45 protein-coding genes and 1 pseudogene (2 of these 46 only partly in view) are annotated in these 57,671 nt (G+C 43.0%); 25 read left to right on the top strand and 21 right to left on the bottom strand.

Features of this window, described 5'->3' with window-relative positions:
* The 4 genes and pseudogenes from phoR to M9194_RS12460 all read left to right on the top strand — a co-directional run.
* Positions 1 to 867 carry the 3' portion of a phosphate regulon sensor histidine kinase PhoR gene (gene phoR / locus M9194_RS12480; RefSeq protein ID WP_250612976.1) on the top strand. Its footprint begins 435 nt before the window's first position, so only the last 867 of its 1,302 coding nucleotides appear in the window; its start codon lies off the left edge, out of view; the stop codon is at positions 865 to 867.
* On the top strand, positions 867 to 1,838 hold the full coding sequence (locus tag M9194_RS12475; protein ID WP_250612975.1) for a PstS family phosphate ABC transporter substrate-binding protein: 972 nt from the start codon (positions 867 to 869) through the stop codon (positions 1,836 to 1,838). Before phoR ends, M9194_RS12475 begins: the two co-directional genes overlap by 1 nt.
* A 282-nt stretch (positions 1,839 to 2,120) precedes the next feature.
* A pseudogene (locus tag M9194_RS21710) lies at positions 2,121 to 5,192 on the top strand (methyl-accepting chemotaxis protein); the annotation flags it as partial.
* Positions 5,193 to 5,348: 156 nt separating this feature from the next.
* The gene (locus M9194_RS12460) at positions 5,349 to 5,885 is read left to right on the top strand and encodes a DUF2165 family protein (RefSeq protein ID WP_250612974.1); all 537 of its coding nucleotides are present in this window, start codon (positions 5,349 to 5,351) and stop codon (positions 5,883 to 5,885) included.
* Positions 5,886 to 5,977: 92 nt separating this feature from the next.
* Here M9194_RS12460 and ppx read toward each other — a convergent pair whose 3' ends face one another.
* Both ppx and ppk1 read right to left on the bottom strand, forming a co-directional pair.
* Positions 5,978 to 7,477, bottom strand: a complete 1,500-nt coding sequence (ppx, locus tag M9194_RS12455; protein ID WP_250612973.1) for an exopolyphosphatase — start codon at positions 7,475 to 7,477, stop codon at positions 5,978 to 5,980.
* Positions 7,461 to 9,563 carry a polyphosphate kinase 1 gene (ppk1, locus tag M9194_RS12450; RefSeq protein WP_250612972.1) on the bottom strand — a complete coding sequence of 701 codons (2,103 nt, stop codon included), beginning with the start codon at positions 9,561 to 9,563 and terminating at the stop codon, positions 7,461 to 7,463. Before ppk1 ends, ppx begins: the two co-directional genes overlap by 17 nt.
* Positions 9,564 to 9,770: 207 nt before the next feature.
* On the opposite strand from ppk1, the gene M9194_RS12445 reads away from it, so the two are divergent.
* Genes M9194_RS12445 through phoU form a run of 4 tightly spaced genes read left to right on the top strand, consistent with a single transcriptional unit; the run spans position 9,771 to position 15,179 of the window.
* Positions 9,771 to 11,966: an ABC transporter permease subunit gene (locus M9194_RS12445; protein ID WP_250612971.1), complete on the top strand. Its 2,196-nt coding sequence runs from the start codon at positions 9,771 to 9,773 to the stop codon at positions 11,964 to 11,966.
* Between the two features lie 25 nt (positions 11,967 to 11,991).
* The gene (pstA, locus tag M9194_RS12440; protein WP_250612970.1) at positions 11,992 to 13,638 is read left to right on the top strand and encodes a phosphate ABC transporter permease PstA; all 1,647 of its coding nucleotides are present in this window, start codon (positions 11,992 to 11,994) and stop codon (positions 13,636 to 13,638) included.
* A 2-nt stretch (positions 13,639 to 13,640) separates the two neighbouring features.
* Positions 13,641 to 14,459: a phosphate ABC transporter ATP-binding protein PstB gene (gene pstB, locus M9194_RS12435; protein ID WP_250612969.1), complete on the top strand. Its 819-nt coding sequence runs from the start codon at positions 13,641 to 13,643 to the stop codon at positions 14,457 to 14,459.
* Between the two features lie 21 nt (positions 14,460 to 14,480).
* Positions 14,481 to 15,179 (top strand): phosphate signaling complex protein PhoU, encoded by a 699-nt coding sequence (gene phoU, locus M9194_RS12430; protein WP_250612968.1) that lies wholly within the window; start codon positions 14,481 to 14,483, stop codon positions 15,177 to 15,179.
* A 39-nt stretch (positions 15,180 to 15,218) separates the two neighbouring features.
* Here the strand turns inward: phoU and M9194_RS12425 are convergent, their stop codons facing one another.
* Both M9194_RS12425 and M9194_RS12420 read right to left on the bottom strand, forming a co-directional pair.
* Entirely contained in the window at positions 15,219 to 16,133 is a 915-nt protein-coding gene (locus M9194_RS12425; RefSeq protein WP_250612967.1) for a VirK/YbjX family protein, read from the bottom strand.
* 193 nt (positions 16,134 to 16,326) lie between these two features.
* Complete coding sequence (locus M9194_RS12420; RefSeq protein WP_250612966.1) at positions 16,327 to 17,079, bottom strand: copper homeostasis protein CutC; 753 nt, start codon at positions 17,077 to 17,079, stop codon at positions 16,327 to 16,329.
* A gap of 396 nt (positions 17,080 to 17,475) precedes the next feature.
* On the opposite strand from M9194_RS12420, the gene M9194_RS12415 reads away from it, so the two are divergent.
* Positions 17,476 to 17,952, top strand: coding sequence for a GNAT family N-acetyltransferase (locus tag M9194_RS12415; RefSeq protein WP_250612965.1), 477 nt, complete (start codon positions 17,476 to 17,478; stop codon positions 17,950 to 17,952).
* A 259-nt stretch (positions 17,953 to 18,211) separates the two neighbouring features.
* Here M9194_RS12415 and M9194_RS12410 read toward each other — a convergent pair whose 3' ends face one another.
* The 6 genes from M9194_RS12410 to M9194_RS12385 form a co-directional block, all read right to left on the bottom strand.
* Complete coding sequence (locus tag M9194_RS12410; protein WP_250612964.1) at positions 18,212 to 19,201, bottom strand: FAD-binding oxidoreductase; 990 nt, start codon at positions 19,199 to 19,201, stop codon at positions 18,212 to 18,214.
* 8 nt (positions 19,202 to 19,209) lie between these two features.
* Positions 19,210 to 20,073 (bottom strand): sugar phosphate isomerase/epimerase family protein, encoded by an 864-nt coding sequence (locus M9194_RS12405; RefSeq protein WP_250612963.1) that lies wholly within the window; start codon positions 20,071 to 20,073, stop codon positions 19,210 to 19,212.
* A gap of 122 nt (positions 20,074 to 20,195) precedes the next feature.
* Positions 20,196 to 21,203: a LeuA family protein gene (locus tag M9194_RS12400; protein ID WP_250612962.1), complete on the bottom strand. Its 1,008-nt coding sequence runs from the start codon at positions 21,201 to 21,203 to the stop codon at positions 20,196 to 20,198.
* Between the two features lie 316 nt (positions 21,204 to 21,519).
* Positions 21,520 to 22,221 carry an AzlC family ABC transporter permease gene (locus tag M9194_RS12395; RefSeq protein ID WP_250612961.1) on the bottom strand — a complete coding sequence of 234 codons (702 nt, stop codon included), beginning with the start codon at positions 22,219 to 22,221 and terminating at the stop codon, positions 21,520 to 21,522.
* Positions 22,222 to 22,816: 595 nt separating this feature from the next.
* Positions 22,817 to 23,137, bottom strand: coding sequence for a YebG family protein (locus M9194_RS12390; RefSeq protein ID WP_250612960.1), 321 nt, complete (start codon positions 23,135 to 23,137; stop codon positions 22,817 to 22,819).
* Positions 23,138 to 23,225: 88 nt separating this feature from the next.
* Complete coding sequence (locus M9194_RS12385; RefSeq protein WP_250612959.1) at positions 23,226 to 24,110, bottom strand: LysR family transcriptional regulator; 885 nt, start codon at positions 24,108 to 24,110, stop codon at positions 23,226 to 23,228.
* 158 nt (positions 24,111 to 24,268) lie between these two features.
* Here M9194_RS12385 and recC point away from each other — a divergent pair, with 158 nt between their 5' ends.
* The 3 genes from recC (at position 24,269) to recD (ending at position 33,737) form a co-directional block, all read left to right on the top strand.
* Positions 24,269 to 27,736: an exodeoxyribonuclease V subunit gamma gene (recC, locus tag M9194_RS12380; protein ID WP_250612988.1), complete on the top strand. Its 3,468-nt coding sequence runs from the start codon at positions 24,269 to 24,271 to the stop codon at positions 27,734 to 27,736.
* A 266-nt stretch (positions 27,737 to 28,002) separates the two neighbouring features.
* Positions 28,003 to 31,650, top strand: coding sequence for an exodeoxyribonuclease V subunit beta (gene recB, locus M9194_RS12375; RefSeq protein ID WP_431769406.1), 3,648 nt, complete (start codon positions 28,003 to 28,005; stop codon positions 31,648 to 31,650).
* Positions 31,650 to 33,737, top strand: coding sequence for an exodeoxyribonuclease V subunit alpha (recD, locus tag M9194_RS12370; RefSeq protein ID WP_250612957.1), 2,088 nt, complete (start codon positions 31,650 to 31,652; stop codon positions 33,735 to 33,737). The genes recB and recD overlap by 1 nt, the downstream gene beginning before the upstream one ends.
* 25 nt (positions 33,738 to 33,762) lie before the next feature.
* On the opposite strand, the gene M9194_RS12365 is transcribed toward recD, so the two are convergent.
* Positions 33,763 to 33,939, bottom strand: coding sequence for a hypothetical protein (locus tag M9194_RS12365; RefSeq protein WP_250612956.1), 177 nt, complete (start codon positions 33,937 to 33,939; stop codon positions 33,763 to 33,765).
* A 353-nt stretch (positions 33,940 to 34,292) separates the two neighbouring features.
* Here M9194_RS12365 and M9194_RS12360 point away from each other — a divergent pair, with 353 nt between their 5' ends.
* The 5 genes from M9194_RS12360 to M9194_RS12340 all read left to right on the top strand — a co-directional run bounded on the left by M9194_RS12360 (position 34,293) and on the right by M9194_RS12340 (position 39,849).
* Positions 34,293 to 34,703 (top strand): DUF2850 domain-containing protein, encoded by a 411-nt coding sequence (locus M9194_RS12360; RefSeq protein ID WP_250612955.1) that lies wholly within the window; start codon positions 34,293 to 34,295, stop codon positions 34,701 to 34,703.
* A gap of 160 nt (positions 34,704 to 34,863) precedes the next feature.
* Positions 34,864 to 35,976, top strand: coding sequence for a murein transglycosylase A (gene mltA / locus M9194_RS12355; protein ID WP_250612987.1), 1,113 nt, complete (start codon positions 34,864 to 34,866; stop codon positions 35,974 to 35,976).
* 111 nt (positions 35,977 to 36,087) lie between these two features.
* Positions 36,088 to 36,897 (top strand): tRNA cyclic N6-threonylcarbamoyladenosine(37) synthase TcdA, encoded by an 810-nt coding sequence (tcdA, locus tag M9194_RS12350; RefSeq protein ID WP_250612954.1) that lies wholly within the window; start codon positions 36,088 to 36,090, stop codon positions 36,895 to 36,897.
* Positions 36,898 to 36,920: 23 nt separating this feature from the next.
* Positions 36,921 to 37,355, top strand: coding sequence for a SufE family protein (locus M9194_RS12345; RefSeq protein ID WP_250612953.1), 435 nt, complete (start codon positions 36,921 to 36,923; stop codon positions 37,353 to 37,355).
* Between the two features lie 664 nt (positions 37,356 to 38,019).
* Positions 38,020 to 39,849, top strand: a complete 1,830-nt coding sequence (locus tag M9194_RS12340; protein ID WP_250612952.1) for an FUSC family protein — start codon at positions 38,020 to 38,022, stop codon at positions 39,847 to 39,849.
* 141 nt (positions 39,850 to 39,990) lie between these two features.
* On the opposite strand, the gene M9194_RS12335 is transcribed toward M9194_RS12340, so the two are convergent.
* Positions 39,991 to 41,211 carry an MFS transporter gene (locus M9194_RS12335; RefSeq protein ID WP_250612951.1) on the bottom strand — a complete coding sequence of 407 codons (1,221 nt, stop codon included), beginning with the start codon at positions 41,209 to 41,211 and terminating at the stop codon, positions 39,991 to 39,993.
* Positions 41,212 to 41,335: 124 nt separating this feature from the next.
* On the opposite strand from M9194_RS12335, the gene M9194_RS12330 reads away from it, so the two are divergent.
* The 3 genes from M9194_RS12330 to M9194_RS12320 all read left to right on the top strand — a co-directional run bounded on the left by M9194_RS12330 (position 41,336) and on the right by M9194_RS12320 (position 43,283).
* Positions 41,336 to 42,229, top strand: a complete 894-nt coding sequence (locus tag M9194_RS12330) for a LysR family transcriptional regulator (RefSeq protein ID WP_250612950.1) — start codon at positions 41,336 to 41,338, stop codon at positions 42,227 to 42,229.
* Positions 42,230 to 42,301: 72 nt separating this feature from the next.
* The gene (locus M9194_RS12325; protein ID WP_250612949.1) at positions 42,302 to 42,640 is read left to right on the top strand and encodes a GFA family protein; all 339 of its coding nucleotides are present in this window, start codon (positions 42,302 to 42,304) and stop codon (positions 42,638 to 42,640) included.
* Positions 42,641 to 42,833: 193 nt separating this feature from the next.
* Positions 42,834 to 43,283, top strand: a complete 450-nt coding sequence (locus M9194_RS12320; protein WP_250612948.1) for a GNAT family N-acetyltransferase — start codon at positions 42,834 to 42,836, stop codon at positions 43,281 to 43,283.
* Between the two features lie 128 nt (positions 43,284 to 43,411).
* On the opposite strand, the gene M9194_RS12315 is transcribed toward M9194_RS12320, so the two are convergent.
* On the bottom strand, positions 43,412 to 43,957 hold the full coding sequence (locus M9194_RS12315) for a hypothetical protein (protein WP_250612947.1): 546 nt from the start codon (positions 43,955 to 43,957) through the stop codon (positions 43,412 to 43,414).
* Positions 43,958 to 44,226: 269 nt separating this feature from the next.
* Here M9194_RS12315 and M9194_RS12310 point away from each other — a divergent pair, with 269 nt between their 5' ends.
* The gene (locus tag M9194_RS12310) at positions 44,227 to 45,744 is read left to right on the top strand and encodes a CoA transferase (RefSeq protein WP_250612946.1); all 1,518 of its coding nucleotides are present in this window, start codon (positions 44,227 to 44,229) and stop codon (positions 45,742 to 45,744) included.
* A gap of 55 nt (positions 45,745 to 45,799) precedes the next feature.
* Here the strand turns inward: M9194_RS12310 and csdA are convergent, their stop codons facing one another.
* The 8 genes from csdA to M9194_RS12270 all read right to left on the bottom strand — a co-directional run bounded on the left by csdA (position 45,800) and on the right by M9194_RS12270 (position 53,638).
* Positions 45,800 to 47,014 (bottom strand): cysteine desulfurase CsdA, encoded by a 1,215-nt coding sequence (csdA, locus tag M9194_RS12305; protein ID WP_250612945.1) that lies wholly within the window; start codon positions 47,012 to 47,014, stop codon positions 45,800 to 45,802.
* Complete coding sequence (locus M9194_RS12300; RefSeq protein WP_250612944.1) at positions 47,011 to 47,610, bottom strand: DJ-1 family glyoxalase III; 600 nt, start codon at positions 47,608 to 47,610, stop codon at positions 47,011 to 47,013. Before M9194_RS12300 ends, csdA begins: the two co-directional genes overlap by 4 nt.
* Entirely contained in the window at positions 47,603 to 48,496 is an 894-nt protein-coding gene (gene panE, locus M9194_RS12295; protein WP_250612943.1) for a 2-dehydropantoate 2-reductase, read from the bottom strand. The genes M9194_RS12300 and panE overlap by 8 nt, the downstream gene beginning before the upstream one ends.
* Positions 48,497 to 48,613: 117 nt before the next feature.
* Complete coding sequence (locus M9194_RS12290; RefSeq protein WP_250612942.1) at positions 48,614 to 49,414, bottom strand: nucleoside-specific channel-forming Tsx family protein; 801 nt, start codon at positions 49,412 to 49,414, stop codon at positions 48,614 to 48,616.
* Positions 49,415 to 49,720: 306 nt separating this feature from the next.
* Positions 49,721 to 51,115, bottom strand: a complete 1,395-nt coding sequence (locus M9194_RS12285) for an AmpG family muropeptide MFS transporter (protein ID WP_250612941.1) — start codon at positions 51,113 to 51,115, stop codon at positions 49,721 to 49,723.
* Positions 51,116 to 51,296: 181 nt separating this feature from the next.
* Positions 51,297 to 51,845: a peptidylprolyl isomerase gene (locus tag M9194_RS12280; RefSeq protein ID WP_250612940.1), complete on the bottom strand. Its 549-nt coding sequence runs from the start codon at positions 51,843 to 51,845 to the stop codon at positions 51,297 to 51,299.
* Positions 51,842 to 52,414 (bottom strand): YajG family lipoprotein, encoded by a 573-nt coding sequence (locus M9194_RS12275; protein WP_250612939.1) that lies wholly within the window; start codon positions 52,412 to 52,414, stop codon positions 51,842 to 51,844. The genes M9194_RS12280 and M9194_RS12275 overlap by 4 nt, the downstream gene beginning before the upstream one ends.
* A gap of 93 nt (positions 52,415 to 52,507) precedes the next feature.
* Positions 52,508 to 53,638 (bottom strand): methyltransferase, encoded by a 1,131-nt coding sequence (locus tag M9194_RS12270; protein WP_250612938.1) that lies wholly within the window; start codon positions 53,636 to 53,638, stop codon positions 52,508 to 52,510.
* Positions 53,639 to 53,781: 143 nt separating this feature from the next.
* On the opposite strand from M9194_RS12270, the gene M9194_RS12265 reads away from it, so the two are divergent.
* From M9194_RS12265 to M9194_RS12250, 4 genes are all read left to right on the top strand, one after another.
* A complete protein-coding gene (locus M9194_RS12265; protein ID WP_250612937.1) occupies positions 53,782 to 54,093 on the top strand; it encodes a BolA family protein in 312 nt (103 codons plus the stop codon).
* A gap of 417 nt (positions 54,094 to 54,510) precedes the next feature.
* On the top strand, positions 54,511 to 55,851 hold the full coding sequence (locus M9194_RS12260; RefSeq protein ID WP_250612936.1) for a Na(+)-translocating NADH-quinone reductase subunit A: 1,341 nt from the start codon (positions 54,511 to 54,513) through the stop codon (positions 55,849 to 55,851).
* Between the two features lie 5 nt (positions 55,852 to 55,856).
* The gene (locus M9194_RS12255) at positions 55,857 to 57,104 is read left to right on the top strand and encodes an NADH:ubiquinone reductase (Na(+)-transporting) subunit B (protein ID WP_250612935.1); all 1,248 of its coding nucleotides are present in this window, start codon (positions 55,857 to 55,859) and stop codon (positions 57,102 to 57,104) included.
* A protein-coding gene (locus M9194_RS12250; RefSeq protein ID WP_250612934.1) for a Na(+)-translocating NADH-quinone reductase subunit C crosses the window boundary here: on the top strand, positions 57,091 to 57,671 show its 5' portion. Its footprint extends 193 nt past the window's final position; 581 of the gene's 774 nt are visible here — the first part of the coding sequence; its start codon is at positions 57,091 to 57,093; its stop codon lies beyond the right edge, outside the window. Before M9194_RS12255 ends, M9194_RS12250 begins: the two co-directional genes overlap by 14 nt.

The following is a 57,671-nucleotide window of genomic DNA, read 5'->3' as shown; positions in this document are numbered from 1 at the left end:
CTGATTCGCACGCCTGATTTTATTAAATACCTCAACAAAAATGACTTTTCTGAGCCATTGGAAATGCGTTCGCCATTGAATGTGGAAAGAGTGCTGGAAATGCGTATCGTGCCGTATACCGAAGGTGAGCACTTGATGGTGGTGCGTGATGTGACTCAGCTTAATCAGCTCGAAGGTATGCGACGCAACTTCTTTGCCAATGTATCTCATGAGTTGCGTACCCCGATGACGGTGCTGAGAGGGTATCTTGAGATGACCGAGGACCCGGATATGTTGGTCGGGCCGATGTGGGAAAAAGCCCATGGCGTCATGACGGCTCAATTAAATCGCATGAGTAGCCTAGTTGACCAGCTACTCACCTTGTCCAAAATAGAAGCGTCACCAATACATGAACTTGAAGATGTGGTCAATGTCCCCGCCATGTTAGAAGTGCTTGAAAAAGAAGCCACAAGCTTGAGTGGCGAAATGGAGCACAAGCTGTTTTTTGATATTGATAAGTCTTTGTCCGTACTGGGCGATCAGGATCAGTTGCGCAGCGCTATTTCAAATTTGGTTTATAATGCGGTGAAGTACACCCCAGCCGGTGCGGAAATTAATGTCAAATGGTGCCGCACAGCCCAGGGTGCCTTATTGGAAGTTGCAGATGGTGGCGAAGGTATAGAGCCACAACACTTACCTAGATTGACAGAGCGTTTCTACCGTGTGGATAAAGCACGCTCTAGGGACACCGGTGGCAGTGGTCTTGGACTGGCGATCGTGAAACATGCACTGAACCATCACGACTCGCATTTAGAGATCTACAGTGAGCTGGGTATTGGCAGTAAATTTTCTTTTGTGTTACCAAATCGATTGATAGCGGACCGTTAATGAGACAACTTTGGTTAGTGATTGCAAGTATTATCGTTGTATCGCTTGGTATAAGCTGGCGTGCCAGTGCTGAGTCTCTCGCTAACTATCAAAAACAGCCTGATATCTATGGCAATATTTCATCGGTAGGGTCGGATACGCTCTCTGGAATGATGACGCTTTGGGTTGAAGAGTTTAATCACCTTTACCCTGGAGTGACGATTCAAGTTCAAGCGTCAGGCTCTGCCACGGCTCCGCCTGCTCTGACTGAAGGTACCGCGCAAATTGGCCCAATGAGTCGCCCAATGAGACAAAGGGAAATTGATGCCTTTGTTGCTCACTATGGTTATAAACCTACCCAGCTTAAAGTAGCGATTGATGCGATTGGTATATACATCAATCGTGATAACCCCATCCAAGGCCTCACCATTTCACAACTCGATAGTATTTATTCGGCGACATTAAGGTGTGGCGCGAAGAAACCCATCACCACTTGGTCGCAATTAGGATTAAGTTACCAATGGGCGAAAAGAAGCATTCAGTTATTTGGCCGAAACTCCGCGTCAGGCACCTATGGTTACTTTAAGGATCATGCCTTATGTGGCGGCGATTATAAAAGCAGGGTGAATGCGTTACCTGGTTCGTCATCGGTGATTCAATCGGTAGCGTCTGCGATCAATACTATTGGCTACTCTGGTGTGGGGTATCGTTCAGCGGGAGTGAGAATGTTACCCATCGCCCGCTCAGGCCAGAATTTTATTAGTCCAACTCAGCAACATATCTTATCAGGGGAGTATCCTCTTTCTCGTTATCTGTTTGTTTACGTCAATAAAGCACCAGACAAGCCCTTGCCTAAATTGGTGCGCCAGTTTTTGCTTTTTATCTACTCGAAACAAGGTCAGAGTTTGGTAGATAAAGATGGCTATGTGCCGGTATCAGAGCATATTGCTCAGGCTCAGCTCGCTAAAGTGGGCATCATACCCAAGCCTTAAATTCACTCCAATTTCTGTCTACTTTCGCGAAGTAAAACCTTCCGTCCTATACTCTACTAGGGCGCGTTAACCTCAAAACGCCAGCACGCCCAAGAACTAGAAAACTATTTTATTAGCCAACGCTTGGATACGTGGAGGAAGGACATGGGACTCAGTCTATTCGGTTTGTTAGGGGGCCGTAGCAAAAGTTTGCATGGCGAATCGGCATCACCGGTATTGTCGGAACACAAAATATCGTTCTCCGAACCTAGCCAAGAGTCGATGGAACATAAAGCGATTCTCGCGGCGGTGAATAAGGTCCAAGCGGTTATCGAGTTCAACATGGATGGCACCATCATTACGGCAAACGATAATTTTTGTCATGCCATGGGGTACTCGCTAGAAGAAATTAAAGGTAAACATCACAGCATGTTTGCTGAGCCTGATTATGCAAGAAGCCCTGAGTATCAACAGTTTTGGCAGCGTTTAAATGCAGGTGAGTTTTTTACCGGAGAGTTTCGTCGGGTGGGAAAAGGGGGGAAAGATGTATGGATTCATGCTTCCTATAACCCCATTCTAGATAGAAGCGGTAAACCCTATAAAGTGGTCAAGTTTGCTTCTGATATCACGCAGCAAAAGCTGCAAAATGCAGACTACCAAGGGCAGATTGAAGCAGTGGGCAAGTCTCAAGCGGTCATTGAGTTCAATATGGACGGCACCATTATTACTGCCAACGATAACTTTTGTCATGCCATGGGCTATCAGCTAAGTGAAATACAGGGCCAGCACCACCGCATGTTTGCGGAGCCAAGTCTGGCATCGAGCCCAGAATACGCGCAATTTTGGCAAAGGCTAAATCAAGGGGAATTCTTTTCTGGTGAGTTCAAGCGAGTGGGTAAGCACGGAAAAGAAATTTGGATTCAAGCGTCTTACAACCCTATTTTTGATTTAAACGGCAAACCATTTAAAGTGGTGAAATACGCCTCTGATATCACTAAGAAAAAGCTCGCAGATGCCAACTATCGTGGCCAGATAAAAGCGGTGGGTAAGTCTCAAGCTGTGATTGAGTTCAATATGGACGGCACTATTATTACCGCCAATGAAAACTTTTGTAACGCCATGGGGTACTCACTTGAAGAGATCCAGGGTAAACATCATAAAATGTTTGCTGAGTCGAGCTTAGCGTCTAGCCCAGAGTACAAACAGTTTTGGCAAAAGCTCAATGAGGGAGAGTTCATTTCTGGCGAGTTCAAGCGAGTGGGTAAGCATGGTAAGGAAGTATGGATCCAAGCGACCTATAACCCGATCCTCGATATGAGTGGTAAACCTTTCAAAGTGGTGAAGTACGCGTCAGACATCACCGCACAAAAAATTAAACAAGCCGATTACCAAGGGCAGATAGAAGCGGTAGGTAAAGCGCAAGCGGTGATTGAGTTCAATATGGATGGCACCATCATTACCGCCAACGACAATTTTTGTCATGCCATGGGATATGCTTTAGATGAAATTCAAGGCCAACACCACCGTATGTTTGCCAGCCCAGAATTAGCTTCAAGTGTCGAATATCAACTGTTTTGGCAAAAGCTCAATAGAGGGGAGTTTATCTCGGGAGAATTTCAGCGAGTGGGTAAACATGGCAAGGACGTTTGGATTCAAGCCACGTACAACCCGATTATGGATTTGAATGGTAAACCGTTCAAAGTGGTGAAATACGCATCCGACATCACTGCGCAGAAAATGAAAAATGCGGACTACCAAGGGCAAATTGAAGCGGTAGGCAAAGCGCAAGCTGTGATTGAGTTTAATATGGACGGCACCATCATCACCGCCAACGATAACTTTTGTCAAACCATGGGATATGGGTTGGATGAGATCCAAGGCCAACACCACCGCATGTTTGCTGAATCGAGTTTGGCCTCTAGCCCTGAATATCAACAGTTCTGGCAAAAACTCGGCCGAGGAGAGTTCATTGCTGGTGAGTTTAAGCGCGTGGGTAAGGGCGGGAAAGAAATCTGGATACAGGCCACGTATAACCCGATTTTTGACATAAATGGTAAGCCGTTCAAGGTTGTGAAATTTGCCACGGACATTACCGAGCAGAAAATCAAAAATGCTGATTTTCAGGGCCAAATAGAGGCAGTGGGGAAAGCTCAGGCGGTGATAGAGTTTGAGATGAATGGCACGATTATTACCGCTAATGATAACTTCTGTCGCACCATGGGGTATGAACTGAGTGAGATTCAGGGCCAACACCATAAAATGTTTGCCGAAAAGAGCTTAGCGAATAGCCCTGAGTATGAGCAGTTTTGGCAACAATTAAATCGTGGTGAGTTTATCGCTGGAGAATTTAAACGTGTCGGCAAAGGTGGAAAAGAGATCTGGATTCAGGCGACCTATAACCCGATTCTCGACGTAAACGGTCACCCATTCAAAGTGGTTAAGTTTGCGACCGAAGTGACAGGACGTGTCAGAGCGGTAGAAGAAGTCAAACAGTCACTTCTGAAACTGGAGAAGGGGAATCTGAATTCTGAGATCCGTGTTGATTTGGATGAGCAATTTCTTTCACTTAAAGATGCCATCAATAACATGGTTGGCGAGTTAAGAAATGTGGTCAGTTCGGTTAGCCGAGCGTCTACAGACGTTAAAATGGCATCCGACGAAATTGTTCGTGGTAATAATGAACTCAGTGAGCGTACCGAGACTCAGGCTTCTTCTTTGGAAGAAACCGCAGCCAGTATGGAAGAAATGACGGCAACGGTGAGGCAAAACGCCGACAATGCTCGAGAAGCCAACACAATGGCCAATGAGGCTCAATCTAAAGCCGTTAGAGGTGGGGAAGTCGTTGAGCAAGCCATTAATAGTATGCAGCAAATCAACGAGTCGAGTAAGAAGATCAACGATATTATCGGTGTCATAGACGAGATTGCTTTCCAAACTAATTTGCTGGCATTAAACGCCGCGGTAGAAGCCGCCAGAGCGGGCGAGCAGGGACGGGGCTTTTCCGTGGTTGCGGCGGAAGTGCGAAATCTAGCCCAGCGCTCGGCATCAGCGGCAAAAGAAATTAAGGCGCTAATCAAAGACAGCGTGGAAAAAATAGAAAACGGCAGCCAATTGGTTAATCAATCAGGGGAAACGTTAGAAGAAATTGTCGGCTCGGTTCGCCAGGTGAAGCAAATGATTGGGGAAATCACCGAGTCTTCTTCGCAGCAAACATTGGGCATTGAGCAGGTCACTCAAGCGGTCTCTCAAATGGATGAAATGACGCAACAAAATGCGCTACTGGTTGAAAAAGTATCGACTATGAGTCAACGAATGGCTCAGCAAGCACAAGGGATGACCGAGACACTACAATATTTCTCGATGGATCAAGATTAAGTTACACAGTAGCTCAACAATAATCAGGTGCCAGTCGGCACCTGTTTTTTTGAGAAAAATATGCCTACTTCCTTTTATATAAGCCTAGTTGACTATCGGCATTTTCTAGTAATATGCGCCAGGCGTAAATTTACTTACTTAGACTAGGAATATTTGATGTTAAACATGACGATGGCGACGCGGCTTTCAAAAGGTATGCTTGCGAGTGCGGTGGGTATTATGTGCTTATTGGTATCGATAGATAACATGATCGACTTTAATTCCAACTATCAGTTTGTCCAACATGTGTTGTCTATGGATACGATGAAGCCGTTTTTCCATGGAGGTCCATTACTTGAGCGAGCGATCACCAACCCGACCTATCATCTCATTGGCTATTGGATGATTATTATTGGTGAAGGTTTATCAGGGCTATTGGCGCTTGCTGGTGGCCTATGTATGCTGCTGGGCATATCCAATGGAGAGCGGTTCTTAAAAGGTAAGGTACTGTATATTTTAGGTGGCACTATCGCGTTAATGGTGTGGTATTTTGGTTTTGCGGTCATTGGCGGTGAATGGTTCTCTATGTGGGCAAATAAGTGGAATGGGCAGTCTAAAGCCTACACGTTCGCGATATTTATTTTGATTAGTATGGCCTATGTTCATCTTGCAGAATCTAGCTCACCGAGCGACCATAATGGTTTGCGTAACTGATAGTAATGAGCTCTAAAGTAAAGTCAGGCTCTATTGAAAATAGAGCCTAGGTAGAGCTTCTCTGCAAGTCACTTGGTTTTATAAAGGCAAGCTCAAAAGCGTAAGGACCAGCCAGCACTGCTCCAGTATTCTTGCTCTGTGCTCAGGTCGGCAAACAGCAGTTTGTTTTCTTCAGGCCAATTTGGATTGGTGCTGCTCAGCGTCCAATGCTCTTCGTCGCACTCAAGCTTGAATTCGACCGGTACTTCATCATTTCTAGGTCCGTTGGCGATGATAGCTAGCCGTAATACTTTGATGAGTCCTAAGATGTGTTTTTGTTTGAAAAGGCTAAATTCTTCCAGTTCTTGCAGTTTAAGAGCTTTACGTTGAAATCTAGCTAATGTGGCTAAGACACGTTGCTGCTCTTGGTTAAAGCCCGGCATGTTGGTATGGCGCAAAATATAGGCGGAATGTTTATGAAAGCCTTGTAAGCTGATGCTTAGGCCGACTTCATGCAGCAGGGCGCTCCACTCAAGTAAGTCAAACAGTTCGCTGTCTTGCTTTAAACCTAGATTACGCGAAACTTGTTGAAGAAAAGCAACGGCTTGATGCTTTACTTTTTCAGCATGTTCGAGGTCGACAAAGTGTTTTGCAGCAAGGTTTTCTGTCGTACGCATACGGATGTCAGAACGCTTAAAGCGATCTTCCATTTCATAGAGCAGTCCTTCTCGTAACGCGCCTTCTGAGTAGTGGAGCTGAGAAATTTTAAGATCTTTTAATATCGCAAACAAAATGGCGACGCCTGCAGCAAAAACAGGTTTTCTCTCAAGCACTAAGCCTTCAAGCTTGATTTGTTCGATGTTATTCCATTCACACAAACGTTCGATGAGTTTTTCTACTCGTTTGAGCGTAATGATCCCGTCTTCGTAACCAATTTCGATAAGTACTTCTCGTACAGCTTTAATGGTCCCTGACGAGCCAAATGTCATATCCCAGCCTGTTTTTTTGTACTTGGATGCGATGGACTCTAGCTTTTGCTCTGCGGACAATATGGCTTTGGCGAAGTTCTTTTTCGATAACTTGCCATTCTTAAAGTAGTGCTCGGTATAGCTGACACAACCCATGCGTTTACTAGTTAGTAAAGTGGGTTCAAAGCCACTGCCGATGATCATCTCGGTGCTACCGCCGCCAATATCAATGACCAGTTTTGAACCAGAGTCGGCTTGAGTGTGCGCGACGCCCTGATAGATGAGGCGAGCTTCTTCCTGGCCGGGAATGATCTCAATTGGGAAAGGAATCACTTCACGGGCTCGTTGCAAAAATAGATGGGCATTATTGGCTTGGCGTAAGGTGTGTGTTCCCGCAATTCGCACGTTCATTTCATCAAAACCGCTGAGCCGCTCTGCGAACATTTCTAGGCATTCTAGTCCTCGAGCCATAGAGGCGTGGTCAAGGTTATATAGACTATCTAGACCGGATGCGAGCCGCACTCTTTGCTTGTGCTTGCTGACTAACTGCAAATCTTGGTTGACGACTTTCGCCACTACCATGTGAAAACTGTTGGAGCCAAGGTCAATGGCAGCGATGTCACGAATATCAGTTCGTTGGTTCATTTTCCTGCTTTATCTTTATGTTTTTTCTAGTTTGTCGCTCTATACGTTTAAGATAGTCATAAATGGCAATCTGTGAGCGCACTTTTTTCTTGTTTCCGCGCGGTACGTAACTATTGCTCATCGTTTTGTCTATCCAGCGGGCTTTTACCGTATCGGTAAAGTGGATGTCAAGGATATCCATGATACGCTTTTTAAGACGTGGGGAGCGAACTGGCGTCGCGACTTCGATACGATGGTCGATGTTTCGTGTCATCCAGTCAGCAGAAGAGATATACACCAATGGATCGCCATCGTTATGGGTCACGATGACTCTGGGGTGCTCTAAGAAGCGGTCTACGATACTGATGATGGTGATATTGTCACTGATGCCTTCTAGTCCTGGCACTAAAGAGCACATGCCGCGAATAATCATCTTTATTTGTACTCCAGCTCCGCTGGCTTTATAGAGCCGATTCACTAAGCCTTTATCAACTAGGTTATTCACTTTCAAGGTGATGGAAGCTCGCTTACCTAATTTGGCATTAATGATTTCTCTGTCGATTAGCTGATATAAACGCTTTCTAGAGTTGCGCGGCGAGACAATCAAGTGATTGAACTTAACCGGTAAATAAGGGTTTTCAATATAGACAAAGACATCTCGCACTTCATTGGTGATCACTGGATCTGCGGTGAGTAGTGAAAAGTCAGTGTACACTCGAGCGGTTTTCTCGTGAAAGTTGCCTGTGCCTATATGTGCGTAGCGAACGATGTCTCCTTCTTCTCTGCGGGAGATGAGCAAAAGCTTAGAGTGAATTTTTAAACTCGGCACACCAAAAATGACCTGCACGCCAGCGTCGGTAAGCAGTTTGGACCACTCTATATTCGCTTCTTCATCAAATCGAGCTTGCAGCTCAACCACAACGGTTACCCCTTTGCCATTATGGACGGCATCGATCAATGAACGCATCAAGCGAGAGTTTTTTGCCACTCGGTAAATATTAATTTTAATGCTCAATACTTTTGGATCGAACGAAGCTTGTCGAACCAGCTCATTGATGTGGTCAAAGGTATGGTAAGGGTAATAGAGTAAAATATCTTGCGCGCGAATTGCGTCAAACTTGTTGCCATATTCTTCAAAATCAGCGCAATGAATTGGAGATAGGTAAGGGTTTTCTAGGTATTTACGCCCGACATTTGGAAAGTCGATAAAGTTTCTGAAGTTGTGGTATCGTCCGCCTGGGATCAGGCTATCGTAGTGAGAAATATCCAGCTTTTCACACAGGAAGGTTAACATCTCTTCCGGCATGTCTCGCTCATAAACGAATCTAACGGGCATTGCGGTCAGGCGCTGGTTTAGGCCCTCAGACATTTGCTCAAGTAGGCTGTGCTCCACTTCATAACCTAAGTCATATTCCGCATCGCGCGTTAACTTGATGGCGTACCCATTGAGTTCGTCGTAATCAAAAAAGCCACGAAATATATCGTCGAGACAAGCGCGAATAATGTTATCTAATAGGATGATGGTTTTTCTACGATCTCCTTTTGACTCAGGCACTAATACGAATCTAGGAAGGCTATTGGAAGGGATTTGCAGCAGGGCGTATTGGGATTGCTGATCTTTTTTCAGTTCAACCGCAATATAGGCGTGTTCATCCTTTAATGAGTAAAGCATGTCAAACTTTTCAGTGACCAATAGTGGGGTTACATTTGGTAACACTTTCCTGTTGAAGTAGCTTTTTACCCATTCAAGTTGAGCGTCGGAAAGTTGGTATTCATTGACCAGAAATATTTTACGCCGCGCCATTTCGGTCAATAAGTCACTGTATACCTCATCAAAATATTGATTTAGCTTTGTGGCTCGATTTTGCATTTTGGTGAGTAAGTGTTTGGCATTATCACTGCCGCCCGTTTCTCGGTTGATGAGTATACGGCGTTTAACGTCGGAGAATCGAACCTTATAGAATTCATCTAAGTTATTGGAAAATATCCCTAAAAAACGAATTCTTTCTATTAGAGGGACACTAGTATCAGCCGCCTCTTGGAGCACTCTTTCGTTAAACGAAAGCCAGCTCAACTCTTTCTCAACGTATAGCTTTTCGGTGTTCATTCTATCAATACCAACTCAAATCGGGCGATTATAAAACTCAAATATTATGTTTTAATGTATCAGATTTTGCCTTTCGATCCGTATCCATTCTTTTGTCATATCTGAGCAATATACTTTCATTGTTTTCAGTAATTTATTACAGGTTGTAATATAATTGTCACTTAAGACTCCTAGTATGACGCTGCGAAAATTTAGATAGAGGAATGAATGGCGAGATCAGGTATTTCACTCCGGGAGAAAGATAGGAAAAGATTACTCAAGGACCAAGTAGCAAAAGCCATGGTGACATGTGGCGGCTTAGCGGTACTTGCCGCTCTGATCCTGATTTTTGTCTATTTGGTGAAAATGGTCATTCCATTATTTTCTAGCACGACCATCACTCCTACAGTATCAAGCCAGATATCAAGCCAACACCCACCGCTCGCCATAGGTATAAACAATTCAGGACAAGACGTATATCTTTTGTCACCTACGGGCTCGTTAAGCTTTTTTAATGTTGATGAACACCAAGCGGGCGTTGTGTCTTCTTTTAACGTCTCGAAGCCAATTCGTGATCTAGTTAAGGGAACACCGCGCAGTGGTTGGCTGGCATTGGTCGACGAAGATGATCAGGTCACATTGATAAAGCCTTCATTTACTCATGTGTACAAACAGAAACTACCTGAGCTCCAGCCTGAAGTGAACTATTTCTACGCCTCCAAAAAGGTGAATTTCTCCAAACCAAACACTCGACTTGAGAAACTCGCGTTTTCTGTCGATAAAGGCATCTTAACCTTAGTGGGGTACTATCTCGACGGCTCTATCGAGGTGCGCTGGTACACATCAGACCAAGAAGTCGGTCATTTCAACTTTGCTAGTCATTACGACCATGTAAGCCAAATATTAGTAACGCCTGACTCACAAACCGTATATATCCGCCAAGGCTCGATGCTTACGGTTGCGAAAAGAAAGGGCGATCAATTTGTTATTAGAGAAAACGTCGATTTGTCTCAAGGTGTGCAAGGAGTATCGGTCAGAAATGTGCAGCTACTTGCGGGTGCTTATTCGCTTATAGTGACAGACCAAAATGGCCAAATTTCTCAGTGGTTTGATGTACTAAAGAACAAGCAGAGGTCACTGACGTTCATCCGCAGTTTCAAGTCATCTGACAAGCTAAGCTTTATCCTGCCAGATGCCTATCGCAAAGGCTTCTATGGTTTTTATCAAGGTGGAGAGATAAAAAGCTATTACACCACTACTAAAAAAGTGCTGCCATTTAAAGGAATTGTCTCCGAGCCCCCTGAGCTTGCGGCGATGTCGAAGAATGAAGAGTATCTCGTCACTTTCAACCATCATCGAATCGCAATAGCAAAAGTCGATTCCTATGCACCAGAAATATCATTTTCGTCGTTGTGGGATAAGGTGTGGTATGAAAGCTACCCCAAGCCTGAGTACGTTTGGCAGACGACTTCTGCAAGCCATGACTACGAAGCTAAATTCAGCTTAATGCCTTTGACATTCGGCACACTTAAAGCAGCGTTATTTGCCATGTTGTTCTCCTTACCGATTGCGGTATGTGGAGCCATATATACCGCTTACTTCATGTCTGCGCCTATGCGTCGTATCGTCAAGCCTTCTATTGAGCTAATGGAAGCTTTGCCAACGGTTATCATCGGTTTCTTAGCGGGGTTATGGTTTGCGCCAATTGTGGAAAGTCATTTGGTAGCGATTGTTGTGACCATGTTGCTGTTACCACCGTTTATCGTTTTGGTGGGTTTTGGCTGGAGGTGGTTACCGAATGCGATTACGCACCGTTTCCCAAATGGTTGGCATCCATTGATTTTGATGCCTCTCATCGCCTTGTTCACTTATCTGCTTCTTGATCATAGCGGAATGATAGAGTCATGGCTGTTTCATGGCGACATTAGGGTGTATCTGGCGAATCATGGCATTGATTTTGACCAGCGCAATGCCTTGGTGGTGGGCTTTGCGATGGGATTTGCCGTTATTCCCACTATATTTACCATCGCTGAAGATGCAGTATTTTCCGTTCCCAAACACCTGTCAGATGGTTCACTAGCGTTAGGCGCAACGCCGTGGCAAACCTTGGTTCATGTCGTATTGCAAACTGCAAGCCCGGGGATCTTTTCTGCCATTATGATGGGGCTAGGACGTGCGGTTGGTGAAACGATGATCGTCATCATGGCAACAGGGAACACACCGATTATGGATTGGAATATTTTAGAGGGAATGAGAACCTTATCGGCAACTATTGCTATCGAAATGCCTGAGTCGGAAGTCGGCAGCCCACACTATCGATTATTGTTTTTAGCTGCACTGATACTGCTTATGTTTACCTTTGCTGTAAACTCACTTGCCGAGTGGGTGAGGCAACGCTTGAGGGAAAAATATCGTGCAATGTAATGTGAGTCGGAGGTAGTCAAGTCGCATGTCAAAGTGGTTCAATCTAGGTGCGCCTTGGATTTGGTTAACAGGTGGCGCTGTCAGCATCAGTTTATTGTCTGTGCTGGGCCTATTGCTGCTTATTGGCTGGAAAGGCTTGTCATACTTTTGGCCTGCTCCTTTATACCAGTGGACAACGAATGACGGGCACACTTTAGTGGGGCAGCTATACAATACCGATTATGTCCCTATTGGCCATTTGAAAGAAATGGATATTTCTTTTCCGCCAGAGATCCAAGCTCAAGGCGTTGTGAAGCGTTTGAGTGTCAAAATAGCCAATAGAGAATTGTATTCGGCCGATTTTGTTCACCTGCTAGCAATTAATATTGCGTCGCGCACGACACCTAAAGATCTCGCTGTGGTAGAGCGAACAGAAAACGGTGATTTCTACGGAAAGCCGGTTGGCATTGTCAATCAAGATGGTAGCGTGTCGAAAAACTTGTCGGTTCAATTGGCCCCTGATATTACCTATGTGCAAACGGTTCGAGATGAAATACATTCAATCATTAACCGCAATATTAAACAGTACGCTTCGAAACTGGAGAACCTGCAGTTAGATAAGAAGCGTAAAGAGTTAGAAGGTAAAATAAACAATCAATATTTAGCGCAATACCACCAAAAACGCACAGTGCTTTTGGACAAGCTCAATGCAGCCGATAAAAAAGTGGATCAATTGCGAGCTGAGGTGAATCAGCGCTATTTACTGATGCAGGAAATGACTGGCAAACAAGTCAAAATTCCACTTGGCCATGTGTTAGATATTTGGTATCCCAATCGCATGACACTACTGGAAAAGGTCTCTCACTGGTGTCAAAAGGTCTGGGTATTTTTATCTGAAAACCCGCGAGAAGCCAATTCGGAAGGGGGCGTTTTTCCTGCTATTTTTGGCACCGTTCTACTCGTGATTATCATGTCTATTATCGTGATGCCATTGGGTGTGGTGGCCGCTATCTACTTGCACGAGTACGCAAAAAATAATTGGCTGACACGTATTGTACGTATTGCCGTCATCAACCTGGCGGGCGTGCCATCTATTGTGTATGGCGTATTTGGCTTAGGCTTTTTTGTCTACACCATAGGAACCTCGATTGATAAGCTGTTTTATTCTGAAAAACTTCCCGTTCCAACCTTTGGTACACCCGGTCTCTTGTGGTCTGCACTTACCTTGGCGGTGCTGACGTTGCCCGTGGTCATTGTTGCTACTGAAGAGGGGTTAAGCCGCATTCCTAAGTCGGTACGTCACGGTTCATTGGCTTTGGGAGCCACTCAGTTTGAAACCCTTTACCGAATCATTTTGCCTATGGTGACCCCAGCGATGCTGACAGGCTTAATCCTTGCTGTGGCGAGAGCGGCGGGGGAGGTGGCTCCGCTTATGCTGGTTGGTGCGGTCAAATTGACATCAAGCTTACCGATTGATGGACAATTCCCCTATCTTCATTTGGATAGGAAGTTTATGTATTTAGGTTTTCACATCTATGATATTGGTTTTCAGAGTACTAATATCGAGTCGGCTCGGCCGTTGGTATACGCGACGTCATTTTTACTAGTGACTGTGATTGTCGGTCTAAACTTAACAGCAATAAGCATTCGTAATAATTTACGAGAAAAATATCGAGTATTGGGGCAAGACTAACCATGTTTTCAGTAAATCAAGCACTTGGCTATCAAGCTCCGTTAGATGTCAATAATCTTCGTGACGAAGACACCGCGATTGAGATTCAAGATCTCAACCTTCATTATCGTCAAGCGCAAGCTTTAATAGATATTTCAATGCGTATTCCTAAAGGACAAGTGACGGCGTTTATTGGCCCTTCAGGTTGTGGAAAGTCAACATTACTTAGGTGCATCAACCGGATGAATGATCTTGTTGACGGCTGCCGCGTCGATGGCAAAGTATTCTTACAGGGTAGGAATGTGTATGATCCTGCCGTTGATGTATCCACGCTTCGTCGTCGCGTTGGTATGGTGTTTCAAAGGCCAAACCCTTTCCCCAAATCGATTTATGAAAATGTCGTCTATGGGCTCAGGCTACAAGGAATAAAAAATAGCCGCACCTTAGATGATGCGGTGGAGCGCTCACTCATGGCGGCAGCGTTGTGGGATGAAGTGAAACATCGTTTGCACGAAAATGCCTTCGGGCTATCAGGCGGGCAGCAGCAACGCTTAGTGATTGCGCGAGCAATCGCAATCGAGCCAGAAGTCTTGTTGCTTGATGAACCAACGTCGGCTCTGGACCCAATCTCGACGTTAACGATTGAAGAGTTAATCAACGATCTGAAAACCAAGTATACGGTTGTGATCGTGACTCACAATATGCAGCAAGCCGCCAGAGTCAGTGATCACACGGCTTTCATTCATTTGGGGAGATTGATAGAGTATTCGGATACCGATTCTATTTTTACATCACCAAAGAAAAAGCAAACCGAAGATTATATAACTGGTCGCTACGGGTAAACATTTCATGCAGGAGAATCAATGAATTTTGGTCGTCATATTTCAGGGCAGTTTAATGTCGAGTTAGAAGCAATTCGTACCCATGTATTAACCATGGGAGGGCTTGTCGAGCAGCAGCTGGCATTTGCCATGCAAGCCTTGCACAAAGAAGATATTGAACTGGCTAGAAAAGTGGTAAAAGACGACCACAAAGTGAACGCTATGGAAGTGTTTATAGATGAAGCATGCACGCGGATTATCGCGAAACGTCAGCCAACAGCGAAGGATTTGCGTTTAGTGATGGCCATTATTAAGACGATTACCGACTTAGAAAGGATTGGTGATGTTGCCAGTAAAATTGCCCACGTCGCGATTGAAAGCCAAAGTGTTCAAGAGCGAAAGTTTCAGGTCTCATTAGAACCATTGTGTCGTCAAGCGATATCCATGCTTCATCAAGTGCTTGATGCGTTTGCGCGTATGGATGTGGATGCTGCGACGCAAGTATATAAATTTGATGACAAAATAGATGCAGAATATGAGGCCGTAGTACGCCAGTTGATTACCTACATGATGGAAAATCCGGCCAATATTCCTAGTGTGCTGCAAGTGATGTGGTCGGCAAAAGCGATAGAAAGGATTGGCGATCGCTGCCAAAACATTTGCGAGTACATTATCTATTTCGTTAAAGGTAAAGATATTCGCCATCTCGGCGATCAAAGTATCGATGACGTTTTAAAGTAAAGAGTGCGAGAAGGCACTCTTTACTGGGTTGTATAAACGCTATTGCGTCAGTTCATTTAAACGCTGCTGGATAGATTGCTCGGTAGTGGCAATCCAATCATAACGCTTAGTATACAAACGGCGTTTGGTTTTCTTCAATGTACTCGGGTCTTTCCTAGGCGGATGAACAGGTAGCTTATAAAAGTGTTTAGAAATCGGTTCGCCACCATACTCACCCCAAAGGTCTGAGTAATTATAAGTAATGCTTGAGCGTTTAGAGCCAACATATCGTATCGCTTGGTAAATATGGCCTTTGTTCGTGATACCTAAAACGGTTTCCACTTGCCAGAAACGCGCCAGAATAAGCAAGCATTCTAGCATCAAAGCTTTTGGACGTAGTCCGTGCAGCCCTCGAGTTAGATGCTTAATGATCTCGCCACGATCTTCTATGTGATCGCCAGGCCCTTGCAACGCACCGATGCTCATTTCTCGAGTTGGTGTGGTCGATATATTAAAGGCTAGTGTAAACAGCTCTCTTTCTTGTTGATCAACCAATTTTAGCGCTAACGAGCCTTCACGCTCTGGGCCTGAGCAAAGCAATATTTTATACTCATCAAGCACTTCTAGCAGTGTCCAGCCTTTTGGTGAATAGAATTGAGTGAATGCCTGACCATACAATTGTTGTAGTAGCTGGAAATGCTCGCTGATCTTTTTCGCTCTCAAATCGGGGCGCCATTTAAGGCAAACAAAAGGTTTTAGAGGCTTTTCAAAGATACGAGGGTGATGCTCTGCCACAATACGCATTTCTGGTTGCTCAAATAGGCTTTGCATCTGCTTAAGCACATTTGGCTTTAGCATTGCCCACAAACAGAATCTCGCGTTGTAACGAAACTTTTTCATGCCTCGAACACCTGGATACACACTGGCAGCGACTCGAGGTAGTGTTTTTACATAATTAACGTAATTAAAGAACATGGCTCAACTTACCAAGCAAATAAAGTAAATAGTCACCAAACCTTGCTAAATTTGGTGTTGAGTCAATCCGTGAATCCCATTTAGCTCATCCTGAAGCGGACTAATGCTAGCACGTTAAACCGTATAGTCAAATATCAGTAGCTATTAGAAACTGCGAAATATACAAATTTTCAATCATTAATAAATATGATGATTAATCATAAATTAATTGCTGGAGTTGTTGTTTAGCTCTTGAGATTTCTCTAGAATTAGTAACAGGGATAAGGTTGTCATCCAAGTCTTTATTGCCCATTTTGGCTTTGTTTTGCGCGGTATTCATCCGACTATGTCTCTGTGATTTTCCTGACATATGAAACTCAGCAATGCCTGTTGATTGATAAATTTTTTTAATGTTATCTGCATTTACACCCGCGCCAGCCATAATGGTTAGACTTTTGTCAGTATATTCCTGCATTTGTCTTAACACGTCTATCCCTTGCTCTGCCGAGACGGACAATCCGGAAGTTAACACCCGTTCACAGCCCAAATCTGAGAGGAATTTAAGCGCTGCTAGGTGGTCAGTACACAGATCGATAGCGCGATGAAATGTACAGCCAAGTGAAAGGCTATGTGCTTTTTCGATCAATTGCTTCGTTGACTTCGTATCTATTTGGCCGTCTTGATTGAGAGCACCAAACACAACACCCTGAAGATTGGCCTGCGCCGCGGCTTCAATGTCACGCAGCATTAGTTCAATTTCAGCGTTAGAGTAAAGAAAGTCTCCCTGCCTGGGCCGAATTATGGCGTAAATGGGAATATCGGCTCTTGTTGCAGCGATTTCCATAAAACCAACACTAGGAGTAAGTCCACCTAGAGCTAATGATGAACACAACTCAATTCTCGTCGCACCACCTAAAACCGCGTTATCAATCGATTCGAAATTATCAACACAGACTTCCAATTGCATGTTCGTTTATTCCCCTTGCTCGACAAAAATAAAAAGACTTATACCCAAGTTACTTCAAGATGCAGGATTCAGAGCGATGTGAGTGGCCCAATTTAAGGAAAAGGTCTGCCGGAATGGCCATCCATGTCAAAGGCCTTTGACGCGAAAGTGGGTCACTCACACCGCTCCCAAAGGGCGAGTAGATAAGGCTTCACTGCGTTGTTAGGGATGCTCGCCATAGAATGACTATGCCTCACATCCCTGCCTAGCATTGAAGTCTTATCTATCTCGCTGAAACTCGCATCTCGAAGTAATTTGGGTATACATCCCAAAGTATATCGATGAACAAGGGGATATATTAGGGTAAGGTTATGTATGATAATTACCTCATTTTGCAGGCATTATGCGAAGGTATATATGTTAGAGATAACTTTAAGGGGAGCTAATCTTGATGACATCCCTACTTTACTAGAGTTCGAGCAGCGCGTCATAGAAGCTGAACGTCCATTTGATCTAAACCTTAAAGAGGCTAATATTTCCTATTACGATCTTAATACATTACTTTCTTCTGAGAACGTTGCCCTAATGGTTGCAGAAGTAGGTAGCCAGCTTGTTGGCTGTGGCTACGCTGAGATCCGGGAATCTAAGCAGTGCCATGTGCATGATAAACACTCATATCTGGGTTTTATGTATGTAGATAGTGACTTCAGAGGGTATGGCATAAATAAGTCTCTTATAGACTCTCTTATAAAATGGAGTAAAGAGAAACATGTTTATCAATTTCATTTAGATGTTTACGCCGATAACCAGAATGCGATACGAGCCTACGAAAAAGCAGGGTTTAAAAGAGACTATATTAATATGAGTCTATCGTTAGATATGGTCTCGGAATGAAGGTTTTTTGTCGCTGTATCCTTAGAAATAGCCCACGTAAAATCGTTAGGCTATTTTTAATGTCGATAAATTGGCTGCTCTTTTTATCGGGAGGCGTAGCCGATTACTTTTTACAAAGAGTTAAAGATTTACATTCCTAAATATATCGATAAACAAAGGGGAATGTTAGGGTAGATCTGTAGGGAGAGTATTATCTAATTCTAGAGATAGAACTCAATAAAGTCACCATATTACCCTTAGTACTTGATGCGTATGTGAATCAACTTGGAGCATAAAATATATCGGCTTTAAAGTTGTCAGGGTTTAGGTTACAAGACTCTGAAAGCAAGGTGTGTGCACTTTCGATCATATTTTGAGAGCCGCATGCGTAGACATCGTGGCTGTGTAGTGTCGTATTATCTTTCTTTATCCAATCTTGTACATAGCCAGTACGACCTGCCCAATTCTCTTCCGCCAAGGGGCTAGATAACGTTGGATAAAACTGGAAATTCGTATAGAGCGAAGTGAAATGTTTGATTGAGTCATTGAAATACAAGTCCGATTGCGTTCTGCCTCCCCAATACAGTTGAATAGGATGATTTCTATTGAGTATTCCTGACTCAAGCATAGCCTTAATCGGGGCAAAGCCTGTACCAGTTGCTATGAAAATTATCGGTTTGTTATTGAGCGTATCTAAGGCGAAGTCGCCAAAGGGGCCTCTTATCCATAGCACGTCATTCTTTTTAAGCTGGCTGCATATTTTGTCTGAAAATACTCCGTCAATTCTTTTCTTTATGTGTAATTCAATATAGCCATCTTGTTTGGGAATGTTGGCGATAGAATAAGAGCGGAGCATCCCATTGCCACATTCAATGGCAATATATTGGCCTGGAGTGGGGGATAGTTTAGATAATTTAGATACCTTTAATTTCAATATCACCACATCGCCACAGATGGTTTTGTCATCAACTACGACGCCTTCTCTGGGCACCTTAGTGATGGTATCTTGTGCTAACTCAATGTCGTCTTGAGCAATCGAGCAGCAAGGCAGAAAATAACCCTCTTCAATTTCTTCTTCGGTCAGGTGGCCGCAGAAGTCATTTTTATACGTCACCTTACCTGTCTTTAATCTAACTCGGCATACTCGACATGCTCCAACCATACAACCATAGGGCAGCTCAATACCTGAGGCTTTTGCAGCCTCAAGTATGGTTAGCGCATCATTGGTCGGGAAGTCATGGTCTGGGCCAATGGATACTTTATATTTCAAAATACCCCCTAAGCATTGGCCAATTCTTTGATATAGCGCTCACCGGCCTGTAGGAAGGCTTCTGGGCTATAACCGCCACCAGACTCTTCCAAGATAAAGTTACCCTGAAAACCTTCTTTAGACATAAACTTTAATACTTCGTCGTAGTTAAAGTTTCCTTTCATCAAAGGTAGATGAACATGCTCACCATTTAGTACATCATTGAAGTGCGCATTGTAGACATTTGGTATCAGCCTCTTGAGATGGGAAAGGTACTCCTCTTTGCTTTTTCGGGAATAGAAAGAGTGAAAGTGAACCAGGTCGAGTGTTAGTCCTATGCCTATTTCATTACACAGTTCATCATGTTGTTCATCGGAGAGGACAATGTAGTCGTCTCGATCTGCCCCCGTGTTTTCAAGTAGGATTTTCATATCATAGTGTTTACTATAATCGACCAGTTCAATGAGTGATTTCTTTAGCTGGGAAAAATCGAAATGACTAATGCCATCCTCACTATGCTCGACGTAACCTGGGTGAATGGTAAAGTACTTTGCTCCAATATCGTGGGCTTTTACGATGTATTTCTTGATGTAATCAACCGCGACGATTCGAACGATTTCATCCGAGTTGGATATATCTGTTTCCATCCCTAAATAAGGGGCGTGAACAGAATAGTAGAGACCTTTTTCTTCCTTTTCCTGATTCAACGCTTTACTTTGTTTGGACCAATGTTCGTCGCTGGAGTCGACCTTTCTGCGAAGATCTTTTTCAAACTCTATCTCAACCACCTCAAAGGCATTGGATAGGTTGCTCACGAGCTGGGATATATCTTCAGGATTGTCATAAATATTGGTTGAAAATCCAATTTTTTTTGGTAGCTGTGAAATATACATATTAACCTCAGTTTAATTTGGCTTTCAGTGATTACCCGTTATGCAGTTTCGCCAAGTTCTAAGCCTTCGGCGTGAATTACTTGGAATTATCTTTAACGGGCTAAGTGTTTAAATAAATATTTTTACCTAGGAATTTTATTACTGGACAATCGATTAAAAATAAATTGCCTTTTAAGACCTAATTTTTCAGGGTTTATAAATTCGTATGTTTCTGGTGATTTGATAATGGCACTTTGGTGAATACCTGCACATGTTGTAAATGCGTGCTCACCGATGAGAGGCTTTTTATCGTGTGGGTGTTTTCCTAATAAGTCATAATAAAACTGACACAGATTGATGATTTCTTTTAGGTCGGCACTGACTTCAAAGTTCTTTTTGTGATATTCAGAATTTTCTAGAACGGCTAAAACTTCTTCCAGAGCAGCATTACCACATCTCTCTCCAGCTCCACCAATCGTTACTTGGACTTCTTTCGCTCCACACTCAATAGCGATAATAGAGTTGGCTACTGCAAGCCCCATGTCATTATGGAAATGGCAACCAAAATCGACTTCTGGATACATATCGACAAATCGGTTGAATAACCTTTTGGTTTGATTTGGCGTGTAGGCCCCCGTTGTATCGGCGAAACAGATGTTATTTACTCCAAGTTCTATCAAGTGTTCGATTGTGTCATGCAACAGCCTAAGACTGCCTCTCGTCGAATCTTCTAATATCGCTTGAGTGGTTCCTTTAAAGCCAGCTTGGTCGATGTGTGCGACAGAAGTGCTGATGAGTGCTAGCCCGTCCGCCTTTCTCATATTCATCTTTTTCTCAAGGTGTATTTCCGAGCCTATACACAGCAGATTAATAGATGGATTAGTAAAACAATTTAGCGCATCGACTGTTCGAATGATGTCTTTCTCATGTAATCGACATAGCGCTACGATGTTTGTATCTTTAACAAAATCAGATGCTTGTTTGAACAGGTTGTGGCTGATTTCATCCGTGACCATTCCGATCTCAATAGCGTCTATTTTCTTGTTGATCATCTCCTTTAATAGTCTGGTTTTTTGCTCTGTGCTCAGAAGGTGCCCAATACCTTGTTCACCGTCTCTCAGTGTTGTGTCGAATAATTTTATTGTTCTCATGTAAAACTCCAACTAGCCGCTAAGTAGAAAAGAGAAGAAATTATTAAACTGACTAATATATTTCCCGTAATTTTGCTTATGACAAATGAGGTGATTAGAGTTAGAAGAGTTGCTAATAGTTTACCATTATTTATTTGATATAGTTGCGTTAGGCTAATATTATCCAGGGATATGTTTATTATTATGTTTCCCATTATAAAATAAACTGCATACTCAAACGTTTTGTAAAGAAAGCTATTTTCTTTAAATCTCAGTCCCTTCATATAAAATGGCAGCGCTTTCAGTAAATAACTAAGAATTGAAGATACAATTAATGTCATGCGTTATCCTTTTTTATTCTGCTATTTTTAATAATGTACGTAACGACAACACCTGAAACTATTGGCGCAAGAATTGAGATTGTATTGGAATCTATGTAATTAAGTATTGGCGCTAATACTGCACCTAATATTATCATTGGAATAGCGAATGGTTCTTTCGACGACTTTGCGGAAAGCGCGGAGAAATGAATGGGAAGTATCATAGTTACCAAGCCCTGAATGGCTACATACTCAAACCCATAGAGCAGCTTATATCCAATTGCTGTTGATAGAATCGCAACAATAAATGCGGGTATGCAGACACCCAAGTAGTATTGGTATTGAGATATACCATTGTGTGTATTACTAGATTTAAAATGGGAGTGACATACTACGTATGTACTGGCGCTAAAGGTTATTAATGATAGAAACAGCTTAAACTTCGGCACCCCTGAAAAGTAGTTATTGGCGGTCATGGCCATGATGAAAAAGCGAAAGTTGATGATAACTGTTAGTGCGACGACAATAACAAAATTGTCTGAATGGATAAAATTTACTAGTGCGGCTTGTAATGGTGCTGCAAAAATAAATATTGTACTCATAATAGTGTTTAAAAAACTGATGCCTCTATCATGATATATACTGCCAATAGACGAAAAAACAAAGAAGAATGAAACTGTGATCGGTATAGATGCAATAACGCCTTTTTTAAAATTCATGACTATTTCCTAATTATCTCTCACAAATCCAATTTATGACAAGGAATATAATGGAATGTATGACTATTATGTTAATTTTATAAAAAATCCTCTCATAGCTTATTAATATCCTTAAAGCTCCGAGATATCTTTATATGTTTACTTTTACAATTCTGTCTTCTGTTTGTAGTAAAATATAATTACTGTGTAATCTGTTAATATAAAGTTCAGAGACTAGAGTGTAATTATTAACAACTACTGCATTCTTACGAATCAATAAGCATTTTAGTTGCGATATTTGTCAATAACTTTACTTAAGCAAAATTGAGAAACAATGGGCAATGCAACTAAATGATATGCCTATTCCACATTTAGTGAACGTCTTGTTGTGTTCACTTACCTGTGACAATTTACGTAATTTTTATCTACGCTTAGGTGTCTCGGAGGTATTAACCAGAGTACAAAATCTATTTGCTCTGAAGCCGGTATCTTGAGTTACTTAGGTATATTGATGTGTGGTGGTTTGAAAGGGACAGTGGGACAGTTCTAGGTGATAGATACAAAGCAAAATACCCCCTTATTAAAAAGGGGGGCTGGAACAGCGAAAGTCTATGCCTTACGCAGCATCTTCTTCGTTTTCTGAAGCATCCGCTTCATCCTGGTGATCTTCTACATCGTCAACCACTTTTGGTTTTTTTGGCGCTGGGCGGCGTTTAGCGCCTAATGCGTAAAGCACCTCTTCTTTGTTTTGTGCCAGATAAAGGGCCAACTCTTCTTGCTTCCCTTCGTCTTCTAGCAGTTCACTTTTACCCATTAGATCAAAAAGTGCGTCTGCCATATCCAGCATTTTGTCATAGGCATCAGCTTCAGCTTTAGAGGTAAAAGTCATCTTTTCTTCTCCGTTGCGTTCGACCACGTACTTCACGATTACAGCCATGGTTAATCCTCTAATTTAGTCAGTTTAGAATCACTGTTTTTTTATACAGCATTTGCATGTATGAGTCTAGACTCGCTATGAGCTTAGGCTAGTATTTGTTGCAAAACTCGATAAATCGTTTAAGCAATGAGCTCTGATACTTCTCTTTGTGCAACAGAATCCAAAATTGTCGGCTCATATCTAGTGGTGTTTTGATGACTCCTACACGACCATCTTGAATCGCATGCTGCGCGGACAGTTGCGATAAACAACCAAGCCCGAGCCCCGCAGAGACGCTGTTAATGAGTGACTCTGTGGTATTGAGCTGAAACGACTCGTTCCATTGCTTGATTTGAGTAGCGACTTTCGTTAGAAAAAACTCCCTCGATCCAGAGCCTGGCTCACGTAGTACCCAATTTTGATCGTTTAGCTCATTCATCGCTAAGATGTTTGTCTTTGTAAATGGATGATCAGTTGGGCAGATAATACACATCTGGTCCTTACCAAAGGCGCATGGTGAGATTTCAGGATGATCGATGTTACCTTCGACCAAACCTATATCCAGTTCGTAGTCGACCAGCTTTTGGCATATCGCACTGGTATTTGAAATCACTAGACTTTGTGATGTATGGCCAGAAGAAGTGCGAAATTGGCTGAGTAGGTTGGGGGCGAGTTGGTTACCAATAGTGTCACTGGCTCCTATCCTTAACTGGCCCGTCAATATCTCATCTTGGCTAAATAACGTCTCGATCTCATTCGAACGTTGCAATAACTCATCAGCCAATGGCAGCAATCGTTGGCCTTCTTGATTGAGTATTAATCGATTGTTGATGCGATCAAACAAAGCGTGACCAATTTGCTTTTCAAGTTCGCTGATGGTCATGCTGACTGCAGCTTTGGAAAGGTATAAGGACTCAGAGGCAGAAGTGAGGGTCTTGTGACGGATCAAAGTCGTAAAGACTTTGAGCTGTTTCAAGGAGATATTTGCTGCCATGTATTGTTATCCACTAATAAATTATCGATACAGCATGAATCACTTGGCTTAATAAAAACAAGGCTTATCGTGTCAAAAGTTTCTGATTTGCTTGTATGGGGCGAGAAACTGGATATGCTAAGCTGGTTTCCATTCTCTATTATTATTCTGAGTTTCTCTTGTTTACTGTCTATCATTCCAATCAAGTGGATGTGCTAAAGTCATTGTTGGTCGAGTTGATTCGACGCGAACCTTTGAGCAATCCTTTCGATAAAGAGCACATTTTGGTGCAAAGCTCAGGTATGTCTCAGTGGCTAAAAATGGAGTTGGCTAAAGAACTGAAAGTGGTGGCGAATGTTGATTTTGCCTTGCCTGCATCATTCATCTGGGATTTGTTTACTCGAGTATTGCAAGATGTGCCCGCACGAAGTGCTTTTAACAAAGAGGCCATGTGCTGGAAATTGATGAAGATTTTGCCCGCACAGCTCTCTCGTCCTGAGTTTGAGTTACTAGACAAGTATTTGATTGACGATGACAGTGGAACTAAGCTGTTTCAGCTGGCAGAAAAAATTGCAGATACCTTTGATGGCTACTTAGTCTATCGCCCCGAATGGGTGGCATCTTGGGAAGCAGGGGAGCCTGTCAGTGAACTTGAAGGTGAGCATCCATGGCAGCCTATTCTTTGGCAGGAGCTTTATGACTACACGTTGCAAATCGGCCAATCACCTTTTCACCGAGCTAACCTATATGAGCATTTTATCGATACGATAGAAAGTTATTCTACGGCGCCAGAGTGTTTGCCTAGTCGGTTATTTGTGTTCGGTATTTCCTCATTGCCTCCTAGGTATTTGGATGCCCTCAAAGCCATTGGTCGTCATATTGATGTCCACCTCATGTTCACCAACCCTTGTCGTTATTATTGGGGGGAAGTGAGAGACAGGAAGTTTTTAGCAAAACTTGCGGCTAAACATCGCCAGCACGTTGAGTGGAAAGAAGTAGGCTCAGAGTCAGCAGGGATTAGTAAACAGCTCAAAGGCGACATTGAACAAAATATCAACGATGAATTGCACACCAGTGAGGTTGGAAATAGTTTGCTTGCCTCAATGGGAAAACTAGGAAGAGACAATCTATATTTGTTAGCTCAGTTGGAATGTCACGAAATTGAAGCGTTTGTTGATATCAACCGGCACTCGATATTAAACCACTTACAAGCCGATATATTGAATCTGGAAGAGCATCAAAATGACCAAGCTTTTGAAACCAGTACACATAAACGGTCGGTGCAAAAGAGCGATCACTCTTTATCTATTCATGTATGTCATAGTCCCATTCGTGAAGTTGAAGTTTTGCATGATCAACTACTGACTATGTTCAGCCGCAATCCATCATTGTCACCACGAGATGTGATTGTCATGGTAGCGGATATTAACAGTTACAGCCCCTCAATCAATGCGGTTTTTAGTAATGCGCCAGCCGAGCGCTTTATCCCATTCGCGATATCCGATCTCAGTGCCGATGTAGAAAACCCGATATTAAAAGCGTTTGTTAAGTTAGTGGAACTGCCCAGTAGCCGATGCTCTGTATCTGAATTGTTAGAAATCTTGGAAACCCCTGCGATATTGGCCAAGATGAGTATTAACGAGGTGGAGTTTGATCTCATTAGGCGGTGGGTGGAAGAGTCCGGTGTGCGCTGGGGTATTGACCAACATACCGGGGAGGACTTCGACCTACCGCAAATCAAACAAAATACTTGGCAATTTGGCCTCGAGAGAATGTTACTTGGCTACGCCATGTCGGAAGATGCTGGTCTGTTCAATCAGGAGTCGCACAGCTTCGCGCCTTACGATGAAGTGCAAGGTCTTGACGCTGAGTTGGCTGGTAAATTGACATCATATGTTCAGGTGGTTGGTGATTATCGTCAGAGATTAAAAGGTAGCCATGACATAGAGACATGGAAAGCCACTTTATTTGACATGCTAGATGACTTCTTTGATGTTGATGTCCAAGGTGAAGTTGCGTTAAAAACGCTGCGTGACACGGTAAACGGTCTGAAAAACAACATTGATGAATCTCAATTTGATGCATCATTTGCTCACAACATCATCGCACAATACCTCAAAGATAAACTATCTGGAGCACGAGTAAGCCAAAGATTTCTCGCGGGTCAGGTGAATTTTTGTACCCTTATGCCTATGCGATCCATACCATTCAAAGTGGTGTGTTTGCTTGGAATGAATGATGGTGTTTATCCTCGTTCTATTCCGCCAGAGAGCTTTGATTTACTGGCCGGTAGAGCCAGGCCTGGTGATCGCTCTCGTCGTATTGATGACCGTTATTTATTTTTAGAAGCCATACTCTCTGCCCAAGAGTCGCTTTACATCAGTTATGTGGGGCGTTCTATTGAGAAAAACACCGAGAAAGTTCCTTCAGTGCTAGTATCAGAAGTGCTCGATTATTGCCATCAGAACTATTGTATCCAAGGAGACGAAGGGTTACCCGTCGATGAGTCCGGGGATAACCTTGTTCAGCAGCTTATCCGCATGCACCCTATGACGCCTTTTAGCCCGGCCGCTTTTGTCAACGGAAGCTATGCAAAAGAGTGGCTACCTGCGGCCAAAAGGCAAACGCAACGACTAGATACCGCCAATACAGAGTTAGACGATTATTTTCTGGGGGCGACTTTTCCATTGGAGCTGGAACTCGCCGAGTTTCACAAGTTTTGGCGGTTACCGGTTAAGTACTTTTTTAATCGGCGCTTAAAAGTTTATCTCAACTCAGACAATAGAGCGGCTGAAGATGATGAGCCTTTTGCTCTGAATAATTTACAAAGTTATTCGATGAGAGATAGCTTACTTGCATCTTTACTTGCTGAGCGGGATGGCGAAGAAAATAGCGAGGGTCAGACTGACAAACTGTGGGCACAGTTTCTCACTCAACAAAGAGCCATGGGAAACTTACCATTAGCCGCCTTTGGTACATTGGAGTTTGACGCGCAGCGCCAACAGGTGGAGCAGTTATACGCAAAGATCACGGCATTGGCAAATCAAGCCAAGCCAGATATAGAACTGTCCTTGCCTATCAATCTGAACGACTCCAGCCAGCAAGTGATTCTCACTGGTTGGATTGGCGAATATTTTGACGTTGGTTTGATTCGCTATCGAAATGGACGTATTCGCTGCCAAGATAGGTTGTCTGCATGGATAGACCATCTGTGCGTCGCGGCAATGGGGATAGAGTCTGATACCTATGTGTTAGGGCTAAACAATAAAAAGCTTGAATGCAAAGCTTACGCGGCTATCTCAGATAAAGAGTTTGCAAAACAGCAATTAATGCAGCTTTTACGCTTCTATATGCAAGGCATGAATCAGCCGCTCGCCTATTTTCCTGAGACAGCGTATGCGTATTTAAATGCAGAAAACGGCAAGCAACCCAGCCCTGAAAAGTCTTTGCAAAAAATGATTGCTCAATTTAATGGTGATGACAATGTGCGTGGAGATAAATCAAATTTATACGTCGCACGAATTTGGCCGAAATGGAGTGACGACTTATCGATCGAAGTACAGCAATTATCTAGGTCAATATTAGAGGTTGCTTATGAAAAAATGCTGAATGAGAAAGAATTGGTTGCCAGCAGGCAAAAATCGTAGGGATCTACTGGCAACCAACGTCAAATTGACTAATGATTCAAAGATGAATAAGAGCTGAGTGATTAGCTACTGATAGTGATTGTAACGATAAGTTGATGAATTTTCGTTGATTGACATCTCACTTTTTTTAGAGTGAAGATTTGCATACGATAAAAGTGCCAATTTTATTGATTTGGTCACGAAAATTTCTTTTTGAATTGTTTTTTAGATATTTAAAGCCGTTTGAACCGCCAAACTGCGATAAGAACCAATAAATTAGGTCTGCAATGGTAAATACATCCCCTAATAATACGCAACCTTTAGATATTATGAGTTTTCCCTTGCATGGTGTGAGGCTGATTGAAGCCTCGGCAGGGACCGGTAAGACTTATACCATTGCTGGGTTGTATTTGCGTTTGCTACTCGGGCATGGCGATGGGCAGTCGAAGCATAGTAATCCGCTAACGGTTGAGCAAATATTGGTTGTGACCTTCACGGAAGCAGCTACGGAAGAATTGCGTGACAGGATTCGAAAGCGGATTCATGAAGCTAGGCTGGCTTTCTTAAGAGGCAAAACCGAAGATGGTTTTCTTAAGCCTTTTTTGCAGCAAACCCACGATCATCAACAAGCCGCGCAATTGTTGCTGGATGCTGAGCGGCAAATGGATGAAGCGGCCATCTTTACGATCCATGGCTTTTGTCAACGGATGTTGAAGCAGCATGCCTTTGAATCCGGAGCGTCGTTTAATAATGAGCTAGTCAGCAATGAGCTGTTGTTGAAGTCTCAGGTGGTTGCTGATTATTGGCGGCAGTATTTTTACTCGCTTCCATTGGGAGCTGTGAAAGAAATTCGTAAGTTGTGGGACACGCCGAAAAAGCTACTTAGGGATATCAATGCGTTTTTGTCGGGGGAGGAAATTCATCTTTCTGCCGAGCCTAAGCCTGAGTCTCTTATCGAAATTCATCAACAAAATATCGATCTTATCCAGGATTTAAAACAGCAGTGGTTGCTCTGTAATAGTGATATTCATGATCTCATCTTGAACTCCGGTGTGAATAAACAATTTTATAAAAGAAATTTATTGCCCAAATGGATAGAGGAAATGAATCTTTGGGCATTGAGCCCGACCGAGGACTATTCTTTACCGACGAAATTAGACCGTTTCTCTCAGCAATTTCTTAGCGAAAAAACCACCAAAGGAGAGCTGGCTACTCACCCCATATTTACAGCCGTAGACCACTTCTTGGCCGTCAATATTAGCCTTAAGGAGCCGACCTTGGCTAAGGCTATCCGGCATTGCCGCCAGCGATTACAACGAATAAAGCAGCAAAATCAGCAATTCTCATTCGATGATTTATTAACACAACTTTCTGCTGCTATCGAACAAGAAGGTGATACAAAGGTACTGAGCGACAAGATTCGTCAGCAGTATCCGGTGGCGATGATTGATGAGTTTCAGGATACCGATCCGCTCCAATACCACATTTTTAGCCAAATTTACTTATCAGATCCAGTCAGTGCGCTCTTGATGATTGGTGACCCAAAGCAGGCCATTTATGGTTTTCGCGGCGCCGACATCTTTACCTACATTGAAGCAAAACATCAAGCACCCGCTCATTATACTCTGGCAACCAACTGGCGCTCTAGCTCGGCCATGGTTGAATCTGTGAACCATTTTTTCTCACAAGCCAGCGCGCCATTTTATTACAATGACGATATTCCATTTCATCCGGTTAACGCGAGCCCCGGATCCGAGCATCTTTGTTGGTACTTATGTGATGGAGAATCTCAGCCTAAGCCTCAATCAGCGCTCAACTTTTGGTTTGATCGTGACAATGACTCCTTGATCGGTAAGGGTGACTATTTGTCCAATATGGCGCGGGTAACTGGCGAGCAAATTTTCGCCATCCTGTCGAAGTCGCAAGCTGGACAGGCGTACCTAGAAACCAAGTCTGGTCGACGCGGTATCGAGGCCAGTGATATCGCTATTTTGGTCCGAGACAAACATCAGGCCAACTTGGTCAAACAAGCGCTATCGGAACACGGTATTCCCAGTGTGTATTTATCTAATAGTGAAAGTGTTTTCACAAGCTCAGTAGCTAGCGATCTATTGTTAATGTTGAATGCGGTGCTGGTGCCAGAAAATGACCGAGGACTCAGAGCTTGTTTGGCGTGTTCGCTCTTGTCGATTGAACTTGCAGAACTGGATAGGCTCAATAATGATGAAAATGTGTGGGAGGCCGCGGTACATGAGTTTAAGGAATACCACGCACTTTGGCAGCAACGGGGTTTGTTGCCTATGCTCCGCTCGTTGATGAGTAAAAGGCAGATCGCTGAACAATTGCTCGCACAAGAAGGCGGAGACAGAGCCCTAACAGACTTGATGCATTTAGGAGAGCTACTTCAGCAAGCCAGTTTAGAGGTAGATAGCCATTATGGTTTGATTCATTGGCTTTCACAAAAAATTGAAGATGCGAATGAAGATACCAAATCGGAGGAATATCACCAAAGGTTGGAGTCAGAACACGGATTGGTTCAAATCGTCACTATACATAAATCTAAAGGGTTGGAGTATAACTTAGTTTTTATGCCCTTTGCCTGCGACTTTAAATCTGCGAAAGTGGCCAAGTATCATGATGCAAAGTCTAATCGTACCATGTTGGATTTAGGTGGCGATGCAGATGCTTTAGCCATGGCAGAGCAAGAGCGATTAGCCGAAGACTTGCGATTAATCTATGTGGCTATCACACGTGCAGTTTACGCGTGCTATGTAGGGATTGCGCCTATCAAATATGGCAACAGCAAAAAAGACCACTCAGATGTACATCAAAGCGCGATGGGTTACTTGTTACAGAATGCGAAAGAAGGCGGGCATACTTTGTTAAGCGAAAGCCTCGAAGCGCTCTCTCGTTCGGCTGACTCCATTTCCGTTATATCATTCCCTGACCTAGTCGGGCTAAAGCTGCCGCAACAATGGCAAGTTGATGAGGCGTTAATGGCTCACGAAATGGAACGAGACATCGACCGTCACTGGCGTTTAACGAGTTATTCTAGTTTGGTTCGTCATTCATCACATGGAAAAAGCGAACCCATTTCATTGGATGAGTCGGGCATTGATATCGACTCTGATGGGGAAAAGGAAGCAGAGCTCGCATCGACTGAGTTTGAACATACCATTTTTACCTTTCCTAAAGGCGCAAGACCCGGTACTTTCCTTCACACTGTATTTGAGCAAATAGATTTCAATCAGCCTGCTGGTGAACAGAATAATCAGCAGATCATTGAATCTCTTCTCGATAGTGAAGGTTATGACTGCTTGTGGCTGCCGGTTATCACTGAGCTCGTCGACAACACGCTGCAAGCGCCACTCATGGAAGCAGGTGCGAGCTTGCAGCACATTCTTCCCCAGCAGAGATTGGTCGAGATGGAGTTTCTGTTACCCATAGAACTATTAACCGCAAGCCATATTAACCGTATCTCTCATCAATATGACTCGGTATCTGCCACGGCAGGAGAGCTGGGCTTTCAAGCAGTAAAAGGCATGCTGAAGGGGTTTATCGATTTGGTCTTTGAGCATGAGGGCCAGTACTATGTATTGGATTGGAAATCGAACTACTTAGGCGATGATATACAGAATTATCACAAGCAGGCGCTTAAACAAGCAATGGCTGATCACCGCTATGATCTTCAATACCAAATATACAGCTTAGCACTACATCGATATTTGCAGAATCGCCTACCAAATTATCAATATGAACAACACTTTGGTGGCGTTTATTACATATTTTTACGCGGTGTGACGCCGTCGAGCGATAATGGTATTTTTTACCACAAACCGAGTTATTCGCTGATTCAAGAAATGGACGCGTTATTTAGTGGCCAGCCAAACTACACCAATGACCAAGACACCCATCAGCTGGAGCTTGATTTATAATGGGAAGCAATTTGCTTGATGCAATGAATGCCTTGTCCAAAACCGGAGAAATTCGCCATATTGACTATCAATTTGGTCGTTTTATTCATTCTTTGGCAGGCCAATATAAGAATGAAATGGGCTTTATCGCTTGTATGCTGAGCATGGAAGTGGGCAAAGGGAATGTATGTATTGAATTGTTGGACACGCAAGGCGTTAGTGCAGCATTTTCTAGCTTGGTGTCGCGTTTATTTGGCCACGAGCCTAGTACTGTCGATGTTGTTAATGGTATTGAGTGGCAAGAAGTCATGAGCCACTGTTCGGTTATCGGGACTAATCAACAATCGACGCCGTTAATATTTGATGGATGCCGATTGTATTTTCAACGTTACTGGTATTACGAATGTGTTTTAGTCAGCAAACTCAACATACTGTCCAAACCTAGCTCCATTGATAATAGAGAGCGAGATCACTTGGCTGGTGTATTGGATGGGCTTTTTGAGAGAAATTATCACTATTTGTATTCATCTTTATGTGAATCGAAGAAAAATCACTCGTATTCGGCGACGGTGGTGCAACAGCATGTGTGTGACCATTTAGATATTGTCTCCCCAGAGCATATTGACTGGCCTTCTGTCGAACGTCTTTGTAGTGAAGCAAACTCGGTTCAGCAGTTAAAAGCATTAGAGCAATTAGTGCCACCATCGACTTGCATCGATTGGCAAAAGGTAGCGGCGTCTATTGCGCTTACTCGTAAGCTAACGGTGATCTCTGGTGGGCCTGGCACCGGGAAAACCACTACAGTCACGAAAATGTTGTTAGCGCTTGTGGCTCAAGCGAAGCAAAGAGGGCATGCTCCCACGATTGAATTGACCGCACCAACAGGTAAAGCTGCAGCTAGATTAACCGAATCGGTAGCAAAAGCCATCAATAGCATTGTATTTGACAGTGAGCTGAAAGAGGCCATTCCCACTCAATCGAGCACCTTACATCGCCTGTTAGGTGCGATGCCAAATAGTAGTCAATTTCGTCACAATCGTTATCAGCCATTAAGGTTGGATATCTTAGTCATTGATGAAGCGTCCATGGTGGATCTATCGATGATGTATCGAGTAATCGATGCGTTGCCTGCTGGGGCCCAATTGATTCTGTTAGGAGATAAAGATCAGTTGTCATCGGTCGAAGCGGGCTCAGTGCTTGGTGATATCTGTCAGTTCCTCGACTATGGCTATAGCTCTCAACAGGCAAAATCTATTTCGGCGCTCACTAGGCACATGATAAATAGCCAGTCTCTCTCCGTTCCTCTTGTATCGGATAGCTTGTGTATGCTGCAAAAAAGCTATCGCTTCGATGCGCGTTCTGGAATTGGTCAATTGGCAAGAGCGATTAACACTGGTCAATACTCGCATGTTGAAAATGTTTATGCGCGTGATTTTTCAGATATTGAGCACTTTTCCGTAAGCAAAACCAACATGAATCAGCTCATTCGAAAAATAGCGGATAAATATCAGGCATTTTTGCGTTGTATCCAATTGACTCAATGCGAACAAGATAGCGTGAATGCAGCCAAGCTGGCGTTAGATGCTTTTTCTCGATGCCGTTTATTATGCGCGCTAAGAGAAGGGGACTTTGGTGTCGCGGGTCTCAACAATAAGGTAGAGCAGCGACTGGCCGCTGGAAAATGGATTCATGTTGCAGGAGAGCTTTGGTATCACGGTAGGCCAATAATGGTCACACGTAACGATCATGGTCTCGGCTTATACAATGGCGATATTGGTATTTGTATCTTTGATGGGGAACGTTTAAGGGTCTTTTTTGAGCTTTCCGATGGCAGCATTAAGGCATTTTTGCCTAGTCGAGTCCCCGAGCATGAAACGGCCTTTGCTATGACTATCCATAAGTCTCAAGGGAGTGAATTCGATTTTGTACAAATGGTCTTGCCAAAAGAGCATAACCCTATTTTAACTCGAGAGTTGATTTACACAGGGGTAACACGCGCCAGAAACCAATTTGAACTCTACAGTGATAAAAAGGTGCTGCGTCAGGCGATTAAGAAAAAAACGGAAAGAGCGAGTGGTTTAGCAGCCAAATTGGAAGTATTGCAATAACCATCCTTGGTATACATAGGAAGCGCTAAGCGGTTTCCGCAAAGGAAATGCTACGTATTTTATATTGCTCTTGATAGTTCAAGATAAACGCTCTGAGGCCTTCGTTTGCTTGAAATAGACAATGGACGTCTAGACCTTCAAGCAGCTGATTATCAGCCATATCCCAAAAGCTTTGGATAGATTTACAAATTATGGTTCTCATGTAGGTCGCTCTCTATAATACTCGTACTGACAAAACGGCAATCCATGCGAGCCCCATTTCAGAAAGATGATAATGTGGGATAGAGTCCTGCTCTTTGTTCCAAGCAACCGAAAATAACAAACTTCTACGAAGCTCAGAATTTAAAGCCACGGAATACTAACAAACTGAATTTTTATGTATAGAGGGCTTTTGTAAATGATTATGTAATCTTGAACTGAGCTCGAGTTTCCTAGGGTCTTGTCTTGACATTAGAATCAATATTCACCCGAGTGCTTAATAAGATCATACGACTTAGGTATATAACGCTGCGCCGCCTATACTAATGGAAACGAAAAAATTAATGGACGATTCTGGTGAAGCGCTCACAGGGTACAAAAGCAAAAGCCAAAAAACCTCATGCTCAGAAGTGGCTTGAGCGAAGCTTGATGTTTATTGTTGTGATCGGAATGGGCTTTGTGATTTATAGTTATGCCGATCTTTATCAAATGTATCGCGAAAAGTTTTCCGATAAAGACAGTATATACGGCACATGGGTTGAACAGGAAGTCGCCCCTTACATGGCCGATAAGATTGTTCTGGGCAAAAAGGGCGTAATGAAAAATGGTTCTCTGGTCGCCACGCATTTTTCCTTTGACGGGGAAATATTTGAATATACTTCAGGTGGCGTTCCTATGCGCTTTATCATGCTAAACAACAAGCTCTCAAAAATGAAGTTTCTCACTAAGCACCCCTATCAACCTGTCTATAAATTGTCAGGAAATTAGAAAAATTGATCTCAATAACACTCAATGACGTTCATTAAACTGCAAACAATTGAGATTTAAAACTGACTTTGTCATTCTTACTCATACCCAAGTAATTTGGGTATAAATTCGTATTAGTGTCTGATTTAAGTTGGAGAGCATTGTGCAGACAATCAAAGGAATGGCGAACAAAAAACATTGGCTATTGTTATTCATTGTTTCCTCACTATTATCTGGTTGTATAAACCCGACCAACCGAGGACAGCAATACCAAGATGGAAAATTTGCTTCCATCTTAAACAAAACTGATGTCATTCAATCAAACGCGCCCCGCGACTATTCAAAGTTCACGAAACAAGCCGGAGAGGTCACTAGCAACTCTGAGTCTATGGCCGCACTTTATCAACCCTTGTACAGCAAACTGAATGATTGGATATTAGAAAGTGGTGATCCAAAAGACTTAGCTAAGTATGGTATTCAGGCTGCCCAATTGGGTGGAGGTGATGATAAAGGTAATGTGTTGTTTACGGGCTATTTCTCGCCAGTAATGGAGCTGCGCCATCATGCTAATGATAAGTTTAAATATCCGGTTTACGCCAAGCCAGATTGCGAGAGTGAATGCCCAACCCGAGCACAAATCTACGACGGCGCACTGAAAGGGAAAGGGTTAGAGTTAGGCTATGCGGCAAATCGAATTGATCCATTTATCATGGAGGTGCAAGGGAGTGGTTTTGTCCATTTCGCCGATGATGATACCTTAGAGTACTTTTCTTACGGTGGAAAAAACAACAAGCCCTACGTCAGCATAGGCAAGATCTTGATCGAAGAAGGCGAGGTGCCTAGGGAAAAAATGTCGCTAAAGGCGATTAAAGACTGGGTATTTAGTCATAATGACCAACAAGTGAAAGATCTGCTTGAGCAAAACCCTTCTTTTGTTTTCTTCAAACCAAGAAAGGCGAATGATGTGTTAGGCACGGCCGGGATCCCTCTGTTGCCAATGGCATCCGTCGCTGGCGATTCGAGCATTTTGCCTATGGGAACCCCTATACTTGCAGAAGTGCCTTTGGTAAACGCTGATGGGACTTGGAGTGGTGTACATCAACTGCGTTTGTTGCTGGTACTAGATACTGGTGGGGCAGTAAAGGACAATCATTTAGACCTGTATTATGGTATGGGGCCTAGAGCAGGATTAGAAGCTGGGCACTATAAGTATTTTGGCAGAGTGTGGAAACTGGGATTGAATCATTCACCTACTCAGGCTCCTTGGTCTAAGCCTCCTGAAAAACTAGAATAAGAGTAGTGGCCAAATAACTTGGCTATATCTCCATAGTTGGGTATAGACTTTTGTCATAAGAGTGCGTATAAATCGCACTCTTTGTTTATGCCTTTCACAGCGGAACTTTTTATGCGTGAACTCAATTCTCCAGCAACAGAAAACTATGACCAGCGCTTTGGTGGAACCCGACGACTTTACGGCCAAAGCGAAGTCGAGATCCTTCGAGCCGCTCACGTTTGTGTTATTGGTATCGGAGGGGTAGGCTCATGGGCTGTCGAGGCGTTGGCAAGAACAGGGATTGGTGAATTGACGCTGATCGATATGGATGATGTTTGCGTCACCAATATCAACCGTCAAATCCACGCCATGACGGGTTCCGTGGGGCAAAGTAAAGCGGAAGTGATGGCGCAGAGAGTGCAGCTGATTAATCCAGACTGCAAAGTTAATGTGGTTGATGACTTCATTGGGCCGGAGAACCAGCACGAGTATCTTAGCAAGGATTACGATTATGTGTTGGATGCGATTGATAGTGTAAAAGCGAAAGTCTCTTTGTTGGCATATTGTCGCAGCAACAAAATTAAAGTGATCACCATTGGTGGAGCTGGGGGGCAGACCGATCCTACGCAAATAAAAACCGCAGATTTAACCAAAACTATTCAAGATCCTTTGGCAAAAAAGGTGAAAGATCGTCTTCGCCATCAGTTCAATTTTCCCAAAAATCCTCAGCGCAAGTTTGGTATTGAGTGCGTTTTTTCCACCGAGCAACTGAAATACCCTCAGCCAGATGGCAGTGTATGTGGCGTAAAATCAACAGCAGATGGCCCAAAAAGAATGGATTGTGCCAGTGGATTTGGAGCGTCAACCATGGTGACCGCAACATTTGGCTTTGTTGCGGTTGCTAGAATTGTTGATAAGCTCATTCAAAAGCACAAACAATAATTTCGTTGGAGCGAAATAGCATAATGTTGATCGAAGAATATCGCTATTTGGGTGAAAGCCTAACGACAGAAGATATTGTATCCACCATGAGTCAATTAAATGGCTGGGAAGATAAATATCGTCAAGTCATTAAGTGGGGAAAACAATTACCCAAGCTCGGCGAAGAATATAAGCTTGAGCATGTCAAAGTATCCGGTTGTGAGAGCCAAGTATGGCTGATTTGCCACTGTGAACAAGGTATCTGGTCTATAGCGGCGGACTCTGATGCACGTATCGTTCGTGGGCTGATTGTGCTGGTGCTAGCAGCGTATAATGGCAAAAGCAGTGAGCAAGTTGCTGCGTTTGATATTGATGAATACTTCAAACAACTTGGATTGGTAGAACATTTAAGCCCGTCTAGAGGCAACGGCCTTTTCGCTATTGTTGAGCAGATAAAACAAATCACCAGCGTTGAATAGTGTTATACCCAAATTACTTCGAGATGCGAGCTTCAGCGAGATAGATAAGGCTTCAATGCTAGGCAGGGATGTGAGGCATAGTCATTCTATGGCGAGCATCCCTAACAACGCAGTGAAGCCTTATCTACTCGCCCTTTGGGAGCGGTGTGAGTGGCCCACTTTCTCGTCAAAGGCCTTTGAAATGGATGGCCATTCCTGCAGACCTTTTCCTTAAATTGGGCCACTCACATCGCTCTGAATTCTGCATCTTGAAGTAACTTGGGTATATACCCAAGCGATCTTCGGGTCGCTAGGGTTTTTAATCTGATCAAATTACCCCAAAATGTAAATTTTAAATAAATGCCTGCCATATCTATCTATGCTAATATTAATAGACTTAGTATGAGACTCATATATATAACATACTACTAAACATATAAATAATTATCTCCTTTAATGAATAAGGAAGAGTATGTATCAAACTAATATTAGTAATAAAATAATTAACTCAGTCGCCTTTAAAATATCTTTATCAGCACTTATTTCGATAGTGTTAGCTTATAGTATTGGATTAACAGGTAAATATGATTTGGCATTCTTTGCACCTTTCTCTGCTTTTGTGTGTCAAATTATGTATCCTCAGCAAAACTCAAAACACCTTATTTTATTTGAGAGAGCAATAGGTGTGACAGTTGGATATATACTCTCTTACTTAGTTATTTTATTATTTCCGACTTCACCTTATATTTATTACATCATCGCCATACTTGTAACATTAGTGGTGACCTATTTAATCGGTTCTCATGTAGCACATCATTATGGTTTGTTTCTTGGTATCATTATTTTTGATCTTGTCATTGCCTTCCAATACTTTACGCCATTTATGGTTAAGGTTTCTTGGCAATTGCCGGTGTGCGTATTCTTAGCATTAATCAGTATCTACATTGTCGATTTGGCGTTTCATCGAAATCACGCAGGGAAGTTACTAAAACGTGAGGTAAAAGAGAAATATGATGCAATAGCTAGGCAGTTGAAGTTTGATTTTTATAATGATCTACCCATCGAGTCTTACGAAGAGTATGCCCAGCTCATTGATAAATACTCAGAGCAGTTAAATGACTCTGATTATCACAAGCTGAAAGACATATCAGAAGAATTTAAAACCATCGTTAAAAGCAATCAACGAATATCTGAGTCTCTTGCCAACAACTCAGAGTTTTTTGAAAACCTTAAGTCGAGTTTGGAGACAATTAACCACCGAGTTAGAGAGGCCATAGATACAACAAGTAAAGGGATACTAATTAAAAGAGAGACACTAAACAGTATTCTTAGTGATCTCGATGATCATATTGCGTCTAATCAAACTAAAAATGAACATCATTTACTTTATACATTAAGGTTTGAAATTAAAAGTATTATTGATGCCATTGAAACGATCAATAAAATAGAGACAAGTCAACAAAGCTGTGCATCTACTCACCACCCAGACAGTAAGGCGTTTTCGTTTCCAGATTGGAACAAATCCGCAGCATTTTTTTCGCTAAGAACCACCGTCGGTATTGCGATAACGCCACTACTTCTTATCTGGTTTGGGATTCCGGGATTATATCAAGTTATCATTGCTTGCTTAGTGATGGTGATTACACCCAATATCAATGAGCTCATGTACAAAACACTGATGAGGTTGCTTGGAATTATCTCTGGAGGTATCGCGGGCGTCTTGATCTCTAATGTTGGTCAATACACGCACTCTTTTCCGTTGGTCATTGGGCTGTTTACCCTGCTATTGTTTGTCATTGGTCGTTTGGGGCTAAAGTACCATCAGTATGAATACGCCGCGATTCAAGCGGGTATGATTTTGTCGATGATTCTGTTTGCTGGTGGTTACGGACATGAAAACTTGGAGCTGGGCTATGAAAGGTTAGAGGGATTATTCAGCGGGGCGTTAATCGGCTTGGTTGTGAATTTTATTTTTAATCCTAAGTTGCCAAAATCTATCTTCCAAGGCTACCTCGCTTTTGTAATCGGTGGGTTACAAAAGCAAGCGAGAGCCTTGTCCTATAAGCCCTTTAACTATGATGAAGTACAGAAAGAAAATTCGTCAACAGATGGGAAAATTTCTGAGGCCATCGCTTTTTTATCGAAAAAAAGTCATATCTATCCCATAGTGCGTGACAGAAATAAAGTTATCATTAAATCGCTTAAACATATTAATGATGTGTTTACCGAGCTTGAGCATATTCGTTATCGAGTCACTCAGTCTAGCGAGTTAGATAAGATATTTAATGAACTTTCAATGTTGGTTAACGCCATGCGCCCGTATTACATTACTAGAGGCATCCAACTGGGTTTTGAGGAGATTCAGTCACCGCTCGGGATTATGGATAACATGACGCTCACAGCGAAAGAGCACATCTCTACCGATCAGTACGACCATATCGATAATAAAGAAGCGTTTGGTCACTTGATCTATTGCCTGACAAGATTAAGAAATGAGTTCGAGTCTTGGGAGTGAAGCCTATTTGTATGACACTCGTGCCTAGAAGCAACTTAGGCACATTAGTAATTAAAAAGTAATGAAAAGCCTGCTAAGGAATGGTTTCCGAAGCAGGCTTTTTATTAGATTGAGGGTAGTATAGTAAGAGTTATTCTTGTTTTACGCAGCCTTTTGGATGCGAGGTGACTTCACTTTGCTTTGTTGTTCAGACTTTGTTTCTCTGTCAGGTTTGACAAGCTCAAAGACAGTACAAACGATGACGATGAACCAAAGAATCATGCTGATAAGTGTCAAGGCATTCATATCGAGTACTGCGTGTAGGTAAGACCACACTGCTGAGAAGATAGAGAAAAGAGCGGTGAACATAGCAGCTGCGGTACCAAAGTGTTTATCCAGTACTTTCATTCCGCCATGAGTACCCATAGGGCCTAACATACCGGCGCCAATACCGATAGCGATGAAAGTGCCAATGGTGTAGTCCAACGTCATGTGGGTATTAAGTATTAGCGTCGATACCGCGACAAGTGCGAAAGCAACAAACTTTAAGTGACGTTTCACCATTCTTGAACCAACATGCTTTGAAATCATATTTCCGACGAAGTAAGACGCACAGATGAACAAGGCGATATTCGCGTATTCATTGGTAGATACATGGAAGTGTTTGATAAATACTTCTGGACCAAACCCGAGGAACAAGCCGAGTACAATAGAGAAGAACAGACCAACCAAGATAGCGTTTTTCATAAACAGCACATTCTTTGCACAGTATAAGAACTGTTCTGTAATGCCTTTCACATGTACTCGGCTCGGAGTGAAATGTTCATCGGGCTCATGAGCATTCAAATATGTGCTGAGCAGTAGTAAAACAACTAGGATTGCTAATGCTCCATAGATAAGGTGCCAGTTCATATGTTGAGCCATTTCAATCGACATTTTTGTCGCAACGATAGGACCTGCAATCACTAACACTGAAAATGTGGTGTATGCCTTAAATAGAAGATGGTGATCTTTGATTGCATGGTTAACGATTGAACGTGATACCACAGAAAATGCACCAGTACCTAACCCAATAATCACTAAGCCAAAAGCAAAGGTGTAAAAGGAATCACTGAACGCACAAACAATTAAACCTATCAAGCTCACGCTTTGGGCAATCAACAAAACGTATCGTCTGCCGAGAAAGTCTGACACAGGCCCAAGTACAATAGAGGATACCGAAAAGAAGAAAAACAGTAGCGAAACGCCTAACTGTAAATCCGTCATCGACATATGACTTTTCTGACTGATCATCAACACAATCGGCGCTGTTGAACTCAATGTTAAGTAAGCAATGAAAAATATTGCGTAAATGGTATAAATAAACCGTTTGTCCGCTTTCATAATGATCCCCAATCTTTAAAATTTGCTTTGTTATATAACGCATTAGACTAATAACCTTTTTTGATAATGAAAAATAGTTTGTTATCATCAATGTGATAACAAATTTTTATCATTTGGGTGGGCTATGAACTTCACTTTCAAGCAATTGAAAACTTTTCAAATAGTTGCGGAATATCTTAATTATCATCGAGCCGCTGAGGCTTTATTCATCACACAACCTGCGGTCACTAGAAACATTCAATTGTTGGAAGAGACGGTTGGTTTTGCTTTGTTTGAAAAGTTCGGCAAGCAAATCCAGCTGACGGATCAAGGCCGAAGTATGTTGAGTGAAGTAGAAGCGGTACTCGGGCAGCTTGATGTGATGAAGACCAACATCAAGCAAAACATATCTCGCGATAAACAATTTTCTCTAGCCGTGATTCCCGGCCTCGAGGACTTAACCATGGAAGCGGTGATCGAGTTTTTTAAAGTCGAGCCCGAAGCAAAAGTGAATATTGAAGTGGTTTCCAATAGTAAAATCGATAAGGTTATCGCTTCAAATCGGTTTGATTTGTGTATATCAGCCAACTCGAAACTTGAAGGGGACTACGTTAAAGAGGTGTTGTTTGAAACCGAACTTTGCTTGACAGCTTGCTACGAGCATCGATTAAGAGAGAAAAAGAAAGTGACGCCAGCGGACATTCAAAATGAATGCTTTATCGAAATTGAAACCTCTGAGTCGTTCAAAGAAAACATGGAAGAGTTTAAGTCGCAATACATATCCGATGACAATACACGAATCAAGATCCGCGGTAGAAACGCACTTATCAAGGCTGTCTATGCCGGAATAGGAATTGCTTTACTGCCAAGCTACACCATTAAAGAAGGGATTGAATCAAAGCGGTTATGTGTGCTGAATACTGGTAAGCTGAATTTAAACGCAAGCTATAGTTATTTCTATCATAAAAACAAAGTCTTGAGCGAAGAAACCAATCGATTTTTAGCGATACTGAAAGATAAAGTGCGTGAGCTTATTTAAATGGAGTATGCCTCGAGAGTCTGACTGGCTTTACTTTGACTGCTCACAATCAAAACAGCTTGGAGCTATTGTATGAAATTGGAATGCCACTGCGGAAGTGTCAGCCTAGAGCTTAGCTCATCGCCTGAAGAGGTTGGTGAATGTAACTGCTCTATTTGCCGCCGTTATGCTGCGTTGTGGGCATATTTTTCGCCTGAACAGGTGCAAATAGTCATAAAGGAGCAGACCGTTTTCTACAGTTGGGGTGACAAAGAAGTAAAGTTTCACCGTTGCAACTCATGCGGTTGTTTAACCCACTACGTTACAACGGAGAAATGTTCAGAAGATATCCTGGCAGTAAATATGAGAATGGCTGAAAGCGAAGTGCTTTCAAGTATTGCAGTCCGTAAGATAAACGGAGCATCGTACTAATTTACCAGAACAAAAATGAAGATTTGGTGATAGATTTATCTAGTTTGAATTGCGTGATAGCTATTAAGCGTTCTTAATCATCGTTCGTCCTATCTCCTATTTGATTGGATTTCAATAGTGCCTCGGGTATAGGAGACTGGGTCAAATAGTTATCACGTCAGTAGAATTGTACGAATGGAGTGGTGTATAGGCAATGAATTTTATAAATTCTAAGTTATCTGATATGGACGCAGTGGTTGAGCTTATAATCAATGTATCGAGAATAGATATACTTCCTTCACTCAATAGCCAAGGACAAGAAGCCTTTTACAAGAATGTAGTTTCAGATACTAAATCTGTTCTAGAAAGTGATGATTTTACATGCATTAAAATTGAAGATAGTGGCTGTATAATTGGCTTTGGAGCGATCAGTAAGGCTGGGTATATAACGCAATTGTTTATCAAAAAAGAGCATCAGCGGAAAGGTTTAGGTACCCAATTGTTGAGTAAGCTTATATCTACGTCAGACAAGTATTTGATTGCTCTGAAATCATCAGTCAATGCTCAACAATTTTACCAATCCAACGGGTTTGTCGCTACTAGCTCGGAGGAGGAGCTTAGTGGTATTCGGTTCATCCCCATGTCTATGGAGATCAAACGTTGATAATAAAAGTTGCTCAAATAGCTTCAATGCCACTAGGGCCTAGTTTTTTACCACTAGGCCATGCACTGTCAAAAACGTCAAAGTACATATCGATTGGCATCCACTCTCGAATTCAGCGATGGCAAACTCTAGCTCTTTGAGTATTTTAATTTTTTCTTATCTACGTCTCTTTCTACTACGATTGTGCCGGTGACTTGCTCTTTTACAATATCAAGGGTCACTTTGTCGCCTAGACAGCTTGTTACTTCTTCTACTATCGCAGCCAAGTTTTTGCACTTTTTCCTCATTTTGGCAAGGATAGAAGTAATTTCACCATCTTTAAGGTTACCGACGATAAGAACGTAAAGATCTTTGTTTTTGATGGCTTTGGTTATTTTCGCAAGTTCAGTGAAGACCTGTTCGTAAATATAGTCGTAGGTATTCACATTGAGATGGATACCATACAGTTTACTGCCATCGTTAATCGTAATGGTGATGCAAGTGATAACATCTGGATAGCATATTTTACTCATATGAGTACCGACAGAATCACTGAGCCCATAGGCGCCAATATGGGCATAAGATTTTAACGATATCGAATCTACATTCTGTTGTGTTGAAGAAATGCCAGTATTGTAATCATCTTCCTCTTCGGTTTCTTTTGAACATCCAAAGCAGCTTAAAAAGCATGACATCACTTATCTCCTAATCTAATAACACTTTAAAATTTAAATGGTTAATACGTTTTCTAACCTGAAAATATAAAACTAGAAGAAATATTGCAGAGATCAAGTAGGGGGACGTATTGTTTGGAGTGGTGGCAGAAAGCTTATTGAAGGACGAAGATCGTTGATTCAATAATCTTATCAATCCAATCAAAATTAGTCATTTCATATTATTGATAGCTCGCCTTACGATAAATCCCATCAATAAGTTTTAGCAGAACTTCAAGGGGATTATGACTATGAAACAAGTAAAACAAATCGTTGACATGTTTTCTGATGACCTAGGTATTCAAAGCCCATATGAACAGATTAAATGGGTGGAGGGCTCACCTATTGTGTCGACACAGTTACCCGCAGGTGACTTACTCTCTGCGCTAAATGGCCTACTTGGACACAGCGTGCGAGAATTTGGTCGATATAGAGGCCTTGACGATCAAGGTGTTGAAGTTGACGAGAGAAACGCCGCCTTTGATACGTTAGGTGTGTTTTTAGAGCACCGATACGGCCAGCCTATTAGTAACCTTGAGGCCAACTCACCATGGTGTGATTTTTATGAGACTGCAGATGATCAGCTGGTGTTCTTCGCCAATGAATTTCTACATTTAAGAGACGACAGTGCCAAATTCTTTAACTGCGCTCATAACTCTGATGCTATTCGTAAGGCGATAGGTAAATACACCAGTGAGCAAATAGAGCAGTTCTCAACGGAGCATGGGCAGTGTGGCTATAAAGTGAGAAGCTACCAAGAATGGCAAAATACGCCGATGTATGATGCGATTAGTCAGCGAAAATTGTTGGATATTCGAGAGCAATCCACCGGAAGCAAAACTTATCCTACGGCAAAATATCGCCCGCTTGAAGGCATCAAAGTCTTAGACCTGACCCATGTAGTTGCTGGAGCCACGGCTGGAAGAGTATTGGCAGAAAATGGTGCTGACGTTATTTCTGTCCGCCATCCGCACTTTCCTCAGTTATTGTCGATGCAAGTATTAAATGGTTGGGGAAAAAGGCATATATTCCTAGACTATAAAACTGAGTTCGGTCTTAAGAAGCTAAAATCACTGATTGCCCAAGCAGACGTACTCATTTTCGGTTACCACCATGATGCTTTGTCTTCAGTTGGTTTGTCGAAACAAGCTCTTCGCATGTTGAATCCAAACCTTATCTATGCCGAAATCAATGCATTTGGCCCAGATGGTCCATGGAAATTTAATCGAGGTTGGGAGCAAAACGGCCAATGTGTTGCTGGGGTTGCTGATGTTTGGCACAAAGAATGTGGAGAGAGAAAAGTATTTCCTTATCTGGTCAATGATGTCGGTACTGGATTAATGTGTGCGCTCAACGTGGTGCAATCTCTCCTTAAGCAAGTCGGAGCTCAAGCCGGTTTTGTCGAGTCCTACGCATCGTTGGCTAAAACATCCAGTATTCTGATGGGGGCTTATGATTCAACGACTCAGGTGCAAGAAGCGAAGCCTATTTCGCAAGAAGATTATTTCAATTATGTGTTTGAACAGGACTCAACCTTAGGGCCAATTACACGAATTCGTCCAGCATATAGACTGGAAAAAACACCGACTCAGGCGAATCGAGGGCTAACGATTCAAGGCTACCATGATCCTAATATTGAGTTTGAGCCAGTGATTGGTTATCAAGATATTGAAGAAAAACCCCTTCAAAATTTAGATAACTATTCAGGATTAGAACTAGGCAAGTTTGGTATTTCTGCCCAATACGTACCAGGGGTTAAAATTTACTAGGCTAACCCAATCAAGCAACTCGATTATGAGTTGCTTGATTTATTTCACGTAATACCTAAAGCATATCCATTGCTTTTTCTAAGGCATCAATAAACCGCTCGACATCTTCTAATGTGTTATATATACCAAATGACACTCTGACTGTTCCTACGATATTCGCCGCTTCCATAAATGGGTGAGCGCAGTGGTGTCCAGACCGGACGGCAATACCCTGCTTATCCAATAGGGTGGCAATATCTTGATGATGAACACCATCTACGGTGAACGAAATGATATTTGAGTTGGCTTGATAGCCAATGACAGAAACATCTTCCATTCGCGACAAGCTGTCATAGGTTGTGGATTGTAGCAAGCGTAAGTGTTGCTCTTTATCTTGCAGCGTGTATTGGCTGTACCATTTTACGGCTTCAGCTAGAGCGATAGCGCCAGCGGTGTTGGGTGTGCCTGCCTCGAATTTTCCTGGGACTGAAGAATAAGAGGTGCCAGAAAATGATACTTTTTCCACCATTTTTCCACCGCCATGCCACGGTGGCATCGCGTCGAGTAACTCATATTTACCATACAAAACACCAATACCCGTTGGTGCGTAGAGCTTGTGTCCAGAAAACACATAGAAATCTGCATCTAGCTCGGTGACCTGAACTTTCTCATGCACAACACCTTGCGCGCCATCAACAACAACGGTGGCACCAGCTTGGTGAGCTGAGTCAATAAAAGATTTGAGTGCTGGCTTATGGCCATGGACATTGCTCATTTGGGTAAGTGCGACGATTTTTGTACGCTGAGATAACTTTTCTTCGAGAGCCTCGAGCGATAGGGTAAAGTTTTGCGTCATCGGTATTTTAACGATCTTAGCGCCAGTTTGTTCAGCCACGATTTGCCATGGAACGATATTAGCGTGATGTTCCATTTCGCTCACCAAAATTTCATCGTTCTCGCTAAGTACACTACGTGCATAGGTTTGCGCAATGAGGTTTAATGCTTCTGTCGCGCCGCGTGTCCAAATAATCTCTTTATTAGATTCTGCGCCAATAAAATCAGCAACAGTTTGTCTGGCAGATTCAAATTGGTTGGTTGCGTTTGCGGTTAATGAATGGCTTCCTCGATGAACATTGGCGTTTTGCTGCTGGTAATAGTGGCTAATGGTATCAATCACAACTTGTGGTTTTTGAGTGGTAGCTGTGCTATCTAAATAGACCAGTGGTTGCCCATTTACCAATTGTTTTAAGGCCGGGAACTGAGCTCTTATTTCATTGACGTCGAATCTCATTGTTCACCTAATTTGTTGTAATGCAGAGTGGGTAAGGTGACCATCGGCTCAGCAACACTCCATGCGTGCGCTTTACCAGAAAGCTTGATGATAATTTCCATCGCGAACTCTAATGCGGTTCCGGGCCCTTGGCTGGTTATTAGGTTATCGTGGATATCAAAGGTGACGCGTTTTACTCTCAGTTTGTCGTTATCAATCTGATCGTGGAAACTTGGATGGCATGTCATGATGGCATCGGGGAATAAGTTATGATGCTGCAGTACCACAGCGGGGGCGGCACATATTGCGGCAACCAAGCGGCCATCGTATTTTTGTTGTTTGACGATTTCCACTAGTAGGGCGCTGTCACGGAATGTTTCAGCGCCACCTATACCGCCTGACAGAATGACAGCATCGAACTCGTCGTCTGCGATATCGACAAGCAAGCAATCGGCGGTTAAGGTTACGCCACGCGACGCTTCGACTGTTAAGTCGCCGTTGAAATCCGCACTCGCAACAGTGACTTCATAACCCGCTCGAACCATCATATCGATCACTGTGACGGCTTCCATCTCTTCGGTGCCAGAGGCGATAGGCACTAACACTCTTTTAGACATTTTGATCCTCATGCCGTTCTTTGGCTTTAATTTTTTGATAAAGGCTGAGATTTACGGGCACATCAAGGTGATATTGTTTAGCCAGCTGTAAAACGTAGCCAGTAATATAATCAATCTCAGTTTTTCGATTGTAGAAGATATCTTGCTGCATGGACGAGTAGTTCTGTGCGGTGGCCTTAATTACCTGATGAACCCTATCAGTCAGCTCTCTTTCATCGACCTCAATATCTTCAGCCTGCATCACATGGATGCATTCTGCAATAATACCTTGGATTTTAGACTGATATTGCTCGCCTGAAAGCTGTCCATTTTGACACATTTCGATGCCAGTTAGTGGATTTATCGCGCAGTTAACCACCAGTTTATACCACAGAGCTTGTTTGATATTGCTACTCCAGCTCACAGTGGGCAAGGCATCATTAAACACATCGGCAATAAACTCACATTGCATGGCTTTGTCATTGAATGCACCGACTTGGGTGGTGCTTTTACCGGTATGATTGACTCGATGTGGACTGGGTCGAAACGCGCCGTGCGCGGTTGTTGCTAACAGCACAGGGTGATGCTCAAAGCTTGGGTAACATTTGTCGACAGCTCCCATCCCATTGTGCATGAACATGAGTATACAATCCTGATGTAGATGAGAAAGGATTGGGTAGATGGCTTGTTCTACCTGCCAAGCTTTGACGGTGATAAGCACTAAATCAGCGTGATTGAGATCATCCGTGTTGCGGTTACGAAATGAGAGTGGTTTATCATCATCGAGCTGAATTTCGATAGTCGATTCGTTTGAGCGACTCCAAACACCGACTTGGTGTCCTGCTTGTTTTAAGTGAATGGCCCAAAGAGAGCCTATGGCTCCAGCGCCCACTACGACAATATTCATTGTTTAAAGCCTTTTGCTGATCGTTGAGCCAAGATTAATCACTATTGAAGGGAAATCAAACCAAAAAATGGTGCCATTTGGCACCATTTTCACTGTTGTAAGCTCTTGGTCTAAAAGTTAGAACTTATAAGATAGAGAAATGTAGTTTGCAACACCTGAAGAGCGGAACCCAGGGGTATCTTTAATACCATATACATCTTTATACAGTTTTAGACCATAACCAACGGCATAGCGTTGTGAATGCCAGTAGAAGCCATTGAACATAGCACCGCCGTTGCTAGAGGTAGAGTACTGACTTTTCATACCTACTTGGTAATCTATGTAGCCTTGGTACGCTAGGAATGTGCCATTAGCAAAGGTATAGAAAGGTTTAAACCAGTTCGTTGAAATCTGATAGCCGTTCCATGCTTTCTTCGTCGCATCGTAGGTCTTATAGAAGTTCAAGCCAATTTTACCTAACCAAGGAACCATCACATCTGAACCTAAACCAATTTTTTGGCTGTTGGTTTCATTTGGATTAGTGGTTACGTTACCACCGTCCCATTCCATCAAAGACGCAATGTACAATTCTTTCACTGGACCAAAAGACAGATCTTTACCCGTTAGCGCATCTAAAGATAGACGAGGAGCAAATTTCATAAAGATTTTGTCCTGATCTTCTTTGTCACTGCTTGGGTTGCTTAGAAGGTTGAAAACGTCGACATAGCCATACAAGTCAAATAGACCGGAGCGACCGCCAAATTCCATTTCGCCATAGTCGTGGCTGTTGTTGCCTGGTTTTTCATTGAATGCACCCATTAAGTTGAATTGCATCCATTTGTAGTCGTTTTTGTGGATATTACCGTCTGAATAGTCTGCGGCGAAGGTGGGTGCCGAAACCACTGCAAATAGGCTAAGAGCTAAAAGTATCTTACGCATAAAGGGGAAACTCTCTATATGTTTGTCTATAAATGACGCTTATGGTTGCGCCTTAGTTAATTTGTGAGCGATGAATGATAGCGGCGAAGCTCTCAATTAAAAGTAACAAGATGTGATTATTTGAACTTGGTGCGTGATTTATGTCACATTTTTATTCTTTTGAGTGGAACTTTTATTGAAATTGAAAAATGAAGTGAGCTTGGTTTTATAGTGTCTAAATGCGCAATTTTTGGGGCGAGAGAGGCCCAAGCACTTTTATCATCAATTGGTGGGACAGTGCTTGGGAAGGCGGGTTAGCATACTGTGTTAGCTTTCAGAGTTTTTTGCTTCCAGCTCATTTTCTTGTGTTTCTTTTTCTTTCGACTTATTAAGAATGTCATCGAAATAATGTCTGAGAGAGTACAGCATAATGAGACTTGGGATGACCATGACTGCGGTTAGGATGAAGAACATTGACCAGTTGTTTAGGTAGTCTGCAAGAGCGCCACTAAATGACGATAATGTCGTTCGTCCTAAGTTTCCAAGTGACGCCAATAGAGCGTACTGAGTGGCTGAAAACGCCTGACCAGTTAGCACGGTTAAGAAGGAAACAAATGCAATGGTTGCAAAGGCACTGGTAAAGTTGTCAACAATAATGGTGGCAAGAAATACATGCACATTTGGGCCGACGTGCGCAATCCAGGAAAACATCAGGTTGCTTGCTGACATGGCGATACCACCAATCATGAGCCCACGAATGATACCAAACCTGACATTGATCATACTGCCAATAATGGTAAAGAGAACCGTCGCACCCCAACCAATTAACTTAGAGTACTCACCAATTTGTTCGTTGGTAAAGCCTACGTCTTTATAAAATGGAATGGACATTCTACCCAAGAAGGCTTCGCCAATTTTGAATAGAAATACGAATAGCAATAACGTGATGGCTACCCGAACACCGTTGCGTCGGAAGAAATCGAGGAACGGTTCAACGACGGTCACGGTAATCCATGCAGCCATTGGAGAGCCGACCACTTCAATGTGTTCGAGCTCAGCCTTGTGCTGAAGGGCATCACGGTGGGTTTTTGGCTCTCGTGTGAGTAAGGTAAATATCATGAGTATGACTACGATGCCTGCCATCCCGTAATATACCCCATTCCAGCCTATGGAATCGGCGTTGATAAACGCAAGATAGCCAGGCAGTGAGTAACCTGTCCACCAACCGATCACGGCCATTGCGGAAGCCTGGGGAAGCTTTTCAGAATCCGATTTTGGGAAGGTATCTATCCTAAACGCATCGACAGCTATATCTTGCGTGGCTGAGGCGGTCGCAATACCTAGTGCGAGCATGGAAGTCAGCATTAGGCTTTTGGCAGGATCCACGCCAGCAATGTATAGCGTCAATATGAGTACGATAAACTGACACAACAATATCCAGCTTCTTCGTTGTCCTAACAGGCGATAAAGCAAAGGGATTTTTACCCTATCAACCAGAGGTGCCCAGAGAAAGTTGATGGCATAGACGACAAAGACACTGCCAAAATAACCGATAGCAGTGCGGGTTAAACCAGAGTCTTTTAACCAGCCAGACATGTTGGAGCCAATCAGCACCCATGGGAAGCCACTAGAGCAGCCAAGCATGAAGACCCAAAGTAAGCGCTTATCCCAGTAGGAGCGGAGAGTTTCAGCCCACGAAGAAGAGCGAGAGTGTAAAGACATGAGTAGATCCTTTGAAGGCGTTTATCCTTAATAACAGGCATAGTGGGAATTTACCTGCGCAGGCTTACAAGGCTTTTGGTTCAAAATAAACCGTGTCAAAGTGCGGTTTATTCTATAAAGGCTCCGAGTTCCCGCTGCGCTAGATGCACTTTGTTCGCTTGGAGCCATTTAGTCGTGAACGTTAAGGTTTCAACAGTGTGACATTGGTGATGACAATCGGCTGAATAGGAACATTCCTCATCTGTCCTAGTGAGTGGGTTGGTTTTTTGGCAATGTCTTCAATGACATTAAACCCTTTCACCACTTTACCAAAGACAGCATATCCATCCTGAGTCGCACTATGATCTAAGAAATCATTGTTAACCAAATTGATAAAAAATTGTCTCGTTGCTGAGTTAGGATCACTCGTCCGAGCCATGGCGATGGTCGCTTTAAGGTTCTTTAAGCCATTAGAGGCTTCGTTTTTGATGGGAGGGTAAGAGTTTAAGCGGTTCATTTCTTTATCGAACCCACCACCTTGAACCATGAAGCCAGGAATGACACGATGAAAAATGCTGCCGACATAGCTTCCATCATTGACGTAACGCAAAAAGTTTTTCGTCGTAATCGGGGCTTTTTCTGTGTTTAGCTCCACAGTGAAGTTGCCTACGTTGGTTTCGAATTTCACTTCGGGTCCTGCAAACGCTAAGCAGCTAAATAATGCTAGTGAAGCGATAAAAGCTCTAATCATTGAAAGTTTTCCTGCATGTAAGTTTGTAGCTCTTTGTCATTGGCAATTTCTTTGAGTACATGATCAACTAAGTCGTTGAGTACTTCTTGGATATTGCTATTTGATGCACTGAGTAAGCCTGTTTTCTTCGATGTTCCATTATAAGTTTTCACCAACTTTCCTTTTGGTGTCTCTACGGTAAGGACCAAGGTCACTTTGCCTTCCATTTCATTTTTCATGACGGAGTGCTTAACATTGACCAACAGTTCTTGAATATCGAGCTCAACAGAGTCTGGACTATTGACGGAAAGGTTGAAGCCTTGAGATTTGAATTGTTCGGCAAGCGCGTTTTCTAGCGCGATGCGTACATTTTGTCTTGAATGAATGGGTTCAATACTTGAACGGCCACTATCAACCAAAGCAACATATTGTGCAGATCGGATATCTTTACTGGATAAGCTGTATGTTTTGCCGTGAACCAATGCATTTTTGCTGTGTACGGCTTCAGGTGTAAAGTTGATTTGTTCTTGTTGAGGAGCGGAACAGGCGCTGAGTAGAGCCATTGAAGCTACGAGGGCCAGTTTTCTCATGGTAATTTCCTTCCTTAATCCCATTTTGAAGTGTTCGCCATACAGTGACCAGAATCCCAAATCCTTGGTCACTTAGCTGTAGATAATAATGAACTATTTAGTTGCTTGTAAAATCACAAATTTCTTATTTGTTGCTAATACCTTCACATTGTTTTTGCCAAATAGTCTAGCTAACTTAACATCGTAACTGAGGTGACGATTGCCGATAACAATTAATTGTCCTCCAGTATTAAGAACCCGCTTTGCATCACAGAACATCTGCCACGCTATGTGGTCAGTGATGGCTAGCCCTTGGTGAAACGGAGGGTTGCATAGCACCAGGTAGGTGCTGTTTTCTTTAAATCCATCCAAACAATTGTTTGCAATGCATTGCACCTGTCTATCTTCACCTAGGTTATCGGCTAAGTTTTGTTTGGCAGATTCCACAGCCATAAAGCTCTCATCTACGCTTGTGATTCTCGCTTGTGGATTCAATTGGCCCGCCTTTATTGATAGCACGCCATTGCCACAGCCCAAATCGATAATATGCCGAAGTTCCGGATCTTGCGGGATGTGTTCTAGCATAAAGCGAGCGCCAAGATCTAACGAGTCCCCAGAGTAAACGTTTGGTAAATTTTTCAATTGAATCGCTTCACCATCTACATTCCATTGATGGATAGGATCAACTGAGCTGGTAAGACTGGAGTCCGCTTTGGCAAAAACAAGACGGTGTTTTTTCCACGAAAGGGAGGTGGTAGTCTCACCCAAATATTTTTCAAACAGTGTTAATGTCGAGGTATGAATCTCTTTGGCTTTATTGACCGCGATGATAGGTATATCACTGCGGAGTTGAGTTCTGAGTTGGAACAATTGCCAAGAGAGCATTCGGTTGTTTTTCGGTAACTTAAACAACACGATATCTGTATCTTGAGGAACGGAGTCAGTCGCTTGTAAAAACTCAATTTTACTACATTGATTGCGCTGTAAGTTTTTTAGCGTCCCTTTGTGAGATAGGTATGAGTCACTCATCATGGTGACTTGATGATTTTCAGAAAACCAGCAGGAAAGGGCGCCAAAATTATCGTTTAGGATAAGAATGCGGCTTTCGGTAGGCAAAGCCATCTTTTCCACGTGGTTAATTAAATACTCATCTCCCGCATCCCATGCTTGCAATGTTTCTTGTGCCTGTTTTGGAAAGCGATAGAGGCTGAGTTTGCGCTCGAAGAGTTGTAGCTCAGTATTCATAAGATTTAGCTGATTGTTTACTTAATGCATATTCTCTCAAAAGAGGGCGTATATAGCGAAACCTTTCTCACCGATAGCGATAGGGGTATGATAGTCGCATCAATTGATACTCAATCTCGTCCATGACGAGGCAAGGAACACGTATGATCAAAGAAGTCATTGAAAGCAAGTTGACCGCAAGCTTTTCCCCCCAAGTTCTGCATGTGATAAACGAGAGCTATATGCACAATGTGCCTGAAGGGTCTGAAAGTCATTTTAAGGTGGTAGTTGTCAGTGAGCAGTTTGAGAATCAGCGTTTGATTGCCAGACATCGAGCTGTGAATCAAATATTGTCTGATGAGTTGGCCAACGCTATACATGCGCTGTCTATCAAAGCTTATACTCCGACCGAGTGGCAAGAAAGTGGCGAATTAATTCCAGATAGTCCTGCTTGTATGGGGGGGGGCAAAAAGTAACAATATGCCATACCAAGCTGGTGATTTTATAAGCATTTTTTAGCATTAAGTTAAAATAATGTTTTCTCTAAAAATGGCCAGCTTGTTTATAAATTCGCCATCCTGTTTTACCGAACGATGTAAATCATTACAAATTGTAAACGCGTTTTCTATGTGCGATAGCTCAAAGTTATGATCTTTCTTCGTATTTTATTTCTCAATTCCCACCAAATTGAACAATCATTCTATTTGATGTCATGGCATCCCATTTGTAAAAAATGCTAGACTAGCGCCCCTAGCAGACCTAGATGGGGTCTGTGACAGGAGTTTAAATGGGATGTTGCGATTTTGGCTTTCTCCAAGTCGAAACCGGACACTGATGTCGTGTCTAACATTACGCAATTATAAAAATTTTTCTATACACTAGTGCAAGTGCGTATGATTACAATTAAAAAAGGATTGGACCTTCCAATAGCAGGAGCTCCTTCTCAGGTAATAGATGATGGTAAATCCATCAATAAGGTTGCCTTGCTAGGCGAAGAGTATGTGGGTATGCGTCCTACCATGCATGTCCGTGTTGGAGATGAAGTAAAAAAAGCGCAGATTCTTTTTGAAGATAAGAAGAATCCAGGCGTGAAGTTTACCTCTCCAGCAAGTGGTAAAGTTGTCGAAATAAATCGTGGCGCTAGGCGCGTTTTACAATCCGTTGTGATTGAAATCGCTGGTGAGGAGCAAGTCACTTTCGACAAGTTTGAAGACAATCAAATCGTCAACCTAGAGCGCTCTGGCGTTGTTTCTCAACTGGTGGAATCCGGACTATGGACTGCATTGCGTACTCGTCCATTTAGTAAGGTACCAGCAGTCGATTCCTCAACTAAAGCAATTTTTGTTACTGCAATGGATACCAATCCACTTGCAGCAGACCCAGAATTGATCATTAACGAGCAAGCTCAGGCATTTCGTGCTGGCTTGGATGTTCTTTCTGTTCTCACTGAAGATAAAGTGCTTGTTTGCAAATCAGACAAAACACTACCAACCTCTTCAAGCCCTAAAGTAGAAGAACATGTATTTAGTGGCCCTCATCCAGCAGGCCTTGCTGGCACTCATATGCATTTCTTGTATCCGGTCAATGCAGAGCATGTGGCATGGAGCATCAACTATCAGGACGTGATTGCGTTTGGTCAGTTGTTTTTAACTGGTGAGTTGTATACCGAGCGAGTGGTGTCAGTGGCTGGACCAGTGGTCAATAACCCTCGTTTAATTCGAACTCAAATTGGGGCAAACCTTGAGCAACTCACTGACGGTGAATTGATGCAAGGGGAAGTGCGACTCATTTCTGGTTCGGTATTGACAGGAACTCATGCCTGTGGCCCACACGTTTATTTAGGCCGCTATCATCTGCAGGTATCAGTGTTACGTGAAGGCCGAGACAAAGAGTTTCTTGGCTGGGCTACGCCTGGCAAGAACAAGTTCTCAGTGACTCGAGCTTATCTTGGCCATTTATTCAAGGGCCAACTGTATAACATGACGACGTCAACTAATGGCAGTGACCGTTCCATGGTACCCATTGGCAACTATGAAAAGGTGATGCCATTGGATATGGAGCCGACATTGTTACTTCGAGATCTGTGCGCGGGTGATACGGATAGCGCTCAGCGCTTAGGGGCTTTAGAGCTGGATGAAGAAGATCTCGCACTATGTACTTTTGTGTGCCCAGGTAAATACGAATATGGTCCTCTGCTTCGTGATTGCCTAGATACAATAGAGAAGGAAGGATAATTGTAATGGGCCTTAAAAAATTTCTTGAAGATATTGAGCCGCACTTCGAGCCAGGTGGTAAACATGAGAAGTGGTTTGCTTTGTATGAGGCAGCCGCAACCATATTTTATACACCAGGTCTTATCACAAAAAAGAGCTCACACGTCCGAGACAGCGTTGATCTAAAACGTATCATGATCATGGTGTGGCTAGCGGTGTTCCCAGCGATGTTTTGGGGAATGTATAACGTTGGTGGCCAAGCCATCGCAGCGCTAAACCACCTGTACTCAGGCCAGCAACTAACAGACATTATTGCTGGTGATTGGCATTATTGGTTCACCGAAATGCTAGGTGGCACAATGACCACCGATGCGGGCTGGGGCAGTAAGATGTTGCTGGGTGCAACCTACTTTTTGCCTATCTATATCACGGTATTCATCGTGGGTGGCTTCTGGGAAGTGCTGTTTTGTATGGTACGCAAGCATGAAGTCAACGAAGGCTTCTTTGTCACTTCTATCCTGTTCGCCTTGATTGTTCCTCCCACTTTGCCTCTATGGCAAGCTGCATTGGGTATTACTTTTGGTGTCGTGGTCGCGAAAGAAATCTTTGGCGGTACGGGACGCAACTTCTTAAACCCAGCTTTAGCAGGACGTGCATTTCTGTTCTTTGCTTATCCGGCACAAATCTCTGGCGATTTAGTTTGGACAGCAGCTGATGGATACTCAGGCGCAACCGCGCTAAGCCAATGGTCTCAAGGTGGTCACGGTGCTTTGGTTGATTCGGTAACTGGTCATTCAATCACTTGGATGGATGCTTTCATCGGAAATATTCCAGGCTCTATCGGTGAAGTGTCTACTTTGGCATTGGCGATTGGTGCGGCGTTTATCGTCTATCTGGGCATCGCCTCTTGGAGAATCATTCTCGGTGTCATGATCGGCATGATAGCTGCGGCAACCATGTTTAACGTTATCGGCTCGGACACCAACCCAATGTTCAGCATGCCTTGGTATTGGCATTTGGTTCTTGGCGGCTTTGCATTTGGTATGTTCTTTATGGCGACCGATCCGGTGTCAGCGTCATTTACAGACAAAGGGAAGTGGGCCTACGGCATATTGATTGGAGCGATGTGCGTCATGATTCGGGTAGTCAATCCAGCATATCCAGAAGGGATGATGTTGGCGATTCTATTCGCGAATTTATTTGCACCTCTGTTCGATCATGTGGTGATAGAAAAGAATATCAAGCGGAGACTTGGTCGCTATGGCAAGCAATAACGACAGTATTAAAAAAACGCTGTTTGTCGTCATCGTATTGAGCTTAGTCTGCTCAATTATCGTATCGGTAGCAGCAGTGGGGCTGCGAGGCAAACAGATAGAAAATGCAGCTTTAGATAAACAAACTAAAATTCTTGAAGTTGCAGGTATAAAACAAAAAGGGACCGTTCCTGAGCTTTTTGCGAAGTACATTGAACCTCGCCTTATCGACTTTAACACTGGTCAGTTTGTTAAAGGTGATGCAGCAGATTTTGATGAAAGAAAAGCGGCGAAAAACCCTGCAACATCCATGAAATTGACGCCTGAAGAAGACGTCGCGAAAATTGGTCGCCGCGCAAATATTGGCGTCGTCTATCTTGTGAAAGACGAAGGTAAAGTGACCAAAGTGATTCTACCGATTAACGGTACTGGTCTTTGGTCGATGATGTACGCATTTGTTGCGGTAAAAACCGATGGAGATACCATCACTGGACTGACTTACTACCAACAAGGGGAAACTCCTGGGTTAGGTGGAGAGGTTGAAAGCCCGAGTTGGCGCGCGCAATTTGTTGGCAAAAAACTGTATGA

It is taken from the genome of Vibrio sinus (genome assembly GCF_023634645.1).
Taxonomy (GTDB): domain Bacteria; phylum Pseudomonadota; class Gammaproteobacteria; order Enterobacterales; family Vibrionaceae; genus Vibrio; species Vibrio sinus.
Note: the sequence above shows the minus strand (reverse complement) of the source record. Positions and strands in the feature narration are given on the sequence as shown.

Coding starts and splice junctions, on each gene's coding strand:
- M9194_RS12475 (WP_250612975.1), top strand. CDS start 867: ATGAGACAACTTTGGTTAGTGATTGCAAGTATTATCGTTGTATCGCTT.
- M9194_RS12460 (WP_250612974.1), top strand. CDS start 5,349: ATGTTAAACATGACGATGGCGACGCGGCTTTCAAAAGGTATGCTTGCG.
- ppx (WP_250612973.1), bottom strand. CDS start 7,477: ATGAACCAACGAACTGATATTCGTGACATCGCTGCCATTGACCTTGGC.
- ppk1 (WP_250612972.1), bottom strand. CDS start 9,563: ATGAACACCGAAAAGCTATACGTTGAGAAAGAGTTGAGCTGGCTTTCG.
- M9194_RS12445 (WP_250612971.1), top strand. CDS start 9,771: ATGGCGAGATCAGGTATTTCACTCCGGGAGAAAGATAGGAAAAGATTA.
- pstA (WP_250612970.1), top strand. CDS start 11,992: ATGTCAAAGTGGTTCAATCTAGGTGCGCCTTGGATTTGGTTAACAGGT.
- pstB (WP_250612969.1), top strand. CDS start 13,641: ATGTTTTCAGTAAATCAAGCACTTGGCTATCAAGCTCCGTTAGATGTC.
- phoU (WP_250612968.1), top strand. CDS start 14,481: ATGAATTTTGGTCGTCATATTTCAGGGCAGTTTAATGTCGAGTTAGAA.
- M9194_RS12425 (WP_250612967.1), bottom strand. CDS start 16,133: ATGTTCTTTAATTACGTTAATTATGTAAAAACACTACCTCGAGTCGCT.
- M9194_RS12420 (WP_250612966.1), bottom strand. CDS start 17,079: ATGCAATTGGAAGTCTGTGTTGATAATTTCGAATCGATTGATAACGCG.
- M9194_RS12415 (WP_250612965.1), top strand. CDS start 17,476: ATGTTAGAGATAACTTTAAGGGGAGCTAATCTTGATGACATCCCTACT.
- M9194_RS12405 (WP_250612963.1), bottom strand. CDS start 20,073: ATGTATATTTCACAGCTACCAAAAAAAATTGGATTTTCAACCAATATT.
- M9194_RS12400 (WP_250612962.1), bottom strand. CDS start 21,203: ATGAGAACAATAAAATTATTCGACACAACACTGAGAGACGGTGAACAA.
- M9194_RS12395 (WP_250612961.1), bottom strand. CDS start 22,221: ATGAATTTTAAAAAAGGCGTTATTGCATCTATACCGATCACAGTTTCA.
- M9194_RS12390 (WP_250612960.1), bottom strand. CDS start 23,137: ATGGCTGTAATCGTGAAGTACGTGGTCGAACGCAACGGAGAAGAAAAG.
- M9194_RS12385 (WP_250612959.1), bottom strand. CDS start 24,110: ATGGCAGCAAATATCTCCTTGAAACAGCTCAAAGTCTTTACGACTTTG.
- recB (WP_431769406.1), top strand. CDS start 28,003: ATGGTAAATACATCCCCTAATAATACGCAACCTTTAGATATTATGAGT.
- recD (WP_250612957.1), top strand. CDS start 31,650: ATGGGAAGCAATTTGCTTGATGCAATGAATGCCTTGTCCAAAACCGGA.
- M9194_RS12365 (WP_250612956.1), bottom strand. CDS start 33,939: ATGAGAACCATAATTTGTAAATCTATCCAAAGCTTTTGGGATATGGCT.
- mltA (WP_250612987.1), top strand. CDS start 34,864: ATGGCGAACAAAAAACATTGGCTATTGTTATTCATTGTTTCCTCACTA.
- tcdA (WP_250612954.1), top strand. CDS start 36,088: ATGCGTGAACTCAATTCTCCAGCAACAGAAAACTATGACCAGCGCTTT.
- M9194_RS12345 (WP_250612953.1), top strand. CDS start 36,921: ATGTTGATCGAAGAATATCGCTATTTGGGTGAAAGCCTAACGACAGAA.
- M9194_RS12335 (WP_250612951.1), bottom strand. CDS start 41,211: ATGAAAGCGGACAAACGGTTTATTTATACCATTTACGCAATATTTTTC.
- M9194_RS12330 (WP_250612950.1), top strand. CDS start 41,336: ATGAACTTCACTTTCAAGCAATTGAAAACTTTTCAAATAGTTGCGGAA.
- M9194_RS12325 (WP_250612949.1), top strand. CDS start 42,302: ATGAAATTGGAATGCCACTGCGGAAGTGTCAGCCTAGAGCTTAGCTCA.
- M9194_RS12320 (WP_250612948.1), top strand. CDS start 42,834: ATGAATTTTATAAATTCTAAGTTATCTGATATGGACGCAGTGGTTGAG.
- M9194_RS12315 (WP_250612947.1), bottom strand. CDS start 43,957: ATGTCATGCTTTTTAAGCTGCTTTGGATGTTCAAAAGAAACCGAAGAG.
- M9194_RS12310 (WP_250612946.1), top strand. CDS start 44,227: ATGAAACAAGTAAAACAAATCGTTGACATGTTTTCTGATGACCTAGGT.
- csdA (WP_250612945.1), bottom strand. CDS start 47,014: ATGAGATTCGACGTCAATGAAATAAGAGCTCAGTTCCCGGCCTTAAAA.
- M9194_RS12300 (WP_250612944.1), bottom strand. CDS start 47,610: ATGTCTAAAAGAGTGTTAGTGCCTATCGCCTCTGGCACCGAAGAGATG.
- panE (WP_250612943.1), bottom strand. CDS start 48,496: ATGAATATTGTCGTAGTGGGCGCTGGAGCCATAGGCTCTCTTTGGGCC.
- M9194_RS12290 (WP_250612942.1), bottom strand. CDS start 49,414: ATGCGTAAGATACTTTTAGCTCTTAGCCTATTTGCAGTGGTTTCGGCA.
- M9194_RS12285 (WP_250612941.1), bottom strand. CDS start 51,115: ATGTCTTTACACTCTCGCTCTTCTTCGTGGGCTGAAACTCTCCGCTCC.
- M9194_RS12280 (WP_250612940.1), bottom strand. CDS start 51,845: ATGATTAGAGCTTTTATCGCTTCACTAGCATTATTTAGCTGCTTAGCG.
- M9194_RS12275 (WP_250612939.1), bottom strand. CDS start 52,414: ATGAGAAAACTGGCCCTCGTAGCTTCAATGGCTCTACTCAGCGCCTGT.
- M9194_RS12270 (WP_250612938.1), bottom strand. CDS start 53,638: ATGAATACTGAGCTACAACTCTTCGAGCGCAAACTCAGCCTCTATCGC.
- M9194_RS12265 (WP_250612937.1), top strand. CDS start 53,782: ATGATCAAAGAAGTCATTGAAAGCAAGTTGACCGCAAGCTTTTCCCCC.
- M9194_RS12260 (WP_250612936.1), top strand. CDS start 54,511: ATGATTACAATTAAAAAAGGATTGGACCTTCCAATAGCAGGAGCTCCT.
- M9194_RS12255 (WP_250612935.1), top strand. CDS start 55,857: ATGGGCCTTAAAAAATTTCTTGAAGATATTGAGCCGCACTTCGAGCCA.